Annotated in this window: 38 protein-coding genes and 1 tRNA gene (1 of these 39 cut by a window edge); 27 read left to right on the top strand and 12 right to left on the bottom strand. The window is 66.4% G+C overall.

What is annotated here, in order from left to right; translation table 11 throughout:
• Window positions 1-275 precede the first annotated feature (275 nt).
• The gene (locus tag ACTOWK_RS15670; RefSeq protein WP_441331049.1) at window positions 276-560 is read left to right on the top strand and encodes a hypothetical protein; all 285 of its coding nucleotides are present in this window, start codon (window positions 276-278) and stop codon (window positions 558-560) included.
• 296 nt (window positions 561-856) lie between these two features.
• Here the strand turns inward: ACTOWK_RS15670 and pgaD are convergent, their stop codons facing one another.
• The 4 genes from pgaD to pgaA form a co-directional block, all read right to left on the bottom strand.
• A complete protein-coding gene (gene pgaD, locus ACTOWK_RS15665; protein WP_441331048.1) occupies window positions 857-2,059 on the bottom strand; it encodes a poly-beta-1,6-N-acetyl-D-glucosamine biosynthesis protein PgaD in 1,203 nt (400 codons plus the stop codon).
• Window positions 2,056-3,315, bottom strand: coding sequence for a poly-beta-1,6-N-acetyl-D-glucosamine synthase (pgaC, locus tag ACTOWK_RS15660; RefSeq protein ID WP_441331047.1), 1,260 nt, complete (start codon window positions 3,313-3,315; stop codon window positions 2,056-2,058). The genes pgaD and pgaC overlap by 4 nt, the downstream gene beginning before the upstream one ends.
• 67 nt (window positions 3,316-3,382) lie before the next feature.
• Window positions 3,383-5,317, bottom strand: a complete 1,935-nt coding sequence (gene pgaB / locus ACTOWK_RS15655) for a poly-beta-1,6-N-acetyl-D-glucosamine N-deacetylase PgaB (protein ID WP_441331046.1) — start codon at window positions 5,315-5,317, stop codon at window positions 3,383-3,385.
• 2 nt (window positions 5,318-5,319) lie between these two features.
• Window positions 5,320-7,284 carry a poly-beta-1,6 N-acetyl-D-glucosamine export porin PgaA gene (pgaA, locus tag ACTOWK_RS15650; protein ID WP_441331045.1) on the bottom strand — a complete coding sequence of 655 codons (1,965 nt, stop codon included), beginning with the start codon at window positions 7,282-7,284 and terminating at the stop codon, window positions 5,320-5,322.
• Between the two features lie 419 nt (window positions 7,285-7,703).
• Here pgaA and ACTOWK_RS15645 point away from each other — a divergent pair, with 419 nt between their 5' ends.
• Together ACTOWK_RS15645 and ACTOWK_RS15640 are read left to right on the top strand one after the other, a co-directional pair.
• The gene (locus ACTOWK_RS15645) at window positions 7,704-11,195 is read left to right on the top strand and encodes a GH92 family glycosyl hydrolase (protein ID WP_441331044.1); all 3,492 of its coding nucleotides are present in this window, start codon (window positions 7,704-7,706) and stop codon (window positions 11,193-11,195) included.
• Window positions 11,196-11,626: 431 nt separating this feature from the next.
• Entirely contained in the window at window positions 11,627-13,957 is a 2,331-nt protein-coding gene (locus tag ACTOWK_RS15640; RefSeq protein WP_441331043.1) for a hypothetical protein, read from the top strand.
• 19 nt (window positions 13,958-13,976) lie between these two features.
• Here ACTOWK_RS15640 and ACTOWK_RS15635 read toward each other — a convergent pair whose 3' ends face one another.
• On the bottom strand, window positions 13,977-15,320 hold the full coding sequence (locus tag ACTOWK_RS15635) for an MFS transporter (protein WP_441331042.1): 1,344 nt from the start codon (window positions 15,318-15,320) through the stop codon (window positions 13,977-13,979).
• Window positions 15,321-15,354: 34 nt separating this feature from the next.
• The gene (locus ACTOWK_RS15630) at window positions 15,355-16,071 is read right to left on the bottom strand and encodes a hypothetical protein (protein WP_441331041.1); all 717 of its coding nucleotides are present in this window, start codon (window positions 16,069-16,071) and stop codon (window positions 15,355-15,357) included.
• A 394-nt stretch (window positions 16,072-16,465) separates the two neighbouring features.
• Between ACTOWK_RS15630 and ACTOWK_RS15625 the strand changes: the two genes are divergently transcribed.
• The 5 genes from ACTOWK_RS15625 to ACTOWK_RS15605 all read left to right on the top strand — a co-directional run bounded on the left by ACTOWK_RS15625 (window position 16,466) and on the right by ACTOWK_RS15605 (window position 24,101).
• Window positions 16,466-17,656, top strand: coding sequence for a glycosyltransferase family 2 protein (locus tag ACTOWK_RS15625; protein ID WP_441331040.1), 1,191 nt, complete (start codon window positions 16,466-16,468; stop codon window positions 17,654-17,656).
• Between the two features lie 14 nt (window positions 17,657-17,670).
• Window positions 17,671-18,348 carry a polysaccharide deacetylase family protein gene (locus ACTOWK_RS15620; RefSeq protein ID WP_441331039.1) on the top strand — a complete coding sequence of 226 codons (678 nt, stop codon included), beginning with the start codon at window positions 17,671-17,673 and terminating at the stop codon, window positions 18,346-18,348.
• Between the two features lie 755 nt (window positions 18,349-19,103).
• On the top strand, window positions 19,104-21,170 hold the full coding sequence (locus ACTOWK_RS15615) for a hypothetical protein (RefSeq protein WP_441331038.1): 2,067 nt from the start codon (window positions 19,104-19,106) through the stop codon (window positions 21,168-21,170).
• Window positions 21,171-21,219: 49 nt separating this feature from the next.
• On the top strand, window positions 21,220-21,966 hold the full coding sequence (locus tag ACTOWK_RS15610; protein WP_441331037.1) for a hypothetical protein: 747 nt from the start codon (window positions 21,220-21,222) through the stop codon (window positions 21,964-21,966).
• Between the two features lie 233 nt (window positions 21,967-22,199).
• Window positions 22,200-24,101 (top strand): hypothetical protein, encoded by a 1,902-nt coding sequence (locus ACTOWK_RS15605; RefSeq protein WP_441331036.1) that lies wholly within the window; start codon window positions 22,200-22,202, stop codon window positions 24,099-24,101.
• A 37-nt stretch (window positions 24,102-24,138) separates the two neighbouring features.
• Here ACTOWK_RS15605 and ACTOWK_RS15600 read toward each other — a convergent pair whose 3' ends face one another.
• On the bottom strand, window positions 24,139-24,552 hold the full coding sequence (locus tag ACTOWK_RS15600; RefSeq protein WP_441331035.1) for a hypothetical protein: 414 nt from the start codon (window positions 24,550-24,552) through the stop codon (window positions 24,139-24,141).
• 128 nt (window positions 24,553-24,680) lie between these two features.
• On the opposite strand from ACTOWK_RS15600, the gene ACTOWK_RS15595 reads away from it, so the two are divergent.
• The 3 genes from ACTOWK_RS15595 (at window position 24,681) to ACTOWK_RS15585 (ending at window position 26,210) form a co-directional block, all read left to right on the top strand.
• Entirely contained in the window at window positions 24,681-25,175 is a 495-nt protein-coding gene (locus tag ACTOWK_RS15595; protein WP_441331034.1) for a hypothetical protein, read from the top strand.
• A 90-nt stretch (window positions 25,176-25,265) separates the two neighbouring features.
• Complete coding sequence (locus ACTOWK_RS15590; RefSeq protein ID WP_441331033.1) at window positions 25,266-25,763, top strand: AraC family transcriptional regulator; 498 nt, start codon at window positions 25,266-25,268, stop codon at window positions 25,761-25,763.
• Between the two features lie 84 nt (window positions 25,764-25,847).
• Complete coding sequence (locus tag ACTOWK_RS15585; RefSeq protein ID WP_441331032.1) at window positions 25,848-26,210, top strand: VOC family protein; 363 nt, start codon at window positions 25,848-25,850, stop codon at window positions 26,208-26,210.
• A gap of 355 nt (window positions 26,211-26,565) precedes the next feature.
• On the opposite strand, the gene ACTOWK_RS15580 is transcribed toward ACTOWK_RS15585, so the two are convergent.
• A tRNA-Pro gene (locus ACTOWK_RS15580) sits at window positions 26,566-26,642 on the bottom strand.
• A 150-nt stretch (window positions 26,643-26,792) separates the two neighbouring features.
• Here ACTOWK_RS15580 and hisS point away from each other — a divergent pair.
• From hisS to ACTOWK_RS15565, 3 genes are all read left to right on the top strand, one after another.
• Complete coding sequence (gene hisS / locus ACTOWK_RS15575) at window positions 26,793-28,178, top strand: histidine--tRNA ligase (RefSeq protein ID WP_031370495.1); 1,386 nt, start codon at window positions 26,793-26,795, stop codon at window positions 28,176-28,178.
• Window positions 28,179-28,484: 306 nt separating this feature from the next.
• Window positions 28,485-30,383 (top strand): HAL/PAL/TAL family ammonia-lyase, encoded by a 1,899-nt coding sequence (locus ACTOWK_RS15570; RefSeq protein WP_441331031.1) that lies wholly within the window; start codon window positions 28,485-28,487, stop codon window positions 30,381-30,383.
• A gap of 129 nt (window positions 30,384-30,512) precedes the next feature.
• Complete coding sequence (locus ACTOWK_RS15565; RefSeq protein WP_441331030.1) at window positions 30,513-31,061, top strand: prolyl hydroxylase family protein; 549 nt, start codon at window positions 30,513-30,515, stop codon at window positions 31,059-31,061.
• A gap of 36 nt (window positions 31,062-31,097) precedes the next feature.
• Here the strand turns inward: ACTOWK_RS15565 and ACTOWK_RS15560 are convergent, their stop codons facing one another.
• Window positions 31,098-32,972 (bottom strand): sensor domain-containing diguanylate cyclase, encoded by a 1,875-nt coding sequence (locus ACTOWK_RS15560; RefSeq protein ID WP_441331029.1) that lies wholly within the window; start codon window positions 32,970-32,972, stop codon window positions 31,098-31,100.
• A gap of 358 nt (window positions 32,973-33,330) precedes the next feature.
• Between ACTOWK_RS15560 and ACTOWK_RS15555 the strand changes: the two genes are divergently transcribed.
• The 13 genes from ACTOWK_RS15555 (at window position 33,331) to ACTOWK_RS15495 (ending at window position 45,260) form a co-directional block, all read left to right on the top strand.
• Window positions 33,331-33,642 (top strand): YerC/YecD family TrpR-related protein, encoded by a 312-nt coding sequence (locus ACTOWK_RS15555; RefSeq protein ID WP_031370491.1) that lies wholly within the window; start codon window positions 33,331-33,333, stop codon window positions 33,640-33,642.
• A gap of 90 nt (window positions 33,643-33,732) precedes the next feature.
• Complete coding sequence (hisG, locus tag ACTOWK_RS15550; protein ID WP_441331028.1) at window positions 33,733-34,647, top strand: ATP phosphoribosyltransferase; 915 nt, start codon at window positions 33,733-33,735, stop codon at window positions 34,645-34,647.
• A gap of 8 nt (window positions 34,648-34,655) precedes the next feature.
• Window positions 34,656-35,957, top strand: a complete 1,302-nt coding sequence (gene hisD, locus ACTOWK_RS15545; RefSeq protein WP_441331053.1) for a histidinol dehydrogenase — start codon at window positions 34,656-34,658, stop codon at window positions 35,955-35,957.
• 23 nt (window positions 35,958-35,980) lie between these two features.
• Window positions 35,981-37,087, top strand: a complete 1,107-nt coding sequence (gene hisC / locus ACTOWK_RS15540) for a histidinol-phosphate transaminase (protein ID WP_441331052.1) — start codon at window positions 35,981-35,983, stop codon at window positions 37,085-37,087.
• Complete coding sequence (hisB, locus tag ACTOWK_RS15535) at window positions 37,084-38,316, top strand: histidinol-phosphatase (protein WP_441331027.1); 1,233 nt, start codon at window positions 37,084-37,086, stop codon at window positions 38,314-38,316. The genes hisC and hisB overlap by 4 nt, the downstream gene beginning before the upstream one ends.
• Window positions 38,316-38,927, top strand: coding sequence for an imidazole glycerol phosphate synthase subunit HisH (hisH, locus tag ACTOWK_RS15530; RefSeq protein WP_441331026.1), 612 nt, complete (start codon window positions 38,316-38,318; stop codon window positions 38,925-38,927). The genes hisB and hisH overlap by 1 nt, the downstream gene beginning before the upstream one ends.
• 2 nt (window positions 38,928-38,929) lie before the next feature.
• Window positions 38,930-39,679 carry a 1-(5-phosphoribosyl)-5-[(5-phosphoribosylamino)methylideneamino]imidazole-4-carboxamide isomerase gene (gene hisA / locus ACTOWK_RS15525; RefSeq protein WP_441331025.1) on the top strand — a complete coding sequence of 250 codons (750 nt, stop codon included), beginning with the start codon at window positions 38,930-38,932 and terminating at the stop codon, window positions 39,677-39,679.
• Window positions 39,673-40,458, top strand: a complete 786-nt coding sequence (gene hisF, locus ACTOWK_RS15520) for an imidazole glycerol phosphate synthase subunit HisF (RefSeq protein WP_441331024.1) — start codon at window positions 39,673-39,675, stop codon at window positions 40,456-40,458. Before hisA ends, hisF begins: the two co-directional genes overlap by 7 nt.
• A gap of 25 nt (window positions 40,459-40,483) precedes the next feature.
• Window positions 40,484-41,122 carry a bifunctional phosphoribosyl-AMP cyclohydrolase/phosphoribosyl-ATP diphosphatase HisIE gene (gene hisIE / locus ACTOWK_RS15515; protein WP_441331051.1) on the top strand — a complete coding sequence of 213 codons (639 nt, stop codon included), beginning with the start codon at window positions 40,484-40,486 and terminating at the stop codon, window positions 41,120-41,122.
• A gap of 905 nt (window positions 41,123-42,027) precedes the next feature.
• Window positions 42,028-43,650 carry a calcineurin-like phosphoesterase C-terminal domain-containing protein gene (locus tag ACTOWK_RS15510; protein WP_441331023.1) on the top strand — a complete coding sequence of 541 codons (1,623 nt, stop codon included), beginning with the start codon at window positions 42,028-42,030 and terminating at the stop codon, window positions 43,648-43,650.
• A 4-nt stretch (window positions 43,651-43,654) separates the two neighbouring features.
• Window positions 43,655-44,233 (top strand): YdeI/OmpD-associated family protein, encoded by a 579-nt coding sequence (locus ACTOWK_RS15505; RefSeq protein ID WP_441331022.1) that lies wholly within the window; start codon window positions 43,655-43,657, stop codon window positions 44,231-44,233.
• A gap of 331 nt (window positions 44,234-44,564) precedes the next feature.
• Window positions 44,565-45,032 (top strand): type II 3-dehydroquinate dehydratase, encoded by a 468-nt coding sequence (locus ACTOWK_RS15500; RefSeq protein ID WP_441331021.1) that lies wholly within the window; start codon window positions 44,565-44,567, stop codon window positions 45,030-45,032.
• A gap of 9 nt (window positions 45,033-45,041) precedes the next feature.
• Window positions 45,042-45,260 (top strand): hypothetical protein, encoded by a 219-nt coding sequence (locus tag ACTOWK_RS15495; RefSeq protein WP_441331020.1) that lies wholly within the window; start codon window positions 45,042-45,044, stop codon window positions 45,258-45,260.
• 178 nt (window positions 45,261-45,438) lie between these two features.
• Here the strand turns inward: ACTOWK_RS15495 and mtnC are convergent, their stop codons facing one another.
• The 3 genes from mtnC to ACTOWK_RS15480 form a co-directional block, all read right to left on the bottom strand.
• Entirely contained in the window at window positions 45,439-46,134 is a 696-nt protein-coding gene (gene mtnC, locus ACTOWK_RS15490; RefSeq protein WP_441331019.1) for an acireductone synthase, read from the bottom strand.
• A gap of 337 nt (window positions 46,135-46,471) precedes the next feature.
• Window positions 46,472-47,029: a 1,2-dihydroxy-3-keto-5-methylthiopentene dioxygenase gene (locus ACTOWK_RS15485; RefSeq protein ID WP_441331018.1), complete on the bottom strand. Its 558-nt coding sequence runs from the start codon at window positions 47,027-47,029 to the stop codon at window positions 46,472-46,474.
• Window positions 47,026-47,178 carry the 3' portion of a methylthioribulose 1-phosphate dehydratase gene (locus ACTOWK_RS15480; RefSeq protein ID WP_441331017.1) on the bottom strand. It continues 486 nt past the right edge of the window, so only the last 153 of its 639 coding nucleotides appear in the window; its start codon lies off the right edge, out of view — the gene reads right to left on this strand; the stop codon is at window positions 47,026-47,028. The genes ACTOWK_RS15485 and ACTOWK_RS15480 overlap by 4 nt, the downstream gene beginning before the upstream one ends.

The following is a 47,178-nucleotide window of genomic DNA, read 5'->3' as shown; positions in this document are numbered from 1 at the left end:
ACTTGCTTCAGCGTCGTGACGATTTGGCTCTCGGTGAATTTGCTCTTGCGCATCTGGGTCTCCTTGGGGCTAGTTTGCCTGGAGACCTCTGGTTAGGGTTGGAGTGAGTTTACGGGGAGGCGACACGACGCGTTGCCTGCGTCGGGAGGGCGGCTAATACAACACCCGCAAGGGAAATACGCCCGCCGTCTGTGTGCGGTTTCGAACCTCCCGACATCCCGCCGGTTGCAAGTCGCGCCGCGCGGGTTCCTCGCCTAAGGACAGGAGTACCGCGTATGCCCCGCAAGCCCGAGCTCACGCCCCCGCAGGAAGGGGTGGTCATGCCCGTTGATGCGTTCGAAGCGCTTTCCGCTTTTCAGCAGGAGTTGCACGGGATCGTGCGAACTCTGCAGCCTGAGGTGTTGATCGAGATCGGTTATCCCGCGGGACAGAATCACCGGTTGTTGCGGGAGGTGTTTCAGGCGTTGGCGCGGCGGCTGGACCCGGTGATGGCGGCTTGTGTTTGGGCGGCTGCGGGGGAGGGTGGTGCCGGGGTGGCGTCGCCGGGAAGTCTGCACTGAGGCGGGTTGGCCCGGTCTGGGGTTAAGGCAAAGGTAAAGGCAAATCCCCCCCAGCCCCCTACTCAAAAGGGGGGAGTTGGTTGGGGGTATCGGTGGCTTGGCGAGGCGGTCGGGTTCAGTGGGCTGTTCGGTGCTCGCCGTCAACAAGCGACTTCGGCCTGTACGAGTTGAAGGCCACGTGCGCCCTCATCCGCCCTTCGGACACCTTCTCCCGCTAGCGGGAGAAGGGGAGGCCCATCTTTCCGCTGGTGGGAGAAGGGAGGGCTCAGCCTCCCGCAAGCGGGAGAAGAGGCGGCTCAGCGATCCGGCTTGAACTCCACCGGCACGATCACCACCGCGGCGACGGCTTTGCCTTTGCGCACCGCGGGGGCGAAGCGCCAGGTGCGCACGGTGCGGACGGCGGCGCGGTCGAGTTCGCGGTTGTTGCTGCGTTTGCTGATGTCGACTTTGATCGGGCGGCCCTCGGCCGAGACTTGCACGCGCAGGGTCACCAGGCCGCCTTCGCCGCGACGCAGTGCGTCGAGGGGATAAGGCGGTTTCGGGCTGTGTCCCGGCAAGGGGCGCGGTTTGGCGTTGGACGCCAATACGTCGGTGTTGCGGCGCGGGCGTGTGGCGTCGCGGCGTTGGTCGTCGGCGACGCGTAACTTGTGCGCATCGCGCAGCGAGGATTCGATGCCGGCCGCGGTGCGCTGGCCGATCGCGACCGGGTCGAGTGCGGGTTCGGCGTTCTCGGGCACGTAGGCCGGGCGATCCAGGCCTGGGGTGCCTTCGATCGTGCGCTTCGGCGCCACGCTTTGGATCTGCCGGTAGCCGAACGACACCACGGCCAGCACGCCGACCACGATGGCGACCGAGATCGCCAGCGCGATCATCAGGATCCACGAGCCCTGCGGCGCCATCTCGCGGGTGAAGCGCGGCATCGGCTTCACCGGCGGGAACGGTTGGCTGACCGTGGGCGGGGTGAGCGCGGTCAGCGACAAGGGCACCGCGTGGTTCGGGTCCATGTGCAGGACGCTGATGCGGCCCTGGTTGAGCGCCTGCGCCAGTTCGGCGCTGGCGCCGAGGCGGTCGGCGACTTCGTCCAGCGGCACGTCGGCTTGGACGCCGCGACGTTCGCTCTTGGCCGAGGCGAAACGCCAGCGGTTGTACTCGGCCCAGAGCAGCAGCAGCGCGACCACGACTGCGGCGGTCGCCGGCAGCACCAGCATCAGGAAGGGGTCGACGCCGTGCTCGCGCAGATACAGTTCGGAGGCGGTGCGGCGGATGCCGAGCAGCCACATCAGCAGGGTCGCCACCGGTATCCACAAGTACAGATAGGCCAGCCAGAACGCGCCGGTGACCACGCCCCACCAGGTGCGCGTCCAGGTTTCCTGGGCGCCGGGGCGGTGGATCAGGCGCGAGTCGTGCTTGTGCGCGGAGCGCCGGCGCGGGCCGCGTTTGTGCTCGCCGGGCTTGTACTCGGCAGGCTGGGGCTTCGTCGGGGCAGCGTTCGGATTCATCGGATTCCCCGGTCCGGGCTGACCCAGGTCGCGCGGGTGCCGCGGCGTTTCGCCAAGGCTTTGGGCACCGCGGCGACGGTGGTAGTGAAGCTCAGCAGCCAGTAAGCCATCGGGTACCAGATCATCCAGTAGTAGTTGCGTCCGACTCCGGTCTCGTACTGGCGGTCGATGATGATGCTGGCGGCGAATTGCAGCAGGCAGATCAGCGCGAGGATCACGCCGTGCCACGACGGCAGCAGCGTAGTCACGCGCAGTTGTTCGGGCAGGTCGACCACCAGTCCCAGCGCCCACAGGCCGATGATCAAGGCCATGATGTGGGCCCAGACCAGGCTCAACACGTACTCGCCGAGCACCGCCCACATGCGCCGCTTGCGCCACGAGAACAGGTCGCGGGTATGCCGCATCAGCACTTCCACGCCGCCCTGGGCCCAGCGCAAACGCTGCTTCCACAGCCCGCCGAGGGTTTCCGGCATCAGGATGAAACACATCGCATTGGGTTCGTAACGGATGTCCCAGTGGTCCATCTGCAGGCGCCAGCTGATGTCGATGTCTTCGGTGACCATGCTGTCGGACCAGTAGCCGATCCGGTGCAGGGCGCTGCGCCGGAAAGCGCAGATCACCCCGGACACGGTGAAGATGCGGCCGTACACGCGCTGGGCGCGTTTGATCATGCCGATGATCGAAGAGAACTCGCCGACCTGCAGGCGGCCGAGCAGGGTCGAGCGGTTGCGGATGCGCGGGTTGCCGGTGACCGCGCCGACGCGCGCGCCCGAGCACAGGTGCCAGATCATCCAGTGCATGGCGTATTCGTCGAGCAGGGCGTCGCCGTCGATGCAGACCAGATAGTCCGAACGCGCCGCCAGGGCGCCCATGCGCATGGCGTTGGCCTTGCCGAGGTTGCGGTCCAGGTGCACCACGCGCAGTTGCGGATGCAGGGCGGCGAGTCGGTTGAGTTTTTCGCCGGTGTCGTCGCGGCTGCCGTCGTTGATCGCGATCACTTCGAACTGCGGATAACGCTGGGCCAGCGCGGCGGCGATGGTTTCGTGGACGTGGTCGCCTTCGTTGTGGCAGGGGATCAGGATCGAGGCGAACGGCGCGTCCGCCAGCGGCGGCGGATCGGTGCGCACCCGTGCCTTCCGCTCGCGGCGGAAGTAGTAGTACAGCCCGCCGGAGATCCAGAAGAACGACATCACGATCGGATAGAAGAACGCGAACTGGAACAGCGCGGTGAGCAGCGGACTGACGAGCGGACTCATGGTGGACTCGATGGCAGCGCGTACCGGCTGCCCGGATGGACTGGGCGGTGGAAGGGCGGGGCGACGCTCATCGCTCGAGGTAGGGGAAGCCGCGCACGGACATGATTTCGCGCGCGTCCCGGGTCGAGGGCTGGTCGTCGATGAAGTTGTCGGGGTACCAGGCCAGGTGGCGTGCGCCGCCGGCCTGCAAGCGGTGGGCCATCGCTTTCAGGCGCGCGGCCGGGATCGGCCGGTCATCGCGCCAGTCGACGGTCTGCAATTCGAAGATGGTGTGCGACAGGCCGCGCGGCGACTTCTTGACCTCGGCCAGCAGCTGGTCCATCCACGCCTGCGGATCGCGGCTCTTCTCCATCCACGGCATCGCCATCACCGCGGTGTAGTCGTAGGCCTCGTTGAAGGCGGCCAGGTTCTGCGCGAACCAGGCTTCGCTGCGCGGCTCCAGCACCGGCGCGGCGAACAGGTTGCGCACGGTGATCAGCTTGGGCCGCCACTTGCCGGCGGCGCGGGCCAGCTCGCGGGTGAACTCGATCAGCGCTTGGGTGCGCGCGGCCGGGTCGGCCGGCGCCTGGCCGCGCAACTCGTCGTCGCGCAGCAACGCATCGTCGTGGAACAGCAGGCCCTCGGTGTAGCCGCTGACGGCGAGGTCTTCGTAGACGTCGGCGACGATGCGCCGGGTCTGCGCCTCGAACGGGTTAAGGCGGAAGGTCTCGTCCGGGTTGCTGGCCTGGATTTTCAGGCGTTGGTTCAAGGCCGCATCGGGCAGCTCGAAACCGAGCACCGGCAACCAGGCGAACACCTTGACGTGGGCGCGGGTCTTGAGTTGCCAGGCGACGCGGTTATAGAGGTCGGCGCGCATCGGCAAATGCCGGTTCGGGAAATACAGCGCATCGGCCGAGCCGTTGCCGTCCGGGTCGGCGAAGGCCTGCAGGAATACGTGGCTCGGGCCGATCTGCTTGACCCGTTCGATCAGCTTGTCGAGATTGCGCGCTTGCTGCGCCGGGTCGGCGTCGTAGACGTAATCCAGATCGACCTGCAAGGCGCGCAGGCCGTCGAGTGCCTCGTCGTGGCGCAGCTCGTAGGCCAGGTCGTTGATGGTGGGGTTGTTGAACACCAGCAGGCGCGCCAGGCCGTGCAGGTCGGCGCCGATCTTCTGGTGGCGGCCTTCCAGATCGAAGGTCACCGCCATGCCGAGTTCGTCGGCGATCGCATTGGTCTGGCTGTTGTAGGCCGCGTACGGCCAGATCACCGACTTCGGGCCGACGCCGAGTTCGCGCTTGATCTCGGCGGCGCTGTCGCCGAGGTCTTTGCGGATGCGCGCCAGGTACTCGGCTTCGGTTTCGTAGCGCTGGGTTTTCTCGTTCCAGGCGCGGGTGATCGCGGCGGGCATGGTGTTGCCCTGCGGGTTGGAGGTCACACCGCGGTGCAGGGCGTGGCTGTGCGAGGCGACTTCGACCAGGCCGGAGGCCTGCATTTCGCGCAATTGCGCCCAGGTGACGAAGTCGTCGTGGGTGAACATGCGCGGGCCGTAGTCGACTTTCTGATCGGGCGGCAGGTCGACCCAGGAGGTCACCACCGCCATCAGTGCCGGATAGTTGTAAGCGCGCAACAGCGGGAAGACGTGGGTGTAGATGCTGCGCAGGCCGTCGTCGAAGGTCAGCAGCACCGCCTTGGGCGGCAGCGGCTTGCCGCCGCGTGAGGCGGCGATGATCTCGCTCAGCGAGACCGGGTGGTAGCCGTGGCCGGACAGCCAGTCCAGGTGCGCGGCGAAGTTCTGGGTGCTGACGGCGTAGGCATCCGGGTCGCCCTTGCGCGCCACTTCGTCGCGCACGTCGTGATAGCTCAGCACCAACAGTTCGCTGGCGCCGGCTGCGAGCGGCGCCCAAGCGGCCACGGCCAGCACGGCGCATACGACCGCCCGGTGGATCACCCGGCGCAGACGCGCAGATGCGGTTGTGCGCGGGACGGGGCGGGCGACAGCGAAGCGGGCAGCGTAAGACAGCATGTTCATTCCTCTCCCCAACGGAAGCTCAGATCGAAGGCGACGCGGTCTTCGCGCACGCCGTCGTAGACCGGACGCGACCAGTTGAGGCCGTAGTTGAGCGTGCGGCCGCTGCCGAAACGCCATTCGTGTTCGTAGCGCAGTTGCGGCACCCAGGCGCTGCCATGGCCCTGCTGCCAATACGGCCCGGCGCTGGCGCTGAGGCGTTGCACGAAGTGGCGGGTGTAGCGGCGCCAGGCGACGTGATCCAGGCGCACACCAAGATTCAGCGAGGCGTCGCGGCTGGGGTTGAAATAGGGCACGTCGGCGTCGCGGCGGCTGGCGCGGCTGGTCGACAGATCGGCCAGGCCGGCGATCTGCAGATGCGGCCGCGTGTACAGGCGTTGATCGAGGCTCAGCGCGAGCGCGCTGCGTCGGTTGTCGTCGCTGTAGCGCAGTTGCTGCGCGGTCGCGCCGAGCGAGGTGCGTTCGCTCGGCGTCCAGCGCAGACCCAGGCTCAAGGCATCGGCGTCGATGCCGGCGCCGCGCGCCTGCAGCGAGGCTTCCGGGGTTTGCCGGTACCACGACGCATTGACGCGCCAGGCATCGTCGAGGCGCCAGCCGGCATCGAGGTAATAACCGGTGCGCTCGTCGCTGGCGAGCGAGCGGTCGTCGGCGCGGTCGACGCCGAAGCCCAGGCTGAGGCGGTCGTAGGCATACAGCGCGCCGATGCCGCTGCGACGGTCGTGGACGCGGTCGCCGGGGTAATCGGCCCAGGCGTCCTGGGCATGCGCGGTCAGGCGCCAGCGGTCGTCGATCAGCGGGCTGCGGATCTCGAAACGGTGCACGGCGTCGCGAGTGCCGAGCGGCGATGCGGCCGCGCTGCCGCCGCGCGCATCGCTGCGGCCGCCGGCGGTGCTGAGCGACCATTGCCAGCCCAGGCGATGGTCCCAGGACTCGCCCATCTGCTTGACCTGCACGTCGCGCGGACGGTGGGCGATCAACTCATCGTGGATCGGCCGTGCCAGGTCGACGCGGGCGTGTTCGAGGTAGGAACCGATCTGGCCGATGCGCGCGCCGACGCTGGTCGGTTCGAGCGTGCTCGCCATCTGGAAGCGTTGCAGCGCGCGATCGGTCCAGCCGCGTTTTTGATAGGCCACGCCGAGATTGGTCTGCAGGCTGGGGTTGTCCGGGCCGATCGCGGCCATCGTTTCCAACTGCTGCTGCGCGCCGACGGTGTCCTCGCCGTAGAGGCGGATCATGGTCTGGGTGCTGTCGGCGTCGTAGTGGCGCCAGTTTTCGAAGCTCTGCTTGGCGCCGTTGACGCGCACCCAGGCCGGCTCGGCCGCCTTGATCTTGTCGAGTTGGGCCAGGGCGTCGTCGAAACGCTCGCTTTCCGAATAGGCGTAGGCCAGCTGCAGTTGCGAATCGTGATCCTCGGGCCACTCGCGCACAACCCGTTCGAGTACGGTCGCGGCTTCCTCGGGGCGTTTGTCGGCGAGCAGGGAGGCGCCGACCTTCGACAAGGCATACATCGGAATGTCGACGCCTTCGGCCTGCAGCGCGCGGTAGCGTTCGACCACGTCGGCATGGCGTTCGAGGTGATTGAGCAGCATCAGCTCGTCGAAGCGCGTGCGCAGGTCGGCCTGACGTTGCTGCGGGGTCTGGTTGGCGCGGTATTGCTCGAAGGCGTCGCGGGCGCTGCGCATTTCGTCGAGGCGGGTGGCCTCGTCTTCGGGGAACAGGCTGCCCCATACCGCAAGGCGGGCGAGGCGGCCGGAGTCGAGGCGCTGGCGCTCGGGCGCGTCGAACAATTCGGGGCGGGCTTGATACAGGGCCCAGGCGCGGTGCGCGCTGCCGAGGTCGGCCAGGGTCAGCACCTGCAGTCGGTACAGGCGGTCGTCGCCGGGCGTCGCGGCCTGGGCGCTTTCGATGCGCGCCAGCGCGGCCAGCCACTGCCGGTCGGCGCGCAAGCGCTCGATGTCCGGCATCGGATTGGCGGCGGCTGTTTGACGCTCTGCAGCAAAAGCTGACGTTGAGGGGCAGATTGCGCTTGCGGTCGCTAAAGCAATGGAGAGGGCAAGTCGATGCGGGTTGGGCATGGTGGGACGGACTTCCGTGTAGCGGAGGGCTGCAGGTGAGGTCTAGACCAATACAAAAATGTGATGCAAATCACATTCTTGATGGGGTGACGCAAGAGGTGTGCCAAAGGCAGGCGATCCGGACCGGAACTTGTGGCGGAAGTGCTTGTTCGGATTGGCTTTTTTGCCAGCCTGGCGGGGTGGGCGAATGCTGCGCCGCGGTTTGACAAGGTCGATTTAGATCGATTTAAATCGGGAGAAGCAGGGGCGTTCGCCGGTCGGCGCGACGCGAATCGGAGGCGATCGCCGTCCGGGCAACGGGAGCGGGAATGTCGGCAAGGTGGAAAGTGCGCCGCAATGGCGCAGGGACGACGGCGAAACACGCATTGGCGCTGGCCGTGGCCTGGGCTCTGGTGCCCACGGCGATGGCCGGGCCGGTGCGCAGCTTCTGGACCTCGTTCGAGGCCGGTGAGCCGGCTGCGGCCGAGCCCGCGACCGCGGCAGGGGCCCAGCCCCCGGTAACGGCCGACCCGGCGCCGCGCCTGAGCGCCGACGGCGGCCCGCCCGCGGCCGCCGCCCTCACCGCGAAACCCGGCATGGGCTTCAGCGGCCTGCGCTCGCTGCGTTACCAGGGCGTCGGCAGCGGCGCGGCGCAAAGCGCGCAGGTCGTCGAGGTCGACATCGCGGTGGCCAAGGACTCTGTGCTGTCCTACCGCCTGTTCCCGCTGTCGAGCGCGCATATCGCCGGCCAGCCCGCACCGTCGAAGCTGGATGCATTGCGCAACGGCTCGACCTATGTCGCCATCGACCTGGTGTTCGACGACGGCAGCCGTCTGTCGCAGCGCAAACCGCTGGATCTGTACGGCAACGGCTTGACCGCGCGCGCGCAGGGCATGGCCCGGCTGCTCTATCCCGATCAATGGAACGCGGTCAGCAGCCGCATCGGCGAAGTCGCGGCCGGACGGCGCGTGCGCAAGATCCTGCTGGTCCACGAGGGCGACACTGCGTTGCCGTACCAGGGCTATCTCGACGACTTGCGCATCGCGCCGGCGCCCGCGCTCGCCAAGGGCAAGCGCGCCGCGCTGCGCCCCAGCGACTATGTGGACACCCGCCGCGGCAGCAATTCCAACAGCCGCTTCTCGCGCGGCAACACCTTCCCGGCGGTCGCGGTGCCGCACGGCTTCAACTTCTGGACCCCGACCACGAACGCCGGCTCGCACTGGATCTACCAGTACCAGGAGCGCAACGGCGACGACAACCGCCCGCGCATCGAAGCCTTCGCGCTGTCGCACGAGCCGAGCCCGTGGATGGGCGACCGCCAGACCTTCCACGTGATGCCGGCGATCGGCGAGGGCCGGCCCGAATTCGACCGCAGCAAGCGCGCGCTGAGTTTCGGCCACGACGAGGAAACCGCGCGTGCCGATTACTACCGGGTGCGCTTCGACAATGGCCTGGTTGTCGAGATGACCCCGACCGACCACGCCGCGGTCATGCGCTTTACCTTCCCGGCCGAGCCCGGCGAGACCCGCGCGCAGTTGCTGTTCGACCATCGCGACGAACACGGCGACATTCGTCTCGACCGCGACGGCCGCGCGCTGAGCGGTTGGAGCGAGAGCATGAGCAAGCTCTCGACCGGCGCCTCGCGCTTGTTCTTCTACGCGCGTTTCGACCGGCCGATCCGCGACGGCGCCCGGCTCGACCGCGACAAGGCCGGGCGCGACCGCGTCTCGGCCTGGTACGGCTTCGACCTCAGCGGCGACCCCACCCGCCAGGTGACGATGCGCATCGCCACTTCGCTGATCAGCGTCGAACAGGCGCAGCGCAACCTGGAACTGGAAATCGGCGCCGACGAAGGCTTCGATGCGGTGCGCGAACGCGCGCGCGCCGCCTGGGACGCCAAGCTCGGCATCGTCCGCGCCGAGGGCGCGCCGGCGCACGAGCAAGCGGTGCTGTATTCCAACCTCTACCGCTTGTTCCTGTACCCCAACAGCGGTTACGAGAACACCGGCACCGCCGAGCGGCCGCTGTACAAATATGCGAGTCCGTTCTCGGCGCCGGCCGGCAAGGACAGCGCCGGCGCCACCGGCGCGGCCGTCGTCGACGGCAAGGTCTATGTCAACAACGGCTTCTGGGACACCTACCGCACCAGCTGGCCGGCCTATGTATTGCTGACTCCGAGCCACGCCGGCGAGATGATCGACGGCTTCGTCCAGCAGTACCGCGACGGCGGCTGGATCGCGCGCTGGTCCTCGCCGGGCTATGCCGACCTGATGGTCGGCACCAGTTCGGATATCGCCTTTGCCGACGCCTGGCTCAAGGGCGTGCGCAATTTCGACGTGCGCTCGTTCTATCAGTCGGCGATCCGCAACGCTTCCAGCGTCAGCCCGGTGCCGGGTGCGGGCCGCAAGGGCATCGAGCGGGCGATCTTCAGCGGCTACACCGACACTACGGTCGGCGAAGGCTTGTCGTGGTCGATGGATGGCTACATCAACGACTTCGCCATCGGCCGTCTGGCCGGCGCGCTGGCGCAGGAGGCCGGCGCCGACGATCCCTACCAGGCGAGCTATCGCGACGATGCGGCGTACTACCGCAATCGCGCGCTCGGTTACGTCAACCTGTTCAACCCGCCACTCGGCTTCTTCATCGGCCGCCATCGCGACGGCCGCTGGCGCTACACCGCCACCGAGTTCGACCCGACCCGCTGGGGCGGCGACTACACCGAGACCAATGCCTGGAACATGGCCTTCCATGCGCCGCAGGACGGTGCCGGCCTGAGCGCGCTGTACGGCGGGCGCACCGCCCTGGGCAACAAGCTCGACCTGTTCTTCGCCACGCCGGGCACCTTCGAGGTCGGCAGCTACGGCGAGGTGATCCATGAAATGCTCGAAGCGCGCGACGTGCGCATGGGCCAGTACGGCCACAGCAACCAGCCCTCGCACCATATTCCGTATATGTACGCCGCCGCCGGCCAGCCGTGGCGGATCCAGGAAAAAGTGCGCGACATCCTCGATCGCCTGTACGTCGGCGGCGAGATCGGCCAGGGCTATCCCGGCGATGAAGACAACGGCGAGATGTCGGCGTGGTGGTTGTTCAGTGCCGCCGGTTTCTATCCGCTGCGTATGGGTTCGCCCGAGTACGTGATCGGCGCGCCGCGTTTCGAACGCATGAGCATCCGCCTGGAAAACGGCCGCGAGCTGCAGATCAACGCGCCCAAGGTCAGCGCGCGCAACCGCTACGTGCAGTCGCTGCGGGTCAACGGCGAAGCCTGGGACCGCTTGACCCTGCCGCACGAATTGCTGGCACAAGGCGCGGTGCTGGATTTCCGCATGGGCCCGTCGCCGTCGAACTGGGCCAGCAGCGCGCAGGCCCTGCCGGAGTCGCTCAGCGCCGATGGCGAGACGCCCAAGCCGCTGCGCGACCTGGGGCGGCGCGACAATGCGACGGTCGCCGGTGTCGCGGCCAAGCAGGCCGCGGCTTTGTTCGACGACGACGCGACCACCTCGACGCGTTTGAGCGGGCCGATGCCGCTGCTGAGCTGGAACTTCAAGGCGCCGGCGACGGTGCGCTTGTACACCCTGACCTCGGCGGCGCGCCGCGGCGATCCGCAAGCTTGGGCCTTGCAGGGCTCCAACGACGGCGCGCAATGGACCACGCTCGACGAACGCAGTGGCCAGGTCTTCGCCTGGCGCAAGCAAACGCGCGCGTTCGCCATCGCCGGACCGGCGGCGTATTCGCGTTATCGCCTGCGCCTGCTCGCCGACGGCGCCGGGCAGGGCGGCATCGAGCTGGCCGAGGTGGAGTTGCTCGGCGAGGCGAAATAAGGTGGCAACGGCCGCCTGTTCAAGCGAACACGCGCAACCGACCTAGACCGCGTTGTGCGACGGCCGCTGCGGCGGATGTCTGTGCAGCGCATTCCGCAGGTGTTGCGACAGGTTGAGGCCGCAGCGCAAGGCTGCGGCTGCGCTGCATGCAATGCGCGCCTTGGTCGGCACACGTATTTCATCGCGCGCCGTTGGTCGGCGCGCGCCACGTTAATCCGCCGGCGCTCGCATTGGCGCTGTGACGCGCTGTGCGCTTTAACGGAAACCTCATGCGTGCGTCTCGAACGCAGCGGTCCGATCGCGCGAATCGTTCCCGTTATGTCCCGATATCGCCCCGTGTTCTTCCTCGGCACGCGCGCCGGGAAGGGCTAAGTTCGGCGATGCAGTGCGATCGACCCATCCACGCGGAATGATTCCGCAACGAGGCTCATATGGAACTCATGGGACGTACCGGCTCCAGGCTGCGGCGCCATGCCGCGGTGCTGGCAACGGGCTTGATGCTCGCAGCGCCTTTGGCGCAAGCCCAGAACTTCGAAACTCACTACGGCAACCAACCTTGGCGCGACGGCGGTGAGGACGTCAAGGCGGTGAACTATTGTCCGGGCCGCGGCTCGGTCACCGTCGGCACGCGTCGCTCCAGCGACGGCAATACCCAGGTGTTGGTGACCCGCGCCAACGACCTCGGTGTCACCGACGACAGCAGCATCAACACCTGGCAACAGGCCTACATGATCGCCGGCAGCAAGCGCTCCGACGCTTACGGCATCGTCGAGTTGAGCGGCGAGCGCGGTTTTGCCGTGACCGGCGCGGTGCAACTCGGCGAGGGCAGTTTCATCTACGTGCTGCAGATCGATTGCCGCGGGCGGCAGATCTGGACCACGTTGCTCGATAATGTCGCCACCAGTCACCGCGCGACCGGCTATGACTTGATCGAAACCGGCGCGGTGATGCCGAGCAAGGCGCCGGCGCAGGGCGACCTGGTCGTGGTCGGCGAGGAAAACGACAAGGACGGCCGAACCCTCGGCCGCATCGCACGCCTGGATGCGGTCGGCAACGTGCTGTGGGATCACCGCTACGACGGTAGCGGCGATTGGCCTGGCCTGCGTTTCCGCGCGGTCACCGAGAACCTGGCGAGCAGCGGCGGCTTCACCGACATCGTCGTCGCCGGCACCGCACTGACCACCGACGCCAAACGCGGCGGCCTGATGTTCCGCACCGACGCCAACGGCGCGCCGGTATGCAGCAGCGTGCTGATCGACGGCCAGGACCATCGCGACTTCCACGGCCTGACCGCGCTGTTGAACGCGAACTACACCGGCGAGACGGTCTCGGTCGGCGCTTCCACCGGGCTCGACGAGGGCAGCGCTTCGCAGGCCTATCTGGCCCGTTACGCCCGCTACAGCTGCAGACCGCTGGTGCAGGCGAGTTGGGTCGATCGCGACAAGGCCAGCTTCACCGCCTTCGACGTGGTCGAAGCGCGCGGCCTCGACGGTCGCGACGGCGCGGTCGCGGTGGTCGGCACCATCGCCGGCACCCAGGGCTTTTTGTTCGCCGCCAACACCGGCGATCTGCTGCGCTACGGCGGCCTGTCGCCGCGGCGTTTCGGCGACAAGTTCCGCGAAAGCCTGTACGCGATCGACCGCAAGAGCGACCGCTTCATCCTCGCCGGCAATACCTTCAGCGACTGGCAGGGCGTCGGCGACATCCAGGACTTCTACTTCGTCCAGGTCGACCCCGGCCTCAACACCGGCTGCGCCGATCTGTGGGACCCCGGCGCATTCAGGCCGCAACTGCCGTACAAGGAGTTCTTGCCGCACCTGGAGCGCATACCGAAGTTCCAGCGCGTCGACACGCCGAGCGTGGAGGCCAGGGATTGGGGTTATGTCTGCGCGGTCGATCCGCCGGAAGGCTGCCCGGGCCTGATCAACAACGGCATCATCCAGCTCGGCGTGGCGCCGACCGGTCATCTCAACATCGAATGCCCGAACATCGACTTGTCGAGCGGCCGCTACGGCACCCGCCTGGTCGGTCTGCGCTACATGCCCACCAACGGCGAAGCTTCGGCGCCGGGCGCGCCCTGCGAAGGCTGGGGCGTGGCCAATGCCGATCCGGCCGCGCCGGTGAGCGGGCGGACCTCGCGTTGCGCCGGCATCAGCAACGTCACCCTGGTCAGCTTCACTCCGACCACCAGTGCCGCGACCTCGGTGGTGACCGTCGGCAGCACCTTCCGCGTGACCCATCAGTACACGCCGATCGCTGCGACGAGCTTCCTGTACCGCGTCGACGTCAAGATCGAGAACATCGGCCGCACCACGGTCAAGGATCTGCGCTACACCCGCGGAATCGACTACGACGTGCCGCCGAATACGTTCTCGGAGTACATCACCCTGGCCGGGGCCTCGCCGTTCCTGCTGGCCTGGAACAACAACGGCTTCAACTCGCTCGACCCGCTCGCGGCCAATTCCGGCTTGTCCGGACCGATGACCGATAACGGCCCCGGCGATCTCGGCGCGCACATGGACTTCCGCTTCGGTTCGCTCGCACCGGGGGCGGCGCGCAGCTTCGTCACCTTCTACGGTGCGGCGCCGACCCAGACCACCGCGCTCAATGCGTTGTCGATCGTCGGCGCGGGGCTGTATTCGCTGGGCCAGACCAATTGGGACGGTATCGGCGGCGCCGGCAACACCAGCCCGAACCCGGGCACCGCCGGCGCGATCAACGGTGTGCCGGCGACCTTCATGTACGGCTTCAAGACCAACTGAGCGTCGAAAGCGATAGGCGTCAAGCTCCGGGGGCCGTCGGCCCCCGGAGCGTTTGCAGCACCGGCGCGCGCGCGAGGCGCAGACGCAGATGGACGATGCCGGCCAGCAGGCACAGCGCGATCAGCGCCATCAGCCACTGCGTGGTCGCGGCGAAGCGCAGGCGTTCGAGCAACAGCCCGGTCAGCAAAGTGGCCAGCGGCATCGCGCCCATGGTCGCGGCCGAAAACCAAGTCATCTCGCGGCCCATGCGCTGCGCGGCGACGCTGCGTTGCAGCCACGACAGCGACTGGATGCCGTAGAAATTGGAGGCGCCGGCGAGCAGGCAGAACGCGGCCAACACCGTCGCCAGGCTGGCGTTCCAGGCCAGCAGACCATAAGCCAGCGCGGCGACCGCCCAACACGCAAGCAACGTGACGATCACCCGGGCCAAGCCGGTCGAGGCGCGGCCGGCGAAGGCCGCCGCCGCGGAGATGCCGGCGAATTGGGCGACATAGACCAGGAAGTAACGGGTATCGCCGTGTTCGACCAGCAACACCGGCAGCAGGATCTGCACCGGCCCGAACACCAGCACGGTGCTGACCAACAGATACAGGTAATAGCTGCGCGGGATCGCCTGGGCCGACGCTGCTTCGGTGGCGTTCGCGAGTGCTGTATCGGCCGCGCCGGCATGGGTCGGCCGCCGCACCGGCCCGCGCCGGCGCACCGCCGCGAGCAACCACAGCGAGGCGGCGACGCTGAGCGCGTCGATCCCGAACGCGATCGCCAGGCCGTGGCTGTCGCTGGAAGCCAGGATCAGACTGCCGGCCAACATCGGCAGCAGCATCATCGCCAGGCTCGAGGCCACCGCGAACAGGGCATTGCCGGCCGGCAGCAGGCCCTTGCGGATGTACAGGCCGAAACTCGCGCGCCCGGCCGGATACGCGACCGCCCAGACCAGGCCGCCGAACAAGGCCAGTGCGTAGATGATCTCGATGGTCATCAGGCCGAACCAGGTCAGCAGGCCCATGCTGGCGTTGATCGCGACGTAGAGCGCGCGGCAGATCCACAACACCCGGATCGGATTGGCGCGGTCGAGGAAACCGCCGAAGAAGAACAGGAACAACACGCTGGGCAAGGCTTCGATGGCGGCGGTCAGGCCGAGATCGAAGGCGCTGCCGGTCAGGCGCATCACCAGGAACGGTAGGGCGATCAGGGTGAAGCTGGCGCCGAAGGTAGTGATCAGGTTATCGAGCAACAGCCAGCCGAAACGCGGCTCGCGCCGGCCGATGTGCCACAGCTGCGCGACCGCGGCGAAACGGCTGCGCGGGCGGCGCGACGCCGAGTCAGGTGGCGGACCGGGCGTCGCAATGAGGCGCTCGCTCACGGCGGTCGCGGGCGAGGGCACGGCGAGCGGCGGCTCAGGGCTTGATCGCGCCGGCGTGCGGCGTGCGGGCCCGGCGCAGGAAGAACAACTCGTCCTGGCGTTCGACCGCCAGACCGTAGGCGCTGGCGATGGCGCGCAGCTTGCCGGCGTCGAGCTGCCAGACCGGTTCGACGTCGTCGACGCCGATGTCCAGGGTCCACTGCATGCCGAGCCAGTGGGTCAGGATGAAACCGTCGGGCCGCAGCAGATGCAGCAGGGTCTCGAAATAGCGTTCGAGGTGGCGCTGGCAGCAGGCGAAGCTGGCGAGGTTGTTGTCGAGGATGCAATCGAAGCTCGCCGCCTCGAAGCGGCGGGCGAAGTCGTCGCTGTGCTTGTTGAGCAAATGCACCGAGTACTGCGGCAGGCCGAGCGCGTTGCCGTGTTCCCACTCGTTGTGGGCCACCGTCACCGAGACGATGCGGCGCACCTTGCCGGCGAGCAGGCGCGCCACCGACGAATTGCCGGTGCCGACATGCAGGATGTCGCGCTCGCAAAGGTCGGCGGCGGCCAGCCAGCGGTTGATCGCGGCCTGGTCCTCGGTCGGTTCGCAGGCGGAATAGTCGAGCAAGGGCCAGGTCGCGAGCCGGTCGGCCGCGTCGTGGGTGGCGACGTCCGGTTCGCGCCCGCAATCGATGCGCTGCGCACCGATGTCGAAGCGCGGACGGAACAGCGGAGCGGTGTGAACGGGGTGCGGCGTCGGGGGAGTGTTCATCATGGCCAAGGGATAAGACAGTTCGGTTTCGATTCTTCATCGATCCTCGATCGCATGTCGAGCGAGCGGCACTACAACGATCGTCGAACTGCTTGCCGTCGTCACAGAATAAAACCCTTGCTGCTTTCATTCTCTATTGAGAAAACGCGACAACGCATTGCGTTTCGACCGATGGAAAGATGCGGCACCGTTTCACGAGCAAGCTTTAACCCCACCACGTCCTACCTGCAGTTCCGCAAAAACGCAGTTCCCCCCACAAGCACCAGGCGTGCGGGGCCGCGCACACGCGCGGCGACCCGTATCGACGCGTCCGGTCTGCCAATCAGACCCTGCGAGCGTGACTGCGCATCGACGATGCCGCGGCTGCGTTTCGCGCTGCCGGATGCATCGCCTCATGTTCAGCCAGTTCGTCCTGACCGGCCTCGTCGGTTTCTCCACCTTGGTGCTGCTGTGTTGCCTGGTGTTCCTGGCCGGGTGGGCGCTGTTCAAGGCCGTGCGCCGGCCGGCCGCGCCGACGCTCGCGCACTATCCTTTCGTCTCGATCCTGGTGCCGTTCTACAACGAGCCCGAGGCTTCGTTCCTGATGACGCTCGACGCGATCGAGCGCGCCGACTATCCGGGCCACATCGAAGTGTTGCTGGTCGACGACGGTTCGACCAATTCCACGCCGGCCACGGTCGCGACCTGGCTGGCTCAGCCGCGCGACAAGACCTATCGATTGATCTCGCTGGAACGCAACGGCGGCGCCAAGGGCTTGGCGCTCGATGCGGCCTTGCCGCAGCTGTCGCCCGAGTCCGACGTCGTCACCGTGATCGACAGCGACACGGTGATCATGCCGTGCTCGCTGCGCCGGGCGGTCGAGGCCTTGTACAGCTCGCCGCGCCACGCCGCCGCCTGCGGCCTGATCGTGCCGGCCGGGCGGCATAATTCCTGGTTGCACCGTCTGCAGTTCTACGAGCATGTCGGCGCGCTCGCTGCGATTCGCTATGTACAGAGCAAGATCGGCGTGGTCAACGTCGTCGCCGGCGCGTTCTCGCTGCATCGCACCGAGGTGATCCGCGAACTCGGCGGTTGGGGCGAATGGTTGGTCGAGGACATCGCCTGGACCTGGCGCGCCTTGGCCCACGGCTATTCGATTGCCTATGCGCCCGATGCGATCGCCTACACCATCTGTCCCTCGACCTTCTTCGGCCTGTTCCGCCAGCGCCGGCGCTGGGCGCGCGGGCGCCTGGAATCGTTCCGCGTGGCCTGGCGCATCTCCTGGCCACGGACCATGAAGATGCTGCCGTGGTGGCTGCTGTGGGCACAGTCGGCGCTGGTGCCGACCCTGTTGCTGTTGATCGCCGGCGCCTCGATCTACCGCAGCCCGAGCTTGCTCGGCATCGCCGCCTTGAACTGGTGGCTGATGGCTCTGCTCAATTTCATCGCGGTGATGCAGGCGCGTACGCGTCTGCAACTCGGGCCGCTCGACCTGGTGCTGGTGTCGATCTGCAACACGGTGATCGACGTGCTGTTGCTGCCGGCCAATGTGATCGGCCTGATAGACGAGCTGCGCGGCCACCGCAAGACCTGGCTGACACGCTGACGGCGGAGCAGGGCATGGACTATCACGACTTCCTCGCCGACCACCCGCGTACCTATCTCGGCCGCGGGTCGCCGGACAAACGCCGGCTGGCGCTGACCTTCGACGACGGGCCCGGCCGCGCCACCCCGGCCTTGTTGTCGGCCTTGGCCGAATTCGGGGTCGCCGCGACTTTTTTCTGCGTCGGTGAGGCCGCGCGTGCGCAGCCGGGTCTGATCGAACGCATCCTTCGCGAAGGCCACGAGATCGGCAACCACTCCCTGAGCCATGCCGACGCACGCGGCTTCGGCGTCGAAGACTGGATCGCGCGCGAAATCCATCCGGCGACGACCGCCTTGCGCGAGGCCGGCATGGCCGAGGCGCCGCGGCTGTTCCGCCCGGCCTACGGCGAAATCGCGCCGGGGCAGGTCGATGCGCTCGGGCGCCTGGGCTATACCGTGGTCGGCTGGTCGGTCGACCCGCGCGACTGGCTCGAACCGGAGGCGCCGGGCTACGTGTCCTGCGTGGTCGAATCCGTGCTGGCGCGGATCCACCCCGGCGCGATCGTGCTGCTGCACGACGGCGACGACGAACATGGCCGCGCCCGCCACGGCATCGTCGAGATCGTGCGCCGCCTGGTGCCGGCCTTGCGCGAGCAGGGCTATGGGTTCGCGCGGGTGTGCGAACTATTGTCGTCGTGCAGGAAGGGCTCGTAATGCCGTCGTCTGTCGCTGCTCGAAACTCTCTATCTCTCTAGAGGCGAGCGCCAGAAGAGCGTTCGTCGTATTGTTTTGGTCGGAGTACGCGATCTCGTGTTCGATGGGCTCGGCGTGGCCCCGCCTCTGCCGTTGAACGTAAGAAGCCCGAACGCGACCTTGCCTGTCGCAGAAAATCCGGCTTGCTCGTTCTGACGCTGCTCAGGGTACTTTTGCCGTGCTCGATGGCGCCGTCGCAGCGCGATTGAGGCGCAGTCGGCCAGCAAGTTGGCGCTGAAAACCGTCCCGCGCAGTTGCCCGACGTCGCTGTGTAAGTGCCATTGACTAGATCGGTACCAACGGCCGTCGAATCGTCGTCTCTCGCGGGCCTTCGGAAAGCGTCCATCGACCCTGCACCCTCAATCGATCATCGAATGGCCGATGGCACCGGGCCCATCTTGCGCAAGAGGCCTTCAACGGCGTGGTAGACAACCGTTGTCGTGGCAACTGCTTCGTGCTAGGCGATTTCTGCGCTAAGAGCTTTCCTCATATATCTGACGACGGGAGAACGATAGTTTATGCAGCGCGCTGCTGGCGGGCACGTATCCCGATTGGCGAATCGATTGTTGCCTGATTGTCTTCATGGGGCGATTCGTCGTGTCTAAAAATCAATAATGAGGTCGCAGGAACGTATGGATAGGAAGTCGATTAGATTTCTGGCGGGGGCATCGCTCTGTCTTCACATTCAGATCGCCTTGGCAAGCGGTACTTGCCCGATGCCCGAATCGATCAAGCCCGGTACGCCGGCCTCCGAGCTCGAAGAATTCAGATTCGCCATGGAGCCGCTGACCGAAAAGGTCAACATTAGCGCCCCCACTGAGCCCTTCGAAATTGGAGCTCTGACCAGTGAGTCGCCGGGTTTGGGAGGCAGCATCGGCAAGCTCGCCGGTGTGGCAGGGGCCGCTCTCGGAGTGGGGTTCGGTATCGTCGAGATAAAAGACGGCCTCGACACCGGAAATACCGAGCAGGTGGTTACCGGCGGAATAACCGTGGGTACCAGTGTGGGAATTCCCATTGCCGCCGAGATTCTTGGGGAACTGGCCGGCGCGATGGTCGGCGACATCTTCGGAGGCGCGGCCGGTCTCATAGTCGCCGAAGGCTTCAGCATCTACAACGGAGTCAAGGCCGAGAAGCTCATCGATGCAGCGAAGGCCCAGGACAGGGAACTTCTGGGCAAGTACCGGACCTACGTGCAGGAGACGGTCACCAAGCTCGAAGGTGCGAAGAAGATTATCTCGGGCGATACCGCGTTCCAAATAAACGAGAATGTGGCGGATAGCGGAAATCTGCTGTTCAAGATCAATGAAGACAGGGTCGAATATCTCGCCAACAAGGTCATGGCGGAAGCGGTGAAAGTAAAGGCCGAAAAGATGGAGGGGTACTACACCCCCGTGGGGCTGCCGAATTTTTCCGCTGCTTCGACGGATCCCGACGTTCATGTCCGGTATCTGAGCGATGCTGCGAAGAACCTGCAGGCCAGGTATTTCGTTTATGAGTTCCTGGATACGAAGATCCCCGGTGGGCCGACTATCCGGGCCAACAAGGCGCATTGGGAAACGAATACTTTCCTTGAGCTGTACGAGCCCACTACCGGGGTGCCGAATCCTTATGTCGGCGCTCAGGCCTATTACGAAGATGTGGTGGGCTGGGCCCATGAGGTGGCGGCGCCCGCTACTACAGCGGTGGTCGAGGAAACCCTCGGCAGCAAGCAGGAGTTGATCGACGAATTCAAGAACTACGTGCATGAAGAGATGTCGGCGCCGGAGTATCAGCAAAAACTGATGGAGCGGTACAACACCGCGGTGTCCAAGAAGCTGGTTTGGTACATCTTTGGCGAGGAGTTGCTGAATAATCTCGATCTGAGAGTGTTCTCTGCCGAAGATGGCCTTCTGTGGTTCCTCAGGATATTCAATCCGGTGGTTGCCGGACTATTGGACGCGAAGGTCACCGAAGGCGTCCTGGCTGAAGTGCAAGTCGCGTCGACCGTTATGGCGTTGGTGAACTACATGGTTCAGCAAGAGGTCAATATCTACAATAAAAGCGAGCTGGACCGCGCCTTGCACGACAAGATCGCCAGTTTCGACAAGTTTCCGGTTTCGTTGAGGAATAGCGTAAATACTGCGCTCGACAAGACTCGGACCAGAGTGGCTGCGCTGATCATTTCTCCCGCCGGGATGAAGCGGCTGAACTATGACGCTGCTGCCTTGGACCGCGCGCTCGCAGCCCTGCCTGCCGATCACTTCACCAAGGGGTTCGACACGCTGGTCGGCAAGTACGTGGACGAGTTGATGCCGCAGGCACCGAAGCCGTCGCAAGCCGGAAGCGGAACCCAGGCCTCCAGGGATGCATTGCGGGCCTATTACGTCGATCTGTTGGAAGAGAGTGCGGTCCTCCAAGGCGGATATATGAAATCGGTCCAGGACGAATTGAACCGGACCGGAGAGGTCGTCCGCGCCACTCTGACCGATCCCCTCAATAAGCAGGTCCTGCTCTGCATGACCGCCAAGGAATACGAAGACGCGGCCGAGCGGGTCGATAGTATTTATGGTCACTATGTATCCCAGAGGATCGTGCTGCCGACCCACAAATGGGTTTCGTTCGAGTCGGTCCCGGGCGTCAAAAAGGAAACTTACACGGTCAGTCAGGGGCTTCGGAAGATCGCCGCTCAACATAGGGCGGAGGCGAACAAGCCGTACAACGGCATAGTCTGCAAATCCGACGGATACTACGGTAACCGGCCTTTACCCGATCCGTTGCCGTCGGCCGGCAGTGCTGGTTGGTAAGTGATTCGCGCCGGAAAAGGTGCGCCCAGTATTCAGTCAAGGTGCAATAATGAAATTGAAATCGAAGCTGATCTCGTTCGTCGTCTTGTGCGTGTTTTCGTTTCAGGTAGCTGCTGTCGAGTACATACCGTATGCGCCCGGCGGAGCGGAGACGGACAAGTGGATTAACGTGCTCAGGAACGCCGCAAAAAAAGCTGCCGAGGAACTGGCTCAGCTTAAAACCAAAAGCCCGCGAATGACGGATGAGGATTTCGTTACCAATTATGTGGATCGGATCGCCGGGAAAGGGACGATTTCGTCGTGGAAGTTGTATCGGATCAACCCGGATGGCAGCTGGACGGAAATCGACAATTGGCATTCCCGCAATGGCAAGTCCATTAAGGAAAATCTTTCGCTGAAGACGGATCGAAATACCGAGCAGTTTGCGCATCAGGGCGGCGCGGAGCGTGAGTCGACGCGCATGCCGGTTGGGCAGGAGAGCCAGCGCTTCTCGGATGCGGAAATCAAGTCGTTGGAGCGAGCGATGCGGATCAGGCAGAAGAACGGTCTGCGTCCATCTCAAGTGGCTCTGGAGGGGGTGGTCGACAAACCCGCTTGCTCTTCTTGCGCGTTGAATCTTGCCGATGCGGAACTGCCGACGGGGACGGCCTTCGACAGTCCACTCAATGCGCTGGATTCACAGAAGGTTGCGGGCAGGATCAGAATCCGCCACCTGAACAAGGATGCTGCGGCACAGTTTCGTGAGACCAGAATCGGTGCGGTGAACTCTGAACTTACCCGATTGGGCTGTCTCTGATCGGATCGAGAGGCGCAATCCTGCGATTGCGCCTCTCGGCGTGCGTATCGCCTTCATCGATTGCCGGCTTGCTAGCCTGCCAATTGCTTTGACACTGGTGTGCAGGGCCCAGATGCAAGCGTTTGCAAGCCTCGGTAGGGCAGGTCCTGGGTAAGGTGAGGCAGCCGGTATGATTGTCATGCGCGGCTCCAGTCCTGCGCATTCCGATGCAAGTGGTAAATACGAAGGGACAGATGCAGATGCCTGTGCACCAGACTGAGGACTCTCTTGAGTCGGAAATTGCCGGTTTTGAACTGACACTCGAGATTAGTCTTCGATCGGCTCCCGACGCGAATTCGGAGTTTGAGAATCCAGCGGCTTGTCGATCACAGCTGAAGGCCGCGGCGGGTCGTCTCGGACGAGTGCTCGTTCAAGAGCTGGGGACTACGATCTGCATTGGTGGCGTGCGGCGCGCGCTTGAGGGCGGGTTGGGGCAGGCCACAATAGTAAAAGGTGGCGCGCTCGGCCCTATACACGGTGCGTCAATGATAGAGCGCGCTGCCGCCGAGTCGGGCGCCGATATGCTTGGTGCTATTTTCGAGGGAATGATGTTGCTCGGCATCGCCGGCGGATATCCGGCCTGTTGGAGTATGGGAAGTAGCGGCGTCGCGTCTTCGCTGACGGGGGGCATGGTTTTGCAGCGTGAAGGATATGGCGCCTACGTGGATGATTTGGTGCGCCTGATCCGCGAAACCAGAGCGATGATCGTCGGCGAAAGCCGCCGGCAATCGTCCCTGGATTTCGCGAACGCCGCGGCTCGCACGGTCGAAATCGGCATTCAAAAGCTCGAGTACCTGATTGCCGGAGTGATCAGGAGAAGCGTTGAACTCAAAGCCGAAACGATGGGGTTCCCCGCCGTCTCGACGGCGTCGCTGCGGGATGCGCCATTGAACATTGATGGCTTGATTGATGCCTTGCGGTCGACGGCCGGCCAGTTGGACGCTTTTTACTCTATAGAACGCGAGATCGATGACGAGAGCGTTGGGGCTCGCAAGGTATTGAGCGCGGCCTACTTGGTTTGCGATCGTGATGTTTCGACGGCGGAGGCTTCCGGCTTCGAGCGCGTCGCGTGGCAGCATTTCGAGGGTTTGTCGCTGTGGGCGAAGACTTCCCTCGGCGAGTTGGCCGGAAGCATCGTTTGCGAAGCGGCGCGAGAAAGCGTTCGCCTGGCAGATGAGTTGCTGTGCGAAATGAAGCAAGGAGCGGCCGCTTCGATTGAATGGCGAACGAGGCTGAAGAGGCAGTACAACCAAGCGATCCAGACGCAAGCGGCGTGGCATCTGTTCGGAAAGCGGTTGGCGACCGAGCTGGTCGATACGGATGCCAGCATCAGCGAGGTCGTGAGCTGGGTTGGGACGATATTTCTTCCCGGTTTTGATTCTTCCTTCGACGGACAGACGAGCGAGGACGCGAGGGCGGAGCAGATCAATGCCACAGTGCTAGCGGTCGTCAACGCGTTGGTGAAAGGAAAGCGGGACATAGATGCGGTAGAGCTTGAGCGAGGCTTGGCGGATGGGCGTTTCGGGACATTACGAGAAGCCTTCTCCAGGGCGCTCAGTGCGGCCAGAAGCGGTGTCGGCGAGCTGGCGATAAAGAACGACGAACTGGTATCCATGGCGGGCCGCGAACTTGCTGACGCCAGTCTGCGCGAGTTCGATGAAGACCGTTTCCGGCGAGACATGGAATCCGAATTCGCCAGTTTTGTTGACCGCTTTGAGGTTTCCCGAATGCTCACTTGCGGACTAGACGAAGCTCTTCTTGAGGAAAGTGCAGCGCTTCACTCGTATTACATGCGGCGCGTTGCGGGAGAATTGAGAAAATCCGCCGACGAACTGGCTTTGCATGGCCGGGCGCAGCCGGGTCGGATAACCGACATCCTTGAGGACGGATGGGGGGCGGTAGAGAATTTGTACAACAGGTTTTCCACCGAAGGGATCTATTTGACACATCATGCTTGGGTGTCATTCGCGGCTTTGCCTGGGGTGGTGACGGAGACCTTCGGCATCGTCGAGCAGCTCAAGAGCGTGGCGAACGCATGGCATCGTAATGACGCCATGCACACCCTTGCTCAGGCCGACGATCGACAGCAGGACTGACTGTCGCGATAGCGCGGCAGTTCCACGGGCGCAGGATTCAGCGCATGCGGTCTTGGATCAACGACGAGTACTTGGCGATACTCTGGTCGATCCGGTCGATCGCGAAGCTCGCCGATTCGGCTTCCATGGCACCGGCCGCGGCGGCGACCGCGGCGGCTGCGCCCATGAGTATGTCGTTGGCCAATGTGGCCAGGGCGTCTTCCGCGGCTTGCTCCATTGACGATTCGACCAGGTCCTGGGTCATCTGCCTCATCAGCGGGCCCTGGCTGGCGAGCGCGAGCTTGGTCACGCCGTCGAAATAGGCCGCGGCCGATTGCGCGACCTGGCCGGCGGCATCGCCGGACACCGAATGCAAGGCAGCGATCGCCCGCTCGGCTGCCTCGGTGATGGTCTGTATCTGCTCGCGGATGTCGGTCTCGCCGGCCGGCGGGGTATTCGGGAGGTCGGTCATGAGTCTGAGTCGGGCTGCGTTGAGGGGCTACCCACCGTTAACGAGTCCGTCGACCCGGACCGGCCAATACGGCTGCCGTGTTGGTGTATAACCGCGCCACCCGGTCGGTCTTTTGGGGCGAGCGCTACATGGACGTAGTACTGAGTTTCCTGGGGCAGGCGCTTTGCGCGGTTATCGTGCTCGTGCTGCTTTTCGCGCTTTGGACCATTCTGCGCTACTCGATCATTTCCCCTTGGATTACCCGCGGCTCTCTGGCTGCGCTCGGACGGCCCGATAGAGAGGGCACCGAAAGGCTCGTGGGGTTTCCGCTGCCGATCGAGGCCGGCGACTTCTATCGCTCCGCGCCGTTTTTGCAGCGGTTCGAGTTCGTTCTCATAGCGCCATCCGGTCAGCGGTGGGAGATCGGCGGGTTCTACCCGCTCACCCCTCGGCACGTCCGCGAAAATCGCAAGGTTCACGGCACCAGGAACGTCCCCATTGCCTCGGTTCAGGGCAAAGGCGTCTATGTTCTGCTTCCGGACGGCGCCGTGGCCCATCAACCGCTCGGGTCGAGTTCACAGCTAACGATGGTGTGTCGGTCGCTGCGTGAACTGGCTCAGTTCAATATAGGGGGCGGCGCCTGACGATTCGTTCGAACCGAAGCCGCTGCGCGGCCCGGTCGATTCAGGCGTCGGGCCGCTTATGGATATTCAGGAGATCGTGTGGACGTTCGGATGGTCGAGTTCCCGGAAACAGCGGTAGCCTGCGCAGAGCATCGCGGTCCGCCTCAGCTCGAATACGAAACCTCCAGGAAGCTGATCGAGTGGCGCATCGAGCATCGCCTGCTGCCCGCCGAGCATCGGACCTACGGTGTTCACTACACCGACCCATACACCACTGCGCCGGCCGATCACCGCGTCGATTTCTGCGTGTCCTACGACCGTCGGGTCTCACCGAATGCCCAGGGCGTCGTCGCCAAGATCATCCCGGCCAATCGTTGTGCGGTGGCTCGGCACCTCGGCTCTCGCGCACACAATGCCGCAGCCGTTTACCTGTTGCGCGAGTGGCTGCCCCGCAGCGGCGAGGCGCTCGGCGACTTTCCGATCTTCTTTCACTATGTGAACGTCGGCCCGAACGTGCAGGAGCATGAAATGATCACCGACGTATATCTGCCCTTGCGGATTTCGGGGCCTGTTTTGGGGCATGTTTCGGGGCATGGGGCCGCGGCCTGACGGCTCATTCAGACCGACGCCGCTTCGCGATCCAGGCGGTTCTTGACAAGCGTCGGCACCACAGTTCACGACCAGGAGGCGGAAATGTCCGATTTCACCAAGGTCCGGTACACGCTGGCGGTACTCGACTTGGCCCAGTCCACCGATTACTACGTGTCGGTTCTCGGCCTGAGCATCGACTTCACCGCGCCGGGCTGGAGCTTTCTGTCTCGCGGTAGTTTCCGGGTGATGCTCGGCAAGTGCGCCGACGCGCTTCCGCCCGCGGAGCTGGGCGACCACTCCTGGTACGGCTACGTGACCGTGTCGGATGCCGCCGCCTTGTTCGCCGAGTATCGGGCTGCGGGCGCGGAGTTCACTCAAACGCTGTCGGACAAGCCCTGGGGCATGCGCGAGTTCGGCGTCCGCACGATCGACGGTCATCGGATCATGTTTGGGCAGGAACTGTAGCGAAGAGGGGAGGCGTAGCCAGGCTGCGCGCAGCGGGCTGGCACGAGGCGGGGAGTCGATGGCCCCCTGCAAGCCGAACCCGTAGCCGAACCCGCAAGCCGGGCGGGGTGGGCCGGGGCCGCCGTTGTTGCGGGGCTCGTAGGGATTCGGGTCGGCCCGAGATGTCGTTCCGCTCTCCCTGCGACGGCGGGCAGGCGCCGGGGCTCTCTTCCGGAGTTGCGCGGCCGCGCATGTGTCGAGTCGCCGCCAGCCCGATCCGGCCATGCCGGCGAGGCCATGCGGGCGAAGGGCTGGGTATCGCGCAGACACGAAAAAGCCGGCACAAGGCCGGCTTAGTCAGAAACACTCTCAGCATTGGTCGGGGAGACAGGATTCGAACCTGCGACCTCTACGTCCCGAACGTAGCGCTCTACCAGACTGAGCTACACCCCGACTGCTGAGCCGCAAATTCTAGCGACTCACCCCAGGTCGGCGCAAGGGGTCTGTCGATCGGACGAGCAGGGAGCGGGGGCGGCCGTTAAACTGTGGCGCTTTCCAACCCCCCAGCTCGTTGTCGGCGCGGCCGACGTATTGGAGTTCCGCTTGATCAAGCCTCGTACCCCGCCGGGTGTCATGGAGCTGCTGCCCCGCGACCAGATCGCCTTCCAGCGCATGCTGGACACGATCCGGCGCAATTTCGAGCGCTTCGGCTTCCTGCCCGTGGAAACCCCGGTCATGGAGCTGTCGGAGGTGCTGCTGACCAAGTCCGGCGGCGAAACCGAGCGCCAGGTCTATTTCGCCCAGTCCACCGGCTCGCTGGAGAAAAGCGCGCAGTCGGGCGAGCGCGGGGTACCGGAGATGGCGCTGCGCTTCGACCTGACCGTGCCGCTGGCGCGTTATGTGGCCGAGCACGAGCACGAGCTGGCGTTTCCGTTCCGCCGCTACCAGATGCAGCGCGTGTACCGCGGCGAGCGCCAGCAGCGCGGCCGCTTCCGCGAGTTCTACCAGTGCGATATCGACGTGATCGGCAAAGACAGCCTCAGCGTGCGCTACGACGCCGAGCTGCCGGCGGCCATCTATGCGGTGTTCTCCGAACTCGACATCGGTCCGTTCACGATCCAGCTCAACAACCGCAAGCTGCTGCGCGGCTTCTTCGAGGCCCAGGGCGTCGCCGACGGCGGCCTGCAGGCGCTGGTGCTGCGCGAGGTCGACAAGCTCGACAAGCGCGGCCCCGACTATGTGCGCGAAACCCTGACCGGGCCGGAGTTCGGCCTGGCCGCGGACGCGGTCGCGACCATCCTCGACTTCGTCGCGGTGCGTTCGAGCTCGCACGCCGACGCGCTGGCCAAGCTGGCCGCGCTGGGCGAGGGCAACGAGGCCCTGCGCGAAGGCGTGGCCGAGCTGCGCGAGGTGCTGGAGCTGATCCGCGCGCTGGGCGTGCCGGAAAAGAACTACGCCCTCAATTTCTCGATCGCGCGCGGCCTGGACTACTACACCGGCACCGTCTACGAGACCACCCTCGACGACTTCCCGCAGATCGGTTCGATCTGCTCGGGCGGGCGCTATGAGGACCTGGCCAGCCACTACACCAAGTCCAAGTTGCCCGGCGTCGGTATTTCGATCGGCCTGACCCGCTTGTTCTGGCAGTTGCAGGAAGCCGGCCTGGTCAGCACCGCCGACAGCAGCGTGCAGGTGCTGGTCACCCAGATGGACGATGCGCACCTGCCGCATTGCCTGGCGGTGGCCAACGAGTTGCGCCACGGCGGCCTCAACACCGAAGTGGTGATGGAGACCTCCAAGCTCGGCAAGCAGTTCAAGTACGCCGACCGCGCCGGCATCCGTTTCGTGGTAGTGCTGGGCGAGGACGAAATCGCCAAGGGCACGGCGACGGTCAAGGACCTGCGCCGCGAAGACCAGTTCGAGGTGTCGCGCGCCGAGCTGGCGCGCACGCTGCGGGTCGAACTGGAGCAGTCGCGGGTCATGAAGTGATACCGGCCGGTGCAGGCCGTGCCGGCGTGGCGGATCTCGCGATCCGCATGCCGGCCGTCTGTGCGGCGGGTCTGCGGCAGCGGGCGCGTGGGTTCGCGTCCGCGGCCGATTCTCTGGCTCGTCCCGTACCGGATCGCGATCCGGCGCGGAAGCGGGCCGACTCCATGCCGCGGCGCAATGACGCCGCCGCGGTTCCAATCGTTTCATTGACGCACCGACTCCCGAGTACGCTCGGCCGGGCTGCGCCGTTCGCGGCGTAAGCGCGGCCGTTCAGATGATCGCCAGGGTGCGAGGCGAGGTTACAACTTGAACAAGATCCAACTCGATGGCCGTTCGCTGACGCGTTCGCAACTCGTGGCCGTGGCTTACGGCGCCCAGGTCGACCTGGCCGCGGCGCAGTTGCCGGCAGTGGCCCGCGCGGCCGACTTCCTGGCCGAACAGGTACGCCGCGAAGAACCGATCTATGGCGTGTCCACCGGTTTCGGCAGCAACGCCGACCGTCTGCTCGGCGCGCACCACCTGCGCGATCAGTTGCCGGGCGCCAAGCGCAATCAAGAGACCCTGCACGAAGAACTGCAGCGCAACCTGATCGTCACCCACGCGGTCTGCGTGGGCGAGCCGTTCGCGCCGGAGATCGTGCGCGCGATGCTGTGCATCCGTATCAACACCCTGATGCGCGGCCACTCCGGCATCCGCGTGCAGACCCTGCAGGCGCTCGCGGCGATGCTCAACGCCGGCATCGTGCCGGTGGTGCCGCAGCTCGGTTCGGTCGGCGCCAGCGGCGATCTGGCGCCGTTGTCGCACCTGGCCATCGTGTTGCTCGGCGGCGGCGAAGCCTTCTACGACGGCCGGCGCATGCCGGGCGCGGAAGCGCTGCAGCTCGCCGGCCTGACCCCGGTCAAGCTGTCCTACAAGGAAGGCCTGGCGCTCAACAACGGCACCGCGCAGATGCTCGCCTGCGGCGTGCTCGCGCTGGCCCGCCTCGAAGACCTGCTCGACACCGCCGACCTCGCCGCGGCGATGACCATCGACGCCTTCGCCGGCCGTCTCGGCGCCTTCGCCGAGGCCGTGCACGACCTGCGTCCGCACCCGGGCCAGATCGAAGTCGCGGCCAATCTGCGTCGCTTGCTGGAAGGTTCGACCCTGGCCGACATTCCCTATCACCTGGTGCCGCGCTTCCGTCCCTGGCTGCCGCAGAGCTGGGATACCGAACAGTCGCAGCAGCTCAGCTTTGATATCGGCTGGGATTGGGTGCCCTTCAGTCAGCGCCACGGCCGCGAGAAGTTCTACACCCGGTTCCGCCCGTTCCGCGGCGGCAAGAAGCATCAGCCGCAGGACAGCTACTCGCTGCGCTGCATCCCGCAGGTGCACGGTGCGGTGCGCGACGCCATCGCCCAGGCCGCGCGCGTGCTCGAAGTCGAGCTCAACTCGCTGACCGACAACCCGATCGTGTTCCCGGATGCGCAGGCCGAGCACGTCGAGCAGCAGGTGATTTCGGCCGGCCACTTCCACGGCATGCCGCTGGCGCTGGTGATGAGCTACGTCAAGGCCGCGATCCCGGTGCTCGCGAGCATTTCCGAGCGCCGCCTCAACAAGCTGGTCGACCCGGCCACCAACGATGGCCTGCCGGGCTTTTTGATCGGCAACGAGGACGCGACCGAGTCCGGTCACATGATCGTGCAGTACACCGCCGCGGCCATCGTCAACGACCTGGCCAGCCGTGCGCACCCGGCTTCGGTGTACTCGATCCCGACCAGCGCCAACGCCGAGGACCACGTCTCGATGGGCGCCAACGAGGCCCGTCACGTGCTGGCGATGACCGAGGACCTCGGCAAGGTGCTCGCGCTGGAGCTGTACACCGCCGCCCAGGCGCTGGACCTGCGACGCGACATGATCAACGCCGCCCGCGATCTGGCCGACCGCGCCGACGCCAACACCCTGGCCGCCAAGATTTCCGGCGGTCCGGTCGGCGACAGTGCCGATCACCCGGGTTTCCTCGCCGAAGTCGAAGGCCTGCGCGCCGAACTGGCCGCCGCCGAGGAGTTCCGTCCGGGCAAGGCGGTCGCCGCGGCGCATGCCAAGCTGCGCGAAGCCATCGCCTTCCTCGACCGCGACCGCGCGCTCGACGGCGAAGTCGCTACCGCCGTGCAACTGGTCCACGAAGGCATTCTGATCGCCGCGGCGCGCGCCGCGGTGCAGGGCTAAAGCCGCACCTGCGCTAAAGCCCCTCTCCCGCCAGCGGGAGAGGGGTTGGGCTCAGGGCCGCTGCGCCCCTAATACCGAATCGCCCACCGAATCGCCCACCGCGTCGTTGTTCCCCGGCAGGAGCCCAGGATGCAGACGATCTTCCACAACGACCGCGTCTTCAGCGTCGACGGCTTGCTGACCCCGTCCGAGTGCGGGGTTTTGATCGCACTCGCCGAAGACCACGGCTTCGAATCCGCCGGCGTGCGCACCCCGTCGGGCGACCAGAAAAGCCTGCAGCACGTGCGCAACAACGAGCGCGTGGTGTTCGAGTCGCCGGCCTGGGTCGAGCGGCTGTGGCAACGCCTGTCCGCGCTCGAGCTGCCGATGCTCGACGGCGAACGCGCAGCCGGTCTGCCGAGAGCGTTGCGCTTCTACAAGTACTCGCCGGGCCAGCGTTTCCGGATGCACAAGGACGGCCCCTGGAGCGAGGACGGCCGGTCCAGCAAGCTGACCCTGTTGGTGTATCTCAACGACGATTTCGCCGGCGGCGACACCGACTTTCGCCAGTTCAAGGTGGTGCCCAAGACCGGCGCCGGCCTGCTGTTCGTGCACGACACCTGGCACGAAGGCGCGGCGGTGGTTGAGGGCACCAAATACGCGTTGCGTTCCGACGTGATGTACCAGCCGGCCGGCTGAGCCGCACCGCGCGAGCGGCGTTGTGCCGGCCACCGCTCAAGCCTGCACCGTCGCCCCCCACACCCTGACGCAGTCGCGGCCCTCGGCCTTGGCCAGGTACAAGGCCTGATCGGCGAACTGCAGTGCCGCTTCCACGCCCATGTCCGCGTCCGGGGCGATTTCGTGCACGCCGATGCTGGCGGTGACCGGGATGTCGTGGCTGCGGCTGGGGCAGGGCTGCGAGCTCAGGCGCAGGCGCAGCGCTTCGGCGACGCGTGCGCCGGCGTCGAGGTCGTGGTCGGGCAGCACGGCGACGAATTCCTCGCCGCCGAAACGGGCGAGCAGGGCGTGGTGCGGGATCAGGATCTGCGCGATCAGGCCCGCCGCCCAGCGCAGGCATTCGTCGCCGACCAGATGGCCGTGGTGGTCGTTGATCTGCTTGAAGTGATCCAGGTCGATCATCATCAGCACCAGCGGCCGGTGCTGGCGCCTGGAACGGTGCAGCAAGGCCTCGAAGGCCTCGCGGAAATGGCTGCGGTTGTGCAGGCCGGTCAGGCCGTCGCGTTGGCTGGTTTCGCGCAGGCGCGCATGGGCATCCTCGAGCAGGGCCAGGGTGCTGCGCAATTCGGTGGTGCGCTGCTCGACCTTGTGTTCGAGTTGTTCCTTGGCCTCGCGCACGATGCGTTCGTTCTCGTTGCGCAGCGAGGCGTAGCGATAGCCCAGGGCGACCGACAGCAGCAGCATCTCCAGCGCCGAGCCGATCTGCACGCCGTACTCGGTGATGAACATCTTCGGCAGCAGGTCGAAGGCGATCGCCGCGAACATGCCGGTGCCGAGCAGGAACGCCGACCAGGCCAGCAGGAACAGCCGCGCCGGCTTGTAGCCGCGGCGCATCACCACGATGCCTTCGACCGCGATCCAGGCGATGCTGACGAACACCGCCGCCGAGGCGATCGGCGTGGCGATGCGGTAAGGCAGTTGGGTCGCGGCGATGCCGAGCAGGACGAAGAACCCGATCATGCCCAGGCCGACGTAATCGCCCAGGCGCCAGCGCCGGTGCAGGCTGAGGAAGTTGCGCGCGAACTGCTGCATGCCGATCTGGGCCAGGCAGATCGACAAGGGCACCGAGTGGTCGGCGAGCCAGGGCGAACGCGGCCACAGGTACTCGAAGCCGAGGCCGTTGAGGGTCAGCAGCACCAGGCCGAACGCGCAGATATGGAACAGGTACCAGAAGTAGCTGGAGTCGCGCAGGCTCAGCCACAGCACCAGGTTGTAGAAGAACAACGCCACCAGGATGCCGTAGTAGAGGCCGATGCCGAACTGGGCATCGCGCGCGAGTTCGGTGAAGGCGCTCGGCGTGTACAGGGTCAGCGGCACCTGCATCGAGCTGTCGCTGCGCACGCGCACGAAGATGTCGACGGGTTCGTCGGCCGGTAGGTCGATCCAGAAATTCGGGTGGCGGTAGCGGATCGCGCGCGAGGCGAACAACTGGCTGTCGCCGCCGACCTGGTGGGTCGAGGCGCCGTTGCGCGCGCGGGTGTAGACGTCGAGGCGGTCGCTGAGCGCGAACTGCTGCACCAGCAGCCAACGCGGCACCTCGGCGTTGCGGTTCACCGCGGCGATGTGGAACCAGTAGGCGCCGCGTTGGAAGCCGAACGAGCCGTTGCCGTTCGGTAGGGGGCGATAACGCTTTTCAGCGAGCGCCCGCCGCGCGCCGTCGAGATCGAGGCGGCCGCCGGTGTCGTGGTAGTAGGCGGTGAACGGCGCGAGCTCGACCTCGCGGGTGCTGCGCTCCAGGTTCAGCACGGTGTGCGCCGAAGCGGGCGCGAAGCAGGCCGCGGCGAGCAGGCAGAGCAGGGCCCACCCGGCCCAGCGGCGCTGGGGCGAGGCGGGGCGACTCGGTACGGCAGCGAGGGCAGGGTTCGTATTCATCTTCCGTGGCGGTGGCGGACACAGGCCTTTGCGTCGCGGTGGCGGGAGCGTCGGGGGACAGCGGTCGCGGTGCCGCGACCCCGGCCAGGGCGTGGGGTCGGGCGCATCTGAGTCTTAACGCAATCCGTCGCTGCGACAGGCCGGTCGCCGCGATGGGCCGGCTTGACGACGGTCGCTTCGATCGATAATGTATTAACGCGTTAGTACATTAATGCGTTCGATGATCGGTGCCGGGCCTGGTCCGCGGCGTTTGATTTCCGGGCGCCCAGGCCTTCCCCGCTCAGCCCGGCCCGCCCCTTGGCCGAGCGAACCGAACCATCCGCCAGCCACACGCCACCAGCCGAGTGAGTTCTCCGCAATGAAGCGCCGCGCCAACGACACCGAGCAGACCGAGGATGCGATCGCCGACCTGGCGGTGGCGCTCGCTGGCCTGCGCAGCGCCGAACAGGTGCGCGCCTTCCTCGAAGACCTGTGCACGCCGGCCGAACTGGAAGCGATGAGCGACCGCTGGCGGGTCGTGCCCCTGCTCAACGAAGGCGTGCCGTATCGCGAAATCCACGACCGCACCCAGGTCAGTGTGACCACGATCGGGCGCGTCGCCCGCGTGCTCGAACGCGGCACCGGCGGTTACGGCGCAGCACTGCATCGACGCGCCGCGCGACACCGCTGAGCCAACGTAACCCGCACCTCTTCTGGCAGACCCCGTGATCGGTCTGCCGCCTCGTCCCCGCATCGACCGTCCCCCTTCCGAGACCCGTTCATGAGCCCTCCCGCCAGCGCCGCCGCGCGTGACCGCTTGCGCATCGCGATCCAGAAATCCGGCCGTCTCGCCGAGCCGGCGCGCGCGCTGCTGGCCGCTTGCGGCCTGAGCTGGCGCGAGAGCCGCGACCGCCTGTTCTGCTACGGCGAAACCCTGCCGGTCGATCTGCTGCTGGTGCGCGACGACGACATCCCCGGCCTGATCGCCGACGGCGTCTGCGACCTCGGCGTGGTCGGGCGCAACGTCCTGCTCGAACAGGACGGCGACCGCCGCAGCAACGGCCGCGAATCGGCGTTCCGCGAATGGCGCGCGCTCGGTTTCGGCGGCTGCCGTCTGGCGCTGGCCGTGCCCGAGGCCTGGCATTGGGACGGCCCGCAGCAACTGGCCGGCAAGCGCATCGCCACCAGCTATCCGGCCTTGCTCTCGCAATGGCTGGCCGGCGAGGGCGTCGACGCCCAGGTCGTGCTGCTGTCGGGCTCGGTCGAAATCGCCCCGCGCCTGGGCCAGGCCGAGGCGATCTGCGACCTGGTGTCGAGCGGCGCGACTCTGTCGGCCAATCAGCTCAAGCCGGTGCAGACCCTGATCGAAAGCGAGGCGGTGTTGGCCGGACCGGCCGGTGGCTTCGACGATGTGCGCGGCGAACTGGCCGACCTGCTGCTGCGCCGTCTCGACGGTGCGCTGCGCGTGCGCAACAGCAAGCTGCTGATGTTCCAGGCGCCGCGCAACCTGCTCGACGAATTGCTGCCGCTGTTGCCCGATGCCGAGCCGCCGACGGTGATGAGCCTGGACAACGGCGACGGCGTGGCCCTGCAGGCGCTGTGCCACGGCGCGGTGACCTGGCAACGGCTGGAAGAACTCAAGCGCGCCGGTGCGCGCGGGCTGATGGTGGTGCCGGTCGAGGGCATGCTGGCATGAGGACGAAGATGCAACGCCTCGACTGGAACGCGCTCGACGAAACCGCGCGCGAACAGGCGCTGCGCCGTCCCGCCCAGCAGACCCGGGCCTCGACCGCGGCCGCGGTCGCCGAGATCGTCGAAGCGGTGCGCCGCGACGGTGACGCCGCGCTGCGCCTGTATGCGGAACGTTTCGACGGAGGCGCCCCCGAGCGCTTCGCGGTCGATGCGGCCGAGTTCGACGCCGCCGAAGCCTCGCTGACACCGGCCTTGCGCGCGGCGATCGACGAGGCCGCCGAACGCATCGCGGTGTTCCACGACGCCGGCATGACCGAGCCGTATGCGATCGACACCGCCGACGGCGTGCGCTGCGAACGTATCCTGCGGCCGATCCGCCGGGTCGGCCTGTACGTGCCGGCCGGCTCGGCGCCGCTGCCGTCGACCGCACTGATGTTGGCGGTGCCGGCCGACCTCGCCGGTTGCCGCGAAATAGCCCTGTGCACGCCGCCGCGTCGCGACGGCAGCGCCGACCCGGCAGTGCTCTACGCCGCGCGCCGCTGCGGGGTAACGCGGGTGTTCAAGGTCGGCGGCGCCCAGGCGATCGCGGCCATGGCGTTCGGCACCGAGAGCATCGGCAAGTGCGACAAATTGTTCGGGCCCGGCAATGCCTACGTCACTGAAGCCAAGCGCCAGGTCGCGCTGTTGGAGGGCGGGGCGGCGATCGACTTGCCGGCCGGCCCGTCGGAAGTACTGGTGATCGCCGATGCCGGCGCGCGCGCCGACTTCGTCGCCGCCGACCTGTTGTCGCAGGCCGAACACGGCCCGGATTCGCAAGTGTTGCTGCTGAGCGACGACGACGCCTTGCTCGATGCGGTCGACCTCGAACTCGAAGTGCAATTAGCCAAGCTGTCGCGCGCCGACACCGCACGCGCCGCGTTGCAGTGCTCGCGTTCGATCCGGGTCGATTCGATCGAACGCGCGCTCGAAGTCAGCAACCGCTACGCGCCCGAACACCTGATCCTGGCCCTGCGCGATGCGCGCGAGTGGCTGCCGGAAGTCGAGGCGGCCGGTTCGGTGTTCCTCGGCGACTGGGCGCCGGAAGCGCTGGGCGACTACTGCAGCGGCACCAACCACGTGCTGCCGACCAGTGGTGCGGCGCGCTATGCCAGCGGGGTCAACGTGGCCAGCTTCCAGGTCGCGATCACGGTGCAGGAAGTGCAGCCGCGCGGCCTGCTGGCGATCGGCCCCTGCGCGGTCGAACTGGCGACGGCCGAAGGGCTGGACGCGCACCGCGAGGCGGTGGCTTTGCGTTTGCGGGCGGCAGCGGCATGAGCGCCAAGAACGAATCGGATCCGATCGACATGAACGACGACAACCCCCTCAACCTGTTGCGCGAGGACCTGCGCGATTTCGCCGGCTACAGCTCGGCGCGCAGCGAGAAGCGCAGCGGCCGGGTCTGGCTCAACGCCAACGAAGCGGCCTGGCCGAGCGTGGCCGATGGCGAAGGCTCGGTGCGCCGTTATCCGGACCCGCAGCCGCAGCGCCTGCGCGACACGCTGGCCGGGCTGTACGGCTGCGAGCCGCAGCAACTCCTGGCCGGGCGCGGCAGCGACGAAGCGATCGATCTGCTGGTACGCGCGCTGTGCCGTCCCGGCGGCGATGCCATCGTGCTCACGCCGCCGACTTTCGGCATGTACGCGGTCAATGCGCGCCTGCACGGCACTCGTACGGTCGAGGTCGCCCTGCGCGACACGCCGGCCGGTTTCGCCTGCGATTTCTCCGCGGTCGCCGAGGCGGCCGAACGCGAGCACGCCAAACTGGTGTTCCTGTGCTCGCCGGGCAACCCCTCCGGCACGTTGTTGCCGTTGGCCGAGATCGATGCGCTGGCCTTGCGCCTGCGCGGCCGCGCCCTGGTCGTGGTCGACGAGGCCTATCTCGAATTCGCCGACGGCGCTTCGGCGGTGAGCCTGCTCGCTGCGCGCCGCAACATCGCGGTGCTGCGTACCTTGTCGAAGGCGCATGCGTTGGCCGCGGTGCGCATCGGCAGCGTGATCGCCGACGCCGACCTGATCGCCGCGCTGCAGCGTTGCCAGGCGCCGTATCCGCTGCCCACGCCTTGCGTGAACCTGGCCCTGCGCGCCCTGGCCGAAGTGCCGCGCAACACCACCAAGGCCCGCGTGGTCACCGCGATCGGCGAGCGCGAGCGTTTGTTCGCCGCGCTGCAGGCCTTGCCCGGCGTGCTCCAGGTCTATCCCTCGCAGGCGAATTTCCTGCTCGCCCGTTTCGACGACGCGCAGGCCGCATTCGACGGTCTGCTCGATGCCGGCGTGGTCGTGCGCGACATGCGCGCCGCGCCGCAGCTCGGTAATGCCCTGCGCATCAGTCTCGGCACGCCGGAGCAGAACGCGGCGGTGATCGAAGTGCTGACCCGCAATGCGCAGCTGCGCGGAGTGGCGGCATGAGCGCATCGACGCCGATTTTGTTCGTCGATCGCGACGGCACCCTGATCGAGGAGCCGGCCGATTTCCAGATCGACAGCTACGCCAAGCTGCGGTTCGTGCGCGGGGTGATCCCGGCGATGTTGAAGCTGCGCGACGCCGGCTATCAGTTCGTCATGGTCACCAATCAGGATGGCCTAGGCACCGAGGCGTATCCGCGCTGGAGTTTCGACGGCCCGCACCAGTTGATGATGCAGGTGTTCGAGAGCCAGGGCATCGTCTTCCGCGAGGTGCTCATCGACACCAGTTTCCCGGCCGAGAACCTGCCCACGCGCAAGCCCGGCATCGGCCTGGCGCTGCCGTTGCTGAAGGACCGCAGCATCGACTGGGCGCGCTCGGCGATGGTCGGCGACCGCGAGACCGACAACGGCTTCGCCGCCAACCTCGGCATCCGCGCGTTCCAGTTGCGTACCGAGCAATTCGGCGGCGAGTGGGACTGGGCCGGCATCGCCCACGCCCTGGCCGACTGCCCGCGCACCGCGCGCGTGCAGCGCAACACCCGCGAGACCCGGATCTCAGTTGCGGTCGACCTGGACCGCATCGCCGAACCCAAGGTCCACACCGGCCTGGGCTTCTTCGACCACATGCTCGAACAGATCGGCAAGCACGGCGGTTTCGCCCTGGAGCTGCGCTGCGAAGGCGACCTGCACATCGACGAGCACCACACCATCGAAGACAGCGCGCTGGCGCTGGGGCAGGCGTTGCGCGAAGCGCTCGGCGACAAGCGCGGTATCGGCCGCTACGGCTTCGATAGCGCGGACGCCGTTAGCACAGATGGCGCAGATGGCGCAGATGAGGAAGGCACGCTTCAGGAAGCTGTATCCGGAAAAAGCACACTTGCTGGAAGTGCATTGCAAGAAAGCACACTTCAAGAAAGCACATTAGGACGACACAGCGTCGTATTGCCGATGGACGAAACGCTGGCGCGTGCGGCGCTGGATTTCTCCGGCCGCCCGTATTTCGTCTTCTCCGGCACGTTCGCGCGCGAGCGGGTGGGCGATTTCCCGACCGAACTGGTCGCGCATTTCTTCCGTTCGCTGTGCGAAACCGCCGGGTTGAACCTGAATCTGAACGTGGAAGGTGATAACGATCACCACAAAGTTGAGGCTTGCTTCAAATCCGTGGCGCGCGCGTTGCGCCAGGCGATCCGCCGCGAAGGTCGCGAATTGCCGAGTACCAAAGGGGTCTTGTGATGTCTTGGGTTGTAGTCGTCGATTCGGGTGGGGGGAACATCGGCTCGGTGCGTTATGCATTGGAGCGGCTGGGTGCGCGTTCGATCCTGAGCGCCGACCCCGCAACGATCGCCTCCGCCGATCGCGTGATCCTGCCGGGCGTGGGCGCAGCAGCCCCCGCGATGGCGCGATTGCGGGAACGGGGCCTGGTCGATCCGATCCGCCGCTTGCAGCAGCCGTTGCTCGGGATCTGCCTGGGCATGCAGCTGCTGTACGAGTCCTCGGAGGAGGGCGAGGTCGAGTGCCTCGGACTCCTTCCGGGCCGGATCACCAGGCTGCAACCAGGACCAGGAGTACGTGTGCCTCACATGGGCTGGAATTTCCTCGACAAATGCGAAACGCCCACCGGCGCCCCGGGATTGTTGACCGGCATCGGCGAGCGCGACCAAGCCTATTTCGTTCACAGTTACGCCGCGCCGCTGACTTCGGACACCTTGGCCAGCACCAGCTACGGCCGCGCCTTCACCGCGGTCGCCGGCCGCGGGCGTTGCTACGGCGCCCAGTTCCACCCCGAACGCTCGGCCGCCGTCGGCTCGCGCCTGCTCGCTAATTTTTTGGCGCTGGAGGCGTGAACATGGGCAACAGCACGCTTTATCCCGCGATCGACGTTCGCGACGGCCGGGTCGTCCGCCTGCACCAGGGCGACTACGCCCAGGAGACCCGCTACGAGACCGAGCCGCTCGCCCTGGCCACGCGCTATGCCGAGGCCGGCGCCAAGTGGCTGCACCTGATCGACCTCGACGCCGCGCGCTACGGCGGCTACACCCTGGCGCCGTTGTTGCGCGCGATCACCACCTCCAGCTGGATGCGCGTGCAGACCGGCGGCGGGGTGCGCAGCGAGGCCGATGTCGAGGCCATCCTCGACGCCGGCGCCGACCGCGTCGTGGTCGGCTCGCTGGCGATCAAGGAACCCGAGCTGGTGATCGGCTGGCTCAAGCGCTTCGGCGCCGACCGCATCACCATCGCCCTGGACGTGCGCCAGAACAGCGAAGGCGACTGGGAGCTGCCGGTGGCCGGCTGGACCCAGGACAGCGGCGTGCGCCTGGAACCCTTGCTGGAACGTTACGCCCAGGCCGGCTTGCGCCACCTGCTGTGCACCGACGTCTCCCGCGACGGCACCTTGGCCGGGCCCAACCTCGACCTGTACCGGCACATCCACGAGATCGCCCCGTACGTGCAGCTGCAGGCCTCGGGCGGCATCCGCGACATCGCCGACATCGTCGCCGCCGACGGCGTCGGCTGCGCCGGCGCGGTGCTCGGCAAGGCCTTGATCGAAGGCCGTTTCGAACTGACGGATGCCTTGCGCCAGGTGCGCCGATGCTGAACGGGCTGAGCCGGCGCATCGTGCCCTGCCTGGACGTGCGCGACGGGCGCGTGGTCAAGGGCGTGCGTTTCCGCGATCACGTCGACATGGGCGACATCGTCGAGCTGGCCTTGCGCTATCGCGACGAGGGCGCCGACGAGCTGGTGTTCTACGACATCACCGCCAGCCCGCAGGGCCGCAGCGTCGACCGCGACTGGGTCGAGCGCGTTTCGCGCGCCATCGACATTCCGTTCTGCGTCGCCGGCGGCATCCGTTCGGTCGCCGACGCGCGCGGCGTGCTCAACGCCGGCGCCGACAAGATCTCGATCAACACCCCGGCGCTGGAGCGCCCCGAGCTGATCGGCGAGATCGCCGAAGAGTTCGGCGTGCAATGCGTGGTGGTCGGCATCGACAGCCTGCGCGACCCCGACGGCGAATGGCGCGTGCGCCAGTACACCGGCGACCCGACCCGCACCCAGGCCCTGGCCCGGCGCACCCTGGACTGGGTGGTCGAGGCGCAGCAGCGCGGCGCCGGCGAGATCGTGCTGAACTGCATGGGCAGCGACGGCGTGCGCAGCGGTTACGACCTCGAGCAGCTGGCCGCGGTCCGCGCGATTTGCGAAGTGCCGCTGGTGGCTTCCGGCGGCGCCGGCGCGATCGAGCATTTCGGCGCGGTGTTCCTGCAGGCCGACGTCGACGCGGCGCTGGCCGCGAGCGTGTTCCATTCCGGCAGCATCCGCATTCCGGCCTTGAAAGCAGCATTGCGAGAACAGGGTGTCCCAGTCAGACAGCTCCACTAATCCCGCCGCTGCGGCGTCCGCGACGCTGAGCGCGGAGCAGATCGACGCCCTGGCCTGGGACAAGCAGGACGGCCTGTTGCCGGCGGTGATCCAGGACGCGGCGAACCTGCGCGTGCTGATGCTCGGCTATATGGACCGCGCCGCCCTGCAGGCCACCCTCGACAGCGGCCACGTCACCTTCTTCAGCCGCAGCAAGCAGCGGCTGTGGACCAAGGGCGAAAGCTCCGGGCATTTCCTCGACCTGGTTTCGATCGAGACCGATTGCGACCGCGACACCTTGCTGGTGCGCGCGCGTCCGCATGGCCCGACCTGCCACCTCGGCCGCGACAGTTGCTTCCCGAGCGCGCCCGGCGACGCCGCGGCGTTTCTCGGCGAGCTCGACGGGCTGATCGCCGAGCGCGAACGCGAGCGCCCCGCCGGCAGCTACACCACCAAGCTGTTCGAGAAGGGCGTGCGCTCGATCGCCCAGAAAGTCGGCGAAGAGGGCGTAGAAACCGCGCTGGCCGCGGTGGCCGAAGACGATGCCGCCTTGTGCGGCGAAGCCGCCGACCTGTTGTTCCACTTGCAGGTGCTGCTGCGCGCGCGTGGCCTGTCGCTGGCCGACGCGGTGGCGGTGTTGCGCGAGCGCCATGGCAAGCCGCATCGGGGTTCGCACGGCGATTAGAGGTTTTGTGGGGCATCCGGTGTTGCTGGCCCCCGCGATTTGTCTGCTCTCAGGGTAGGAGCGGCGCAAGCCGCGACCACGTCATTCCGATCGCCCGCGCCGCCGGCTGCAGATTCGCGGTCGCGGCTTGCGCCGCTCCTACCCCGGCGAAAGCGCGCCGCTTCGATGGGCGACATTGGCCCTGTTGTCTTCGCGCGTTCCGTGGTCGCGGATCACGCCGCTCCTACAGGGGATGGCGTCGCCGCAATCTGATTTCCTGTTGTGGTTGTGCGTCGCTTTGCACTAGCGAAGGCAATCGAAGACCCGAAGGGCGGCCTGCATGGATGCAGGCCGTTTTTCATCGGGACAGGGATGTCCCGTATGAAAAATCACCGCGAATGCATCGCTCGTGCGGGCTGGTGATTCAAAGAGAGCATTTTTCTTTGGTTACCTTTGACCGAAGGAACTCCCTGTGGGACTTTTGTTGCTTTAGACAAAAGAAAGTAACCCGCCGCTTTAGTGGCGGAAGCTTTGGGTTTGATCTTGATCTTGCTTGAAAGAGGCGCAGCGAAACCGTCACAGCGATGTCGCGGCTTGCGCCGCTCCTACCCTGGCGAGAACACGCCGCTTCGACGAGCGACGACGGCCTGTTGTCTCTGCGCGTCCCGCGGTCGCGGCTCACGTCGCTCCTGCAAAGGCCAGCCTCAGCACCGTAAGGCCGCGAATCCATCCCCTGTAGGAGCGGCGCAAGCCGCGACCGCGAAACGGCAACCGCCGGCGCATCCGCGTCGCCTGTGAAGCTACCCGGGACGGCTCGCCATCGGCCGACACTCATGCCGCTTTCGTCCTCGATCCCTACACCGTGCCGCCGGCCTCGGTCCAGGGCGACGATCACCGCATAATGAGCGCTCTTTCCGGAGCCCTCCATGCGTCCATCCGCGTCCTTCGCCGCCTTGCTGCTCGCCTTGACCGTTCCCGCCGCCGCGTGGGCCCAGACGGCGCCCTGCGCCGGGGGCAGCGTGTTCGAGGACCGCAACGGCAACGGTCGCCGCGATGCCGGCGAGCGCGGGCTGCAGGGGCAGCGTGTCTCCGACGGAGAGCGGATCGTCGTCACCGATGGGCAAGGCCTCTATAGGCTGCCGTTGCGCGACAACCGCAGCCAGTTCCTGATCAAGCCGGCCGGTTACCGGCTGGCGAATCGCGCCAGCGGGCTGCCGGACTATTGGCTCAACGTGCGCCTGCAAGCGGGGCCGGCGCTGAAGTACGGCGGCATGCCGGTGGCTGCGGGCTGTCGCGATTACGGCCTGATTCCCGAACGGCGCAAAGCCACCGGCGATCTCGACGTACTGGTGTTCGCCGACCCGCAGACCAAGACCGCGACCGATGTCGACTACTACCGCCGCGACATCGTCGAGCCTCTGCTTGCCGGTCGCGCCGGCTCGCGCGTCGCCGACCTCGGCCTGAGCCTGGGCGACATCACCCACGACGACTTGTCGTTGTACCCGAAGCTCAACGCGGTCACCGCCAGCCTGGAGGTGCCCTGGCTGCATGCGCCGGGCAATCACGACCTGGATTTCGACGCGACGCGCGACGAGGACTCGCTGCTGAGTTTCCGCCACGTCTACGGGCCGGACAGCTTCGCCTGGGAAGAGCCGCAGGCGAATTTCGTGGTGCTCGACGACGTGGTTTATCAGCCGGGCGGTAAATCCGATTACATCGGCGGCCTGCGCCCGGATCAATTCGCCTTTCTCGAAAGCTATCTGGCGGGCGCGTCCAAGCAGCGTCTGCTGGTGCTCGCCATGCACATCCCCTTGTTCGACGCTGCACCGGGTCGCGAGACCTTCCGTCATGCCGATCGCGAGCGTTTGTTCGGGCTGCTGAAGGAGTTCCCGAACGTATTGGTGCTCAGCGGCCACAGCCACACTCAGCGCCATGTCTTCCATGACGCCGCCGACGGTTGGCAGGGCGCGAAACCGCTGCACGAATACAACGTCGGCGCCGCCTGCGGTGCGTTCTGGTCCGGGATCAAGGATGCGCAAGGCATCCCCGACACGACGATGAGCGACGGCACCCCGAACGGTTACGCGCGCTTGTCGGTGCGTGCCGATGCCGGCTACGGCCTGCGTTGGTTCCCGGCGCGCCAAAGCGGCAGCGATAAGGTCGCGAACCGCTACCTGCGGCTGTATTTGCCGAAGATACTGCGACGCGGTTCGTACCCGAGCCGCGGCGTGTTCGCGAACGTCTACATGGGCCGCGAGGACAGCCGCGTCGAGTACCGTCTCGACGACGGCGAGTGGAAGCCGATGCGCCGGGTCGACCAGCCCGACCCTGCGGTACTCGCCGAGAACGCGCGAGACGACGAGGCCGAACGCCTGCGCGGCTACGACCGCGCCGCCATCGCGACGCCGTCGACGCATTTGTGGAACGCGATGCTGCCGACCGATGCCGCCGTGGGCGAACACAAGGTCGAAGTGCGCGTGTTCGATCCCTGGCAGGGCGAGCAGCGCCTGTCGGCCTCCTATCGTTTGCTCGAAACCGCACAGGACTGACGCCATGGCCGCACTCGAGGATTCGCCGATCATCGTCTTCGACGACGCTGCCGCCTTCGAGCAGTGGTTGCTCGCCCATCCCGAGGCGAGCGGGGTCTGGCTGAAGATCGCCAAGAAAGGCCAGAGCGTGGTCACGGTGAACTACGAACAGGCGCTCGATGTGGCCCTGTGCCACGGTTGGATCGACGGGCTCAAGCGCAGCTTCGGTGCCTGCTTTTTCCTGCAGCGTTTCAGCCCGCGCCGGCCCAAGGGCCTGTGGTCGAAGATCAACATCGGCAAGGTCGAGCGGCTGATCGCCGAAGGGCGCATGGCGGCCGGCGGACTGCGCGAGGTCGAGGCGGCCAAGGCCGACGGACGCTGGGACGCCGCCTACGATTCGGCCAGCAAGATCGAAGTGCCCGACGACCTGGCCAAGGCGCTGGTCAAGCAGCCCGAGGCGCGCACGTTCTTCGATCAACTCGACAAGACCAATCGCTATGCGGTGTTATGGCGTGTGCAGACGGCGAAGAAGCCGGAGACGCGCGCGAGCCGGATCGAGAAGTTGGTGGCGATGTTGGCGCGCGGGGAAAAGATTCACGGGTGAGGGGGGCGAGAGTGTCGCCGTTGGCGATGGCGTTACCGCATGGAGAGCATCGGCGCAGACGATTTCGCCGCGATCTTGCAGCAGCGCGGTCGCGGCTTGCGCCGCTCCTACTCTTTGCTGCGTCGCTTTCGGGTAGGAGCGGCGCAAGCCGCGACATCGGAACGCAGACTGCGACACAAACACCGTCATCTAAGCGAACTTTCCAGCGAACCGTACGCCGCGAACCCGCCAAGAATTGACGCCGGCTTTACGCTGCCGCCCACTCGGCGAATAGCGCCTTTACGCCCGTCGTTTCTACATTGCCTCGCAGGCGCGCCATCCCGAGTGCGCCGTGAGTACCGACGTGTCGATCCTGATTCTGCGCGGCCCGCAAGGCGGTGTGTCCGAGGGTGATCCGATGGCTCCGGCCCTGGCCGGCGCGGTGCGCGCGACCCTGGTCGAGCGCGCCGCCATTGCCGGCAAGGCGCTCGCGCTGCGCAGCTGCCGCAGCGAAGACGAATTGCTCGAATGCCTGCAGGCGATGCGCGCGGCCAATACCGAATTGCTGCTGCTCGACCCCGGCGCCTGTCTGCCGGCCAGCGAGGCCTTGCGTTGCGCGTTGGCGCGGTTGCCGATGCCGTACATCGAGGTCCACGACGACGACATGAACGCATTGGAGCCGTCGATCGCGCCGCGATGCGGCCCGCGCCTGCGTCTGGTCCATGGCTACGCCGCACAGAGCTATACCCTGGCCTTGTCGATCGCGCTGGAGCACCTGGGTTGCGTCGAAAGCGGCAACGACGTCCACGTCGGCACTTGAGCCGCGCTCATGAGCTCAGTGTCCGAGCACCATTTCTATTTCGCCGATTACGAGATCCTGGTCGGCGGTCGGTTCTGCATCCGCGGCGAAACCACCTTGGATTACGCGCCGCCGGATGCGGAAGGTTTCGATCCGGCCGAATTGGTCGAGCGCATACGCAGCCAGGTCGCCTGCGAACGCGGCGTGGAGCGCGATGAAGTGCGGATCCGGCATTTGAGCCGGCTGTAGGGATAGCGAGTTGCGGTCACCGCAGCGTGTCGCTGCGGTGAGCCTAGATGATTCGACCGCAGCCATGGTTCGCGGTCGCGGCTCGCGCCGCTCCTACCCAGGAGCGGTATCGCCAAGGGGTAGGAGCGGCGTGAGCCGCGAACCGTGGTTCAAGCGACGGCGAAACCGCCGCCTGCAGTCAAACCTCGACCTGCGCGAACGACACCGCGCGGGTATGGCCGTGGGTCGCTTCGCCTTCGCGCGGCTGCGGATAGTCGTCGAGGCGATCGATCAGCACCGTAGCCAGGCCGGCCTCGCGCGCGGCGTCGAGTTCTTCGACCACGTCGGACAGGAACAGGATCTCGTCCGCCGGCAATCCGATCGATTCGGCGATGCGCGCATAGCTGTCGCGTTCGCGCTTGCCGCCGACTTCGGTGTCGAACCAGCCCGAGAACAACTCGGTCAGGTCGCCGGCGTCGCTGTGGCCGAACAGCAATCGCTGCGCCGGCACGCTGCCGGAGGAATAGACGTACAGGCGCTGGCCCTGGTCCTTCCACTGTCGCAGCGCCGGCGTCGCGTCGGGATACATGTGCGAGGTGAAGTCGGCGCTCTTGTAGCCGTCGGCCCAGATCATGCCCTGCAGGGCCTTGAGCGCGGTGTGCTTGCGGTCCTGGTCGATCCAGCCCTGCAGCACCTCGACCACGACCGAGTCCTGGCAGACGCCGCCGTTCTCCAGTGCGACCGCATCCAGCCATTTGCGCACCGCCGGTTCGCGTCCGCGCGCGGCGACGAAGCCCGGCAGGGCGCGGCGTGCGTACGGGAACAGCACGTCCTTGACGAAGGAAATGCTGCTGGTGGTGCCTTCGATATCGGTGAGGATGGCGCGGATGGGCATGGGCGGGACGGCCGTGAAGCGTGGGGAGGGGATTGTCGCCTTGCCGGGGCGGTCGGCGCAAAAGCGGCGCGGTGGCTTTGTCCGGCTCGGGGGCGGGCGGCCGGAGCGGGAAGCAAATCCCCCGCGCTTCAGAGGACTAGGCTTCGGCGGAGCCATCGGGCGCTGCCCCCTTTCCAAAGGGGGGCAGTAACTCTGCGGCTTCGGTGAATCGACCCGGCGCATGGCTGCGCAATTACAACCCGGAGAGTTCCCCCCTTTGCAAAGGGGGGGCTGGGGGGATTTGCCTTGGCTCTTAGCCGTTCGCTTCGGCTTCGGCTTCAAACCAGCCGAACCAAGCTCACCCCGCCTGACCCTTCTCGTAGCGCGGAAACTGCTGCGCCAGATCGCTGCCGGTGAAGTGGCCGACCCAGCCGTCCGGCTCGGTGAAGAAGCGGATCGCGACGAAGCTCGGCTGCGGGCCCATGTCGAACCAGTGCAGGGTGCTGTCGGGCACCGAGATCAGGTCGCCCTGTTCGCACTTGATCTCGTAGACCTTCGGTTCGACGTGCAGGGTGAACAAGCCCGAGCCGGCGACGAAGAAACGCACTTCGTCTTCCTTGTGGTAGTGCTCGTCGAGGAACTTGCTGCGCATGGTGTCGCGCTGCGGGTTGTCCGGGGCGATGCTGACCACGTCGACGGTCTTGAAGCCGCGCTCGGCGACGATGCGGTCGATGTCGCCGCGGTAGGCGGCCATGATGGTCTCGGGCGAATCGCCCGGTTTGACCGGCTGCGCGGCCTGCCATTGCTCGAAGCCGACGCCGATCCTGGCGAGCTCGCGCGCGATCTCGCCCTGGTCGGAGGTGCTCAGCTGTGGGGTGTCGGGTTGGTCCTCGACGAAAATGCGCAGGCGACTCATCGCTGCAGTCTCCTCAGTTCCAGTTCGCATCCCAGCAGGAATTCGAACGCCTCCAGATGGCGCCGGGCTTCGCCCATGTCGCGGCCCCAGGCGTACAGACCGTGGCCGTCGATCAGATAGCCCCACATCGCCTGGCGGTCGAGGGTGGC

This window comes from Lysobacter sp. CA196 (genome assembly GCF_052078695.1).
Lineage (GTDB): Bacteria > Pseudomonadota > Gammaproteobacteria > Xanthomonadales > Xanthomonadaceae > Lysobacter.
This window is presented reverse-complemented; position numbering and strand designations above follow the sequence as displayed.

Coding starts and splice junctions, on each gene's coding strand:
- pgaB (WP_441331046.1), bottom strand. CDS start 5,317: ATGCTGTCTTACGCTGCCCGCTTCGCTGTCGCCCGCCCCGTCCCGCGC.
- ACTOWK_RS15640 (WP_441331043.1), top strand. CDS start 11,627: ATGGAACTCATGGGACGTACCGGCTCCAGGCTGCGGCGCCATGCCGCG.
- ACTOWK_RS15565 (WP_441331030.1), top strand. CDS start 30,513: ATGCAGACGATCTTCCACAACGACCGCGTCTTCAGCGTCGACGGCTTG.
- hisG (WP_441331028.1), top strand. CDS start 33,733: ATGAGCCCTCCCGCCAGCGCCGCCGCGCGTGACCGCTTGCGCATCGCG.
- ACTOWK_RS15595 (WP_441331034.1), top strand. CDS start 24,681: ATGGACGTAGTACTGAGTTTCCTGGGGCAGGCGCTTTGCGCGGTTATC.
- ACTOWK_RS15510 (WP_441331023.1), top strand. CDS start 42,028: ATGCGTCCATCCGCGTCCTTCGCCGCCTTGCTGCTCGCCTTGACCGTT.
- ACTOWK_RS15615 (WP_441331038.1), top strand. CDS start 19,104: ATGCCCGAATCGATCAAGCCCGGTACGCCGGCCTCCGAGCTCGAAGAA.
- ACTOWK_RS15560 (WP_441331029.1), bottom strand. CDS start 32,972: ATGAATACGAACCCTGCCCTCGCTGCCGTACCGAGTCGCCCCGCCTCG.
- hisD (WP_441331053.1), top strand. CDS start 34,656: ATGCAACGCCTCGACTGGAACGCGCTCGACGAAACCGCGCGCGAACAG.
- mtnC (WP_441331019.1), bottom strand. CDS start 46,134: ATGCCCATCCGCGCCATCCTCACCGATATCGAAGGCACCACCAGCAGC.
- ACTOWK_RS15485 (WP_441331018.1), bottom strand. CDS start 47,029: ATGAGTCGCCTGCGCATTTTCGTCGAGGACCAACCCGACACCCCACAG.
- ACTOWK_RS15605 (WP_441331036.1), top strand. CDS start 22,200: ATGCAGATGCCTGTGCACCAGACTGAGGACTCTCTTGAGTCGGAAATT.
- ACTOWK_RS15630 (WP_441331041.1), bottom strand. CDS start 16,071: ATGAACACTCCCCCGACGCCGCACCCCGTTCACACCGCTCCGCTGTTC.
- ACTOWK_RS15670 (WP_441331049.1), top strand. CDS start 276: ATGCCCCGCAAGCCCGAGCTCACGCCCCCGCAGGAAGGGGTGGTCATG.
- ACTOWK_RS15555 (WP_031370491.1), top strand. CDS start 33,331: ATGAAGCGCCGCGCCAACGACACCGAGCAGACCGAGGATGCGATCGCC.
- ACTOWK_RS15505 (WP_441331022.1), top strand. CDS start 43,655: ATGGCCGCACTCGAGGATTCGCCGATCATCGTCTTCGACGACGCTGCC.
- ACTOWK_RS15600 (WP_441331035.1), bottom strand. CDS start 24,552: ATGACCGACCTCCCGAATACCCCGCCGGCCGGCGAGACCGACATCCGC.
- ACTOWK_RS15590 (WP_441331033.1), top strand. CDS start 25,266: ATGGTCGAGTTCCCGGAAACAGCGGTAGCCTGCGCAGAGCATCGCGGT.
- pgaD (WP_441331048.1), bottom strand. CDS start 2,059: ATGAATCCGAACGCTGCCCCGACGAAGCCCCAGCCTGCCGAGTACAAG.
- ACTOWK_RS15495 (WP_441331020.1), top strand. CDS start 45,042: ATGAGCTCAGTGTCCGAGCACCATTTCTATTTCGCCGATTACGAGATC.
- hisF (WP_441331024.1), top strand. CDS start 39,673: ATGCTGAACGGGCTGAGCCGGCGCATCGTGCCCTGCCTGGACGTGCGC.
- ACTOWK_RS15585 (WP_441331032.1), top strand. CDS start 25,848: ATGTCCGATTTCACCAAGGTCCGGTACACGCTGGCGGTACTCGACTTG.
- ACTOWK_RS15645 (WP_441331044.1), top strand. CDS start 7,704: ATGTCGGCAAGGTGGAAAGTGCGCCGCAATGGCGCAGGGACGACGGCG.
- hisH (WP_441331026.1), top strand. CDS start 38,316: ATGTCTTGGGTTGTAGTCGTCGATTCGGGTGGGGGGAACATCGGCTCG.
- ACTOWK_RS15625 (WP_441331040.1), top strand. CDS start 16,466: ATGTTCAGCCAGTTCGTCCTGACCGGCCTCGTCGGTTTCTCCACCTTG.
- ACTOWK_RS15610 (WP_441331037.1), top strand. CDS start 21,220: ATGAAATTGAAATCGAAGCTGATCTCGTTCGTCGTCTTGTGCGTGTTT.
- ACTOWK_RS15620 (WP_441331039.1), top strand. CDS start 17,671: ATGGACTATCACGACTTCCTCGCCGACCACCCGCGTACCTATCTCGGC.
- pgaA (WP_441331045.1), bottom strand. CDS start 7,284: ATGCCGGACATCGAGCGCTTGCGCGCCGACCGGCAGTGGCTGGCCGCG.
- hisB (WP_441331027.1), top strand. CDS start 37,084: ATGAGCGCATCGACGCCGATTTTGTTCGTCGATCGCGACGGCACCCTG.
- hisA (WP_441331025.1), top strand. CDS start 38,930: ATGGGCAACAGCACGCTTTATCCCGCGATCGACGTTCGCGACGGCCGG.
- pgaC (WP_441331047.1), bottom strand. CDS start 3,315: ATGAGTCCGCTCGTCAGTCCGCTGCTCACCGCGCTGTTCCAGTTCGCG.